Source organism: Pseudonocardia ammonioxydans, assembly GCF_900115005.1.
In the GTDB taxonomy this organism is placed as follows: domain Bacteria; phylum Actinomycetota; class Actinomycetes; order Mycobacteriales; family Pseudonocardiaceae; genus Pseudonocardia; species Pseudonocardia ammonioxydans.
This window is the reverse complement of record NZ_FOUY01000039.1, coordinates 1-55,716: the sequence shown is the minus strand read 5'-3', so window position 1 is coordinate 55,716 and position 55,716 is coordinate 1. Positions and strand designations below refer to the sequence as shown.

General features: G+C 72.2%; 48 protein-coding genes, 2 tRNA genes and 2 pseudogenes. 11 read left to right on the top strand and 41 right to left on the bottom strand.

The window, feature by feature from the left end:
• Positions 1-389, bottom strand: a 389-nt coding sequence (locus tag BM093_RS27205) for a 4-hydroxyphenylacetate 3-hydroxylase N-terminal domain-containing protein (protein ID WP_281248740.1), incomplete at its 3' end; no start/stop codon positions are given.
• Positions 390-427: 38 nt separating this feature from the next.
• A complete protein-coding gene (locus BM093_RS27200; protein ID WP_093352295.1) occupies positions 428-979 on the bottom strand; it encodes a flavin reductase family protein in 552 nt (183 codons plus the stop codon).
• A gap of 148 nt (positions 980-1,127) precedes the next feature.
• Between BM093_RS27200 and BM093_RS27195 the strand changes: the two genes are divergently transcribed.
• Positions 1,128-1,916 carry an IclR family transcriptional regulator domain-containing protein gene (locus tag BM093_RS27195; RefSeq protein ID WP_245773833.1) on the top strand — a complete coding sequence of 263 codons (789 nt, stop codon included), beginning with the start codon at positions 1,128-1,130 and terminating at the stop codon, positions 1,914-1,916.
• Positions 1,917-1,942: 26 nt separating this feature from the next.
• Here BM093_RS27195 and BM093_RS27190 read toward each other — a convergent pair whose 3' ends face one another.
• Together BM093_RS27190 and BM093_RS27185 are read right to left on the bottom strand one after the other, a co-directional pair.
• On the bottom strand, positions 1,943-2,224 hold the full coding sequence (locus BM093_RS27190) for a type II toxin-antitoxin system RelE family toxin (RefSeq protein WP_093352285.1): 282 nt from the start codon (positions 2,222-2,224) through the stop codon (positions 1,943-1,945).
• A gap of 3 nt (positions 2,225-2,227) precedes the next feature.
• The gene (locus BM093_RS27185; RefSeq protein WP_143105542.1) at positions 2,228-2,482 is read right to left on the bottom strand and encodes a type II toxin-antitoxin system prevent-host-death family antitoxin; all 255 of its coding nucleotides are present in this window, start codon (positions 2,480-2,482) and stop codon (positions 2,228-2,230) included.
• A gap of 136 nt (positions 2,483-2,618) precedes the next feature.
• Here BM093_RS27185 and BM093_RS27180 point away from each other — a divergent pair, with 136 nt between their 5' ends.
• Positions 2,619-3,317, top strand: a complete 699-nt coding sequence (locus BM093_RS27180) for a response regulator transcription factor (RefSeq protein WP_093352275.1) — start codon at positions 2,619-2,621, stop codon at positions 3,315-3,317.
• Positions 3,314-4,939 carry a GAF domain-containing sensor histidine kinase gene (locus BM093_RS27175; protein ID WP_093352270.1) on the top strand — a complete coding sequence of 542 codons (1,626 nt, stop codon included), beginning with the start codon at positions 3,314-3,316 and terminating at the stop codon, positions 4,937-4,939. Before BM093_RS27180 ends, BM093_RS27175 begins: the two co-directional genes overlap by 4 nt.
• On the opposite strand, the gene BM093_RS27170 is transcribed toward BM093_RS27175, so the two are convergent.
• The 19 genes and pseudogenes from BM093_RS27170 to BM093_RS27080 form a co-directional block, all read right to left on the bottom strand.
• Positions 4,936-6,459, bottom strand: a complete 1,524-nt coding sequence (locus tag BM093_RS27170; RefSeq protein WP_093352264.1) for a class I adenylate-forming enzyme family protein — start codon at positions 6,457-6,459, stop codon at positions 4,936-4,938. The two genes, BM093_RS27175 and BM093_RS27170, sit on opposite strands and share 4 nt — an antisense overlap.
• An 81-nt stretch (positions 6,460-6,540) precedes the next feature.
• On the bottom strand, positions 6,541-7,533 hold the full coding sequence (locus BM093_RS27165; RefSeq protein ID WP_093352259.1) for an LLM class flavin-dependent oxidoreductase: 993 nt from the start codon (positions 7,531-7,533) through the stop codon (positions 6,541-6,543).
• A gap of 101 nt (positions 7,534-7,634) precedes the next feature.
• Complete coding sequence (locus BM093_RS27160; RefSeq protein WP_143105541.1) at positions 7,635-8,645, bottom strand: IclR family transcriptional regulator; 1,011 nt, start codon at positions 8,643-8,645, stop codon at positions 7,635-7,637.
• A gap of 200 nt (positions 8,646-8,845) precedes the next feature.
• Positions 8,846-10,519, bottom strand: a complete 1,674-nt coding sequence (locus tag BM093_RS37575; RefSeq protein WP_245773832.1) for a hydantoinase B/oxoprolinase family protein — start codon at positions 10,517-10,519, stop codon at positions 8,846-8,848.
• A gap of 178 nt (positions 10,520-10,697) precedes the next feature.
• A pseudogene (locus BM093_RS27150) lies at positions 10,698-12,728 on the bottom strand (hydantoinase/oxoprolinase family protein); the annotation flags it as partial.
• Between the two features lies 1 nt (position 12,729).
• On the bottom strand, positions 12,730-13,911 hold the full coding sequence (locus BM093_RS27145) for a M24 family metallopeptidase (RefSeq protein WP_093352244.1): 1,182 nt from the start codon (positions 13,909-13,911) through the stop codon (positions 12,730-12,732).
• A gap of 165 nt (positions 13,912-14,076) precedes the next feature.
• Positions 14,077-15,654 carry a flavin-containing monooxygenase gene (locus tag BM093_RS27140; RefSeq protein ID WP_093352240.1) on the bottom strand — a complete coding sequence of 526 codons (1,578 nt, stop codon included), beginning with the start codon at positions 15,652-15,654 and terminating at the stop codon, positions 14,077-14,079.
• A gap of 153 nt (positions 15,655-15,807) precedes the next feature.
• Positions 15,808-16,614 (bottom strand): SDR family oxidoreductase, encoded by an 807-nt coding sequence (locus tag BM093_RS27135; protein WP_093352319.1) that lies wholly within the window; start codon positions 16,612-16,614, stop codon positions 15,808-15,810.
• Positions 16,615-16,619: 5 nt separating this feature from the next.
• Positions 16,620-18,761 (bottom strand): hydantoinase/oxoprolinase family protein, encoded by a 2,142-nt coding sequence (locus BM093_RS27130; protein WP_093352235.1) that lies wholly within the window; start codon positions 18,759-18,761, stop codon positions 16,620-16,622.
• Positions 18,758-20,542 (bottom strand): hydantoinase B/oxoprolinase family protein, encoded by a 1,785-nt coding sequence (locus BM093_RS27125; RefSeq protein ID WP_093352232.1) that lies wholly within the window; start codon positions 20,540-20,542, stop codon positions 18,758-18,760. The genes BM093_RS27130 and BM093_RS27125 overlap by 4 nt, the downstream gene beginning before the upstream one ends.
• A gap of 1 nt (position 20,543) precedes the next feature.
• The gene (locus BM093_RS27120; RefSeq protein WP_093352228.1) at positions 20,544-21,713 is read right to left on the bottom strand and encodes a M24 family metallopeptidase; all 1,170 of its coding nucleotides are present in this window, start codon (positions 21,711-21,713) and stop codon (positions 20,544-20,546) included.
• A gap of 94 nt (positions 21,714-21,807) precedes the next feature.
• The gene (locus BM093_RS27115) at positions 21,808-22,887 is read right to left on the bottom strand and encodes a LuxR C-terminal-related transcriptional regulator (protein WP_093352221.1); all 1,080 of its coding nucleotides are present in this window, start codon (positions 22,885-22,887) and stop codon (positions 21,808-21,810) included.
• A 51-nt stretch (positions 22,888-22,938) separates the two neighbouring features.
• On the bottom strand, positions 22,939-24,204 hold the full coding sequence (locus tag BM093_RS27110) for an NAD(P)/FAD-dependent oxidoreductase (protein ID WP_093352217.1): 1,266 nt from the start codon (positions 24,202-24,204) through the stop codon (positions 22,939-22,941).
• The gene (locus BM093_RS27105; protein WP_093352213.1) at positions 24,201-24,521 is read right to left on the bottom strand and encodes a 2Fe-2S iron-sulfur cluster-binding protein; all 321 of its coding nucleotides are present in this window, start codon (positions 24,519-24,521) and stop codon (positions 24,201-24,203) included. The genes BM093_RS27110 and BM093_RS27105 overlap by 4 nt, the downstream gene beginning before the upstream one ends.
• 91 nt (positions 24,522-24,612) lie before the next feature.
• A complete protein-coding gene (locus BM093_RS27100) occupies positions 24,613-26,106 on the bottom strand; it encodes a glutamine synthetase family protein (RefSeq protein WP_093352210.1) in 1,494 nt (497 codons plus the stop codon).
• Between the two features lie 19 nt (positions 26,107-26,125).
• A complete protein-coding gene (locus tag BM093_RS27095) occupies positions 26,126-26,812 on the bottom strand; it encodes a type 1 glutamine amidotransferase (protein WP_093352207.1) in 687 nt (228 codons plus the stop codon).
• Positions 26,809-27,099, bottom strand: a complete 291-nt coding sequence (locus BM093_RS27090) for a hypothetical protein (RefSeq protein ID WP_093352204.1) — start codon at positions 27,097-27,099, stop codon at positions 26,809-26,811. The genes BM093_RS27095 and BM093_RS27090 overlap by 4 nt, the downstream gene beginning before the upstream one ends.
• Before the next feature lies 1 nt (position 27,100).
• A complete protein-coding gene (locus tag BM093_RS27085) occupies positions 27,101-27,700 on the bottom strand; it encodes an aromatic-ring-hydroxylating dioxygenase subunit beta (RefSeq protein WP_093352200.1) in 600 nt (199 codons plus the stop codon).
• On the bottom strand, positions 27,697-29,025 hold the full coding sequence (locus BM093_RS27080) for an aromatic ring-hydroxylating oxygenase subunit alpha (protein WP_093352197.1): 1,329 nt from the start codon (positions 29,023-29,025) through the stop codon (positions 27,697-27,699). The genes BM093_RS27085 and BM093_RS27080 overlap by 4 nt, the downstream gene beginning before the upstream one ends.
• Before the next feature lie 364 nt (positions 29,026-29,389).
• Between BM093_RS27080 and BM093_RS27075 the strand changes: the two genes are divergently transcribed.
• Positions 29,390-30,040 (top strand): GntR family transcriptional regulator, encoded by a 651-nt coding sequence (locus BM093_RS27075; protein ID WP_093352193.1) that lies wholly within the window; start codon positions 29,390-29,392, stop codon positions 30,038-30,040.
• A 66-nt stretch (positions 30,041-30,106) separates the two neighbouring features.
• Here BM093_RS27075 and BM093_RS27070 read toward each other — a convergent pair whose 3' ends face one another.
• From BM093_RS27070 to BM093_RS27035, 8 genes are all read right to left on the bottom strand, one after another.
• On the bottom strand, positions 30,107-31,075 hold the full coding sequence (locus BM093_RS27070) for an iron-siderophore ABC transporter substrate-binding protein (protein ID WP_177238732.1): 969 nt from the start codon (positions 31,073-31,075) through the stop codon (positions 30,107-30,109).
• Complete coding sequence (locus BM093_RS27065; RefSeq protein WP_093352185.1) at positions 31,072-31,932, bottom strand: ABC transporter ATP-binding protein; 861 nt, start codon at positions 31,930-31,932, stop codon at positions 31,072-31,074. Before BM093_RS27065 ends, BM093_RS27070 begins: the two co-directional genes overlap by 4 nt.
• 3 nt (positions 31,933-31,935) lie before the next feature.
• Entirely contained in the window at positions 31,936-33,006 is a 1,071-nt protein-coding gene (locus tag BM093_RS27060; protein ID WP_093352181.1) for a FecCD family ABC transporter permease, read from the bottom strand.
• Entirely contained in the window at positions 33,003-34,049 is a 1,047-nt protein-coding gene (locus BM093_RS27055; RefSeq protein ID WP_093352177.1) for a FecCD family ABC transporter permease, read from the bottom strand. The genes BM093_RS27060 and BM093_RS27055 overlap by 4 nt, the downstream gene beginning before the upstream one ends.
• A 169-nt stretch (positions 34,050-34,218) precedes the next feature.
• Positions 34,219-35,565 carry an MFS transporter gene (locus tag BM093_RS27050; protein WP_177238731.1) on the bottom strand — a complete coding sequence of 449 codons (1,347 nt, stop codon included), beginning with the start codon at positions 35,563-35,565 and terminating at the stop codon, positions 34,219-34,221.
• Between the two features lie 208 nt (positions 35,566-35,773).
• Positions 35,774-36,703 carry a LysR family transcriptional regulator gene (locus tag BM093_RS27045; protein WP_093352167.1) on the bottom strand — a complete coding sequence of 310 codons (930 nt, stop codon included), beginning with the start codon at positions 36,701-36,703 and terminating at the stop codon, positions 35,774-35,776.
• 29 nt (positions 36,704-36,732) lie between these two features.
• Positions 36,733-37,644, bottom strand: a complete 912-nt coding sequence (locus BM093_RS27040) for a dioxygenase family protein (RefSeq protein ID WP_093352164.1) — start codon at positions 37,642-37,644, stop codon at positions 36,733-36,735.
• 52 nt (positions 37,645-37,696) lie between these two features.
• Positions 37,697-38,272, bottom strand: coding sequence for an NADPH-dependent F420 reductase (locus BM093_RS27035; protein ID WP_093352158.1), 576 nt, complete (start codon positions 38,270-38,272; stop codon positions 37,697-37,699).
• Between the two features lie 95 nt (positions 38,273-38,367).
• On the opposite strand from BM093_RS27035, the gene BM093_RS27030 reads away from it, so the two are divergent.
• Positions 38,368-38,895 (top strand): MarR family winged helix-turn-helix transcriptional regulator, encoded by a 528-nt coding sequence (locus BM093_RS27030; RefSeq protein ID WP_093352314.1) that lies wholly within the window; start codon positions 38,368-38,370, stop codon positions 38,893-38,895.
• A 68-nt stretch (positions 38,896-38,963) separates the two neighbouring features.
• Here BM093_RS27030 and BM093_RS27025 read toward each other — a convergent pair.
• The 4 genes from BM093_RS27025 to BM093_RS27010 form a co-directional block, all read right to left on the bottom strand.
• Positions 38,964-39,036: transfer RNA gene (locus BM093_RS27025), tRNA-Arg, on the bottom strand.
• A 56-nt stretch (positions 39,037-39,092) separates the two neighbouring features.
• Positions 39,093-39,182 (bottom strand) — tRNA-Ser (locus BM093_RS27020).
• 106 nt (positions 39,183-39,288) lie between these two features.
• The gene (locus tag BM093_RS27015) at positions 39,289-41,370 is read right to left on the bottom strand and encodes an acetoacetate--CoA ligase (RefSeq protein ID WP_245773831.1); all 2,082 of its coding nucleotides are present in this window, start codon (positions 41,368-41,370) and stop codon (positions 39,289-39,291) included.
• 115 nt (positions 41,371-41,485) lie between these two features.
• Positions 41,486-42,181, bottom strand: coding sequence for a dienelactone hydrolase family protein (locus BM093_RS27010; protein WP_093352155.1), 696 nt, complete (start codon positions 42,179-42,181; stop codon positions 41,486-41,488).
• Between the two features lie 61 nt (positions 42,182-42,242).
• On the opposite strand from BM093_RS27010, the gene hisC reads away from it, so the two are divergent.
• Both hisC and BM093_RS27000 read left to right on the top strand, forming a co-directional pair.
• Positions 42,243-43,304, top strand: a complete 1,062-nt coding sequence (gene hisC / locus BM093_RS27005) for a histidinol-phosphate transaminase (RefSeq protein WP_093352150.1) — start codon at positions 42,243-42,245, stop codon at positions 43,302-43,304.
• Between the two features lie 74 nt (positions 43,305-43,378).
• Entirely contained in the window at positions 43,379-43,972 is a 594-nt protein-coding gene (locus BM093_RS27000) for a hypothetical protein (protein ID WP_093352144.1), read from the top strand.
• A 6-nt stretch (positions 43,973-43,978) separates the two neighbouring features.
• Here BM093_RS27000 and BM093_RS26995 read toward each other — a convergent pair whose 3' ends face one another.
• The gene (locus BM093_RS26995; protein ID WP_093352304.1) at positions 43,979-44,713 is read right to left on the bottom strand and encodes a response regulator transcription factor; all 735 of its coding nucleotides are present in this window, start codon (positions 44,711-44,713) and stop codon (positions 43,979-43,981) included.
• Positions 44,714-44,987: 274 nt separating this feature from the next.
• Here BM093_RS26995 and BM093_RS26990 point away from each other — a divergent pair, with 274 nt between their 5' ends.
• A complete protein-coding gene (locus tag BM093_RS26990) occupies positions 44,988-46,754 on the top strand; it encodes a family 16 glycosylhydrolase (RefSeq protein WP_143105540.1) in 1,767 nt (588 codons plus the stop codon).
• 50 nt (positions 46,755-46,804) lie between these two features.
• Here the strand turns inward: BM093_RS26990 and BM093_RS26985 are convergent, their stop codons facing one another.
• From BM093_RS26985 to mftG, 3 genes are all read right to left on the bottom strand, one after another.
• A complete protein-coding gene (locus BM093_RS26985; protein WP_093352135.1) occupies positions 46,805-48,865 on the bottom strand; it encodes a M3 family metallopeptidase in 2,061 nt (686 codons plus the stop codon).
• A gap of 20 nt (positions 48,866-48,885) precedes the next feature.
• Positions 48,886-49,383, bottom strand: coding sequence for a GNAT family N-acetyltransferase (locus BM093_RS26980; protein WP_425439203.1), 498 nt, complete (start codon positions 49,381-49,383; stop codon positions 48,886-48,888).
• Positions 49,384-49,494: 111 nt separating this feature from the next.
• Positions 49,495-50,994: a mycofactocin dehydrogenase MftG gene (gene mftG / locus BM093_RS26975; protein ID WP_245773830.1), complete on the bottom strand. Its 1,500-nt coding sequence runs from the start codon at positions 50,992-50,994 to the stop codon at positions 49,495-49,497.
• 19 nt (positions 50,995-51,013) lie between these two features.
• On the opposite strand from mftG, the gene BM093_RS26970 reads away from it, so the two are divergent.
• Positions 51,014-52,270, top strand: coding sequence for a M18 family aminopeptidase (locus BM093_RS26970; protein ID WP_218162948.1), 1,257 nt, complete (start codon positions 51,014-51,016; stop codon positions 52,268-52,270).
• A gap of 102 nt (positions 52,271-52,372) precedes the next feature.
• Here the strand turns inward: BM093_RS26970 and BM093_RS26965 are convergent, their stop codons facing one another.
• Positions 52,373-52,777: a YccF domain-containing protein gene (locus BM093_RS26965; protein ID WP_218162951.1), complete on the bottom strand. Its 405-nt coding sequence runs from the start codon at positions 52,775-52,777 to the stop codon at positions 52,373-52,375.
• Positions 52,778-53,099: 322 nt separating this feature from the next.
• Positions 53,100-53,810: an alpha/beta fold hydrolase gene (locus BM093_RS26960; RefSeq protein ID WP_093352109.1), complete on the bottom strand. Its 711-nt coding sequence runs from the start codon at positions 53,808-53,810 to the stop codon at positions 53,100-53,102.
• Positions 53,811-53,964: 154 nt separating this feature from the next.
• Between BM093_RS26960 and BM093_RS26955 the strand changes: the two genes are divergently transcribed.
• Both BM093_RS26955 and BM093_RS26950 read left to right on the top strand, forming a co-directional pair.
• Positions 53,965-55,149 (top strand): FAD-dependent oxidoreductase, encoded by a 1,185-nt coding sequence (locus BM093_RS26955; protein WP_245773829.1) that lies wholly within the window; start codon positions 53,965-53,967, stop codon positions 55,147-55,149.
• Between the two features lie 283 nt (positions 55,150-55,432).
• Positions 55,433-55,716, top strand: a pseudogene (locus BM093_RS26950) (hypothetical protein); the annotation flags it as partial.

The window sequence follows — 55,716 nt, the reverse complement described above, 5'->3', positions numbered from 1 at the left end:
AGGAAGCTGGCCTTGTAGTCCGGGGAGCGGCCCATGAAGCCGTAGGTCATCCGGGCCCACTCGGCGATCGCGGTCTGGTCGGCCTTGAGGTCCTCGACCGAGTGCGGGGTGCGGAAGAACGGGTGGGTGAGCCCGGCGCTGCGGGTGTCGGTGGGGACGGTCAGCTTGTCCTGCTTGTCCGGGTCGTGCAGGGCGTCGTAGAGCCGGGCGGTCATCCGGACCGCGTTGCGGAACGCGGGGTGGGTGGTGACGTCGTCGACCTTCTCGCCGTGGAGGTAGACCTCGCGGCCGTCGCGCAGGCTCTCGACGTACTCCTCACCGGTCATCGGCCGCGACACGCGGCCGTCCTCACCGGTGGGAGTGGGCACGGAATCCTGTTGCAGGGTCATCGTCGACTCCTTCGTCTGTCGAACTCGCCGGGGGCGGGTCAGGCGGTGCGGGCGGACCGGGACGGGAAGAACGAGACGCCACCGGGCCCGTCGGCCGAGTCGTCCCAGAACAGCGGGTTGTGGTCGTCGCCCAGGTGGTGGAACTGCCCCGAGTGGAACAGCAGCGGCCGGCCGGGGTGGATGTGGAACTGCTGGACCTCGCCCAGGAACAGGACGTGGTCACCGCCGTCGTAGGACCGCCACGGCGTGCAGGAGATGTGCGCGAGGGTGCCGTCCAGCCGTGGGGCGCCGCAGTCGCTGTCGGCGGCCCAGCGGACCTCCTGGTTCGGTCGGCCCGCGAAGTGCAGGGCCAGCTCCTTCTGCGCGGACTCGAGCACGTTGACCGTGAACGGCCGCGACTCGGCCAGCCCGCAGAGCCGCGAGCGCCGGTCGAGCGAGACCAGCACCAGCGGCGGGTCCAGCGACACCGCCGTGAACGCGTTGACCGTGGCCCCGTGCGGCGCGCCGTCCTCGCCGCGACACGTGATCACGGTGACGCCGGTGGCGAAGTGCCCCAGGCACTGCCGGAGCTCTTTCGGGTCGATCGCCATTGATTCCACCTCCGTGCACGCTGTGCGTACATCTTGCACGCTTGCCGTGCATGCGCCAGAAGAGTGCCGTCGGATGCGGGATCCGTCAACCCCGGAGCCGGAATTCGCGCGGGCCGGTCGCCGACTGCCCGGGTGCGAGACTGTCCGGGTGGACGACGTGGACACCGACGCCGACGCCGGGCCCAAGGACCGGATCCAGAGCATCGAGCGCGGCTTCGCGGTGCTGCTGGCCTTCGACGCCGAGCGGACCAACCCGAGCCTGATCGAGATCGCGAAGGCCACCGGGCTGTCCCGGCCGGCCGTGCGCCGGATCCTGCTGACGCTGCAGCACCTCGGCTACGTCGAACCCACCGGTGGCAGCCACTGGCGCCTGACCCCGCGGGTGCTGACCATCGGCCAGCACTACGCCACCTCGAGCGCGATCGTCGCGGTGTCCGAACCGCACATGGGCCGGCTGGTCGAGGAGACCCACGAGACGGCGTCACTGTCCGCGATGGACGGTCGCGAGGTCGTCTACCTGGCCCGGGTGCCCGCCAAGCGGGTGCTGAACGTGACGGCGGCGGCCGGCACCCGGGTGCCGGCGCACGCGACCTCGATGGGCCGGGTGCTACTGGCCGCCGCCCCGCCGGAGTTCGTCGAGCAGTACCTGGCCGACCCGGGTCTGACCCCGCTGACCCCGCACACGATCACCGACCCCGGCCAGTTCCGGGACGCCCTGGAGAGGGTCCGCCGGCAGGGCTGGGCGCTGGTGTCCGAGGAACGCGAGCGCGGGCTGGTCGCGGTGTCGGCGCCGATCCGCGACCACACCGGACAGGTCGTCGCCGCGCTGTCGTCGTCGAGCTCGACCGGGCGGACCAGCCCGGGCCACATCGAGCGCTACATCGTCCCGGTCCTCACCCGGATCGCGAAGGAGATCAGCAGCGACCTCGGGGGCTGAGCGGATTCACTCCGCCCTGCCCCGGGTCAGAGCCGCTCGTAGATTTCGCGACAGTGGCCGAGCGTGAGCACGAGGACGACCAGGACGTCATCCTGCGGCTCGTACACCACGCGCCAGTCACCGACCTTGAGCCGCCAGGCCCCGGCCTCTCCCTTGAGGGGCTTACCCACGGGCGGCGATGGACGCGGTTCCTCGGCGAGCGCACCCACCGCGGCCAGGATGCGGCGAGCCACCGGCGGATCGAGTTTCCGCAGGGCCCTGGTCGCCGGAGCGGACCAGACGATGTTCCATCGGGGAACGTCCGCCACGGGTCAGTGGCGGACGAACTCGGCCAGGAGCGTGGCGTGGTCGACGGTCCCCCCGGGATCCGCCTTGGCCTCGCGAGCCATCCGGGACAGCCCGCGGTCCTCGAGCTCCTCGAGCAGATCGAGGACCTCTGCCGGGACCACCGCGGCCACTCGACGGCCGTAGCTGGTGATCACGGTCGAGACACCGGCATGCTGAGCCCGGCCCACGACCTCGGCGAAGTGGTTGCGCGCCTCGGAGGAGGACATCTCAGCAGTCACGTACTAATCGTACAACTTGAGCAGTCCGTCTGCGCAAGGTTCCGAGGGGCCCCGAGCGGTACGGTCGGCGCCGGCGGCCGTGCTGCGGCCGGACCAGTCGCTGCGGCGCGGTGGCCGCACAGGGGCAGGAGTGCAGATGCCGACGACGGCTCGACCCCCGACCGGCTCGTCGCGGTCGCTGCTCGTGGTGGACGACGACGCGCGGGTCCGCACCGTCGTGAGCTGGCAGCTCGAGGCCGAGGGCTACGTCGTGCGCGAGGCCGCCGACGGCCGGGCGGCCTGGCAGGGCATCACCGAGCATCGCCCCGATCTGGTGGTCCTCGACCTCTCGTTGCCCGGGCTCGGCGGGCTCGACCTGCTCCGGCGGCTGCGCGAGGCCGGCGACCCGCTGCCGGTGGTGGTGCTGTCGGGACGCAGCGGGGAGGGCGACCGGATCAGTGGGCTCGACCTCGGCGCCGACGACTACCTGGTGAAGCCGTTCTCCCCCGGCGAGCTCGCCGCCCGGGTCCGGTCGGTGCTGCGCCGCAGCGGCGGCACCGGGGTGCCCCGGCCCGCCCCGGCCACCGGGCTCCGCGTCGACCCGGCGACCCGTGAGGTGGAGCTCGACGGGCGCCCGGTGCAGCTGACGGCCAAGGAGTTCGACCTGCTCGCCTTCCTCGTCGCGCAGCCCCGGCAGGTGTTCACCCGGGCCCAGCTGCTGGACCAGGTCTGGTCGAGCGCGCCCGGCTGGCAGAGCGAGGCGACCGTGACCGAGCACGTCCACCGGCTGCGGCACAAGCTCGGCCGGGAGCACGTCGCGACCGTGCGCGGCGTCGGCTACCGGTTCGAGCCGTGAGCACCCCGACCGACGAGCTCGGCCTGGACCACGCCGACGTCGTCGCCCTGCTCAGCCGGCAGACCGCCACCCTCGAGGAGATCGCCGCGGGCGCGCCGCTCGGCGGGGTGCTCGGCGGCATCACCACCACCCTGGAGGACCTGCTCCCCGGGTGCCGGTGCTCGGTGCTGCTGCTCGACGCGACGGCGGCGACCCTGCACCACGGCGCCGCGCCCTCGCTGCCGCCCGACTACTCCCGCGGGATCGACGGGCTGGTGATCGGTACCGGCGCCGGGGCCTGCGGCACCGCCGCCCACCTGGGCACGGCGGTCGTCTCCGAGGACATCCGGACCGACCCGCGCTGGGACCGCTACCGCCCGCTCGCGGAGCGGTTCGGGCTGCGGTCGTGCTGGTCCACCCCGATCCGGGGGCGCGACGGGGTCACCGGCACGTTCGCCGTCTACCACGACCGGCCGCACCGCCCGGCCGCGCGCGAGGAACGCCTGGTCGAGCGGCTGTCCCACCTGGCGTCGGTCGCGATCGACCACGACCGCCTGTTCGGGGCGCTCACCGAGAGCGAGGAACGGTTCCGGCGCGCGTTCGAGGACAACGCCGTCGGCATGGTGCTGGCCGGCCTCGACGGGTCGATCACCCGGGCCAACCGGGCGATGCGGGAGCTGCTCGGGCACTCCGAGTTCGACCTGATCGGCACCCGGCTCGACGAGCTGCTCGCGCGCCGCCCGGGTGCCGGTGCCGGGACCGGCGAGCACTACGAGGCGGTCGGCCGGACCGCGGACGGGCGGGTCCTCGACCTCGCCGTGGCCGTGTCCCCGATCCGCGGGGCCGGCGGGCGCCCGCACGCCCTGTCGGTCAACGTCGTGGACGTGACCGAGCGCCGGGCCGCCGAGCGCGAGCGGCGACGGCGCCGGGAGGCCGAGCTCGCCCGGCACGCGGCCGAGGCCGCCAACCGGGCCAAGACCGACTTCCTCTCCGCACTCGGTCACGAGCTGCGCACGCCGCTGCAGGCGATCAGCGGGTTCACCGAGCTGCTCGGCACCCTGGACCTGGACGCGGAGCGGCGCAGCGCCGCGCTCGAGCACATCGCGTCCGCGGGCACGCACATCCTGGCGATGGTCGACGACGTCCTCGACGTCGCGCGGGTGGAGGCCGGGGCCCTGCCGCTGCACACCGGCCCGGTCGAGGTGGCCGGGGTCGTCACCGAGGTGCTGGCGATGCTCGGGCCGCTCGCCACCGCCGAACGGGTCACCCTGCGCACCACCCCGCCCGCCGGCCCCGTCCCGGCCCTGGCCGACGAGCGCCGGCTGCGTCAGGTGCTGCTCAACCTGGTCGCCAACGCCATCCGCTACAACCATCCGGGCGGCGAGGTCGTCGTCGGCTGGACCGTCGGCGCCCGGGTGACGGTCCGGGTGCAGGACACCGGGCCGGGCATCGCCCCGGAGTACCTCGACCGGCTGTTCACCCCGTTCGACCGGCTCGGCGCGGTCTCCGACGAGGGCGTCGGGCTGGGGCTGCCGCTGGCCCGCGGGCTGGCCGAGGCGATGGACGGGGGCCTGGACGTGCGCAGTGCCGTCGGGGAGGGCACCACGGTGAGCCTGGACCTCCCCCGGGCCGGGGGTTCCTAGGAACCGGCCGGGTGCAGCCGCAGCTCCCGCTTGAGGATCTTCCCGGCCGCGTTCTTCGGCAGCTCGGCCACGAGGACCACCTCGCGCGGCTTCTTGAACGGGGCGAGCCGCTCGCGGCAGTGCCGGATCAGCTCGTCGGGCGCGGGATCGCCGTCCGCGACGACGAACGCCCGCACGGACTCGCCCCACTCCGGGTCGGGGACGCCGACGACCGCCGCCTCGCGCACCGCCGGGTGGGTGAGCAGGACCTCCTCCACCTCGCGCGGGTAGACGTTCGACCCGCCGGTGATGACGACGTCCTTGGCCCGGTCGGTCAGGTGCAGGTACCCGGATTCGAGATGGCCGATGTCGCCGGTGTGCAGCCATCCGCCGGCCAGCGTCGCCGCGGTGGCGTCGGCGTCGTCCCAGTAGCCGCGCATGACGACGTCGCCGCGGACGAGGACCTCACCGTCGCCACCGTCGGGGACCGGCTCGCCGTCCGGCCCGGCGATGCGCACCTCGACCCCGGAGAACGGGCGCCCGCACGACCCCGGATGGGCCTGCGCCTCGGACGCGGGCATCACGGTGATCGTCATCGGGGACTCGCCCTGCCCGTACATCTGGATCACGATCGGCCCGAACACCGCGATCGCCGCGCGCAGGTCCTCCTGGTAGAGCGCGGCCCCGCCGACGACGATGCTGCGCAGCTCCGGGAGGCTCCGGCCGCGCGCCTCGTCGACCACGCGCTTGAGCATGGTCGGGGCGAGGAACGCGGCGTGCGTGACCCGGTGCTGCTCCAGCAGCCCCACGAACTCCGCGGCCGAGAACGTCGTCCCGGGCGCGATGACCTGGGTCGCGCCCCGCGCGATCGACGGCAGCAGGTACAGCCCGCTGCCGTGGGTCAGCGGCGCGGCGTGCAGGTAGACGCTGCCGTCGGCGACCTCGTCGAGGTCGTCGTGGTAGGCCCGCGTCATCGCGGCCAGGTTCCGGTGGGTGAGCGTGGCGCCCTTCGGCCGTCCGGTCGTGCCGGAGGTGTAGAACAGCCATGCCGGGTCGTCCGGTGCGGCGTCGGCGGCGGGCACGGGCTCCGGGGCGAGGACGTTCTCGTAGTCGAGTGCGCTGCTGTGGTCGGCTGCGCTGTCCCCGGGGCCGGATCCGTCCGCGCGGGCCACGCGCAGCACGTTGACGCCGGCGGGGAGCCCGCGCGTCGCGGCGACCGTCTCGTCGCTGACCACGACGGCGGCCGCCCCGCTGTGCCCGGCGATGTAGGCGACCTCGTCGGGATGCAGGTGCCAGTTGACCGGGACGGCGACGAACCCGCCGTGGAAGGCCGCCCACAGCGCCTCCACCAGCTCGATGCGGTTGGGCATCAGCAGCAGGACCCGGTCGCCGCGGCCCAGCCCGAGGCGGGTCAGCCCGGCGGCGAGCCGGGCGACCCGGTCACCGAGCTCGGGATAGGTGAGCGTCCGGGACCCCTGGACGAGGGCGGGAGCGGCACCGGCCCGGGCGATCCCCTCGGCGAGCAGGGCGGCGATGTTCACGAGGTCTCCAGCAACGACGACGGGGCAGCCGGTCGGCGGCGCCGGGCGGGGTCGTCCTCCCCCACCCGGCACCGTCCGAACCTACGCGGCCTCGACCTTCGGGAGGATCTCCTCCTTCAGCCGCTTGAGGTCGTCGAGCGTCTTCGAGGCGGGAACGTCCTGGAACGGCGGCCAGATCAGCGGCATCGTCATGCCGGCCTCCTTGTAGGCCTTCAGCCGGTCGGTGATCTGCCCGGCGGTGCCCACCATCAGGTTGGTGACCTTGCCGTTCGGCGTCTGGTCGGTCTCCTCGTCGGTGATGACGGTCCAGAGCATGCTGCAGATGTCGAGGTCGTCGACGGAGCGCCCGCTCCCGAGCTCGTCGAGCTCGCGCTGGATCTCCGAGCGCCACCGCGCGATGTCCTCCGGCGAGTCCTGGATCCCGATCCAGCCGGACAGGTTGTACCGGGCGATCCGCAGCGCCGAGCGCTTCGGGTCCTTGAGCCCGCTGAAGTAGATCGGCGGGCCGGGCTTCTGCACGGGCTTCGCCCCGAACCCGCACTTCTCGAAGTCCGCGAACTCGCCGTGGTACTCGAAGTGCTCGTTCTCCCAGACGCCCTGCATGATCTCGATCGTCTCGCGCACGTGCTTGTGCCGCCGCGGGAAGATGTGCGCGGCGCTCGCGGCCGCGAACTCCTCGGGCATCCAGCCGGAGCCGACGCCGACGTTGAGCCGCCCGTTGCACAGGTGGTCGATGGTCGCCATCTCCGCGGCGAGGACACCCGGCGAGCGGAACGGGGTGTCGATGATGCTCATGCCGATCCGGACCTTCGACGTCTTCGCCGCCAGCCACGGGATCAGCGGCATGCCCTGCAGCCACTCGCCCCGCGACGATACCGGCAGGGCCTTGGGGAGCCCCTCCATCATGCCGAAGGAGTGCTGCAGCTCCTCGCGGTCGGAGGCCTCGGGGACGACGATGCGGTCGAGCGTCCAGACCGAGTCGAAGTCGAGGTCCTCGGCGAGCGCGGTGAGGTCCTCGAGCTCGGAGACGGTCACCTTGTCCCGGAAGTTCGGCAGGTACAGGGCGATCTTCATGACGACGGCCTCCTCGCCGGGTATCGGAGCGGGTGCTCCTCGCTGCGTCGGATTCTCTGTGGCCCGCATCACCCCCGGAACAACGGGATCTCAACATCGGCTCAACGCACGACAGCGGAGCCGGTCGTGTCCGGCCCTCCGGTCACTCGACCGATTTCCCGCTCCGCATCTTCGCGAGCCGCCTCCAGCGCCTCGTGGTAGCGGGGGAGGTCGTTGCGGGAGAACCGGCTGCTCGGTACCGCGACACCGATGCCGGCCACCGGGCGACCCCACGGGTCGCAGACGCACAAGGCAGCGCCGCTGGCTCCCTGGATCCCTTCTTCGAAGGTCGTCTCAAAACCGTGCTGTCGGACAACTGAGAGCCGCCGCTTCAGCGAACGCAACGAGGAGACGCGCGTGGCCCGCCACGGTGGCAGGCCCGCGACGTGGATGTCGTCGACCCGCCGGTTCGGCAACCGGGCGAGGAGTGCTCGGCCGCTGGCCGTGGCATGGGCTGGGATCGTCGTCCACCGATCGTGTGCGACGGCGTCCGACGTGGACCCGGGCAGGCCCCACAACAGGCGGAGCAGCGGACCGTTGCGGAGCCAGAGATGAACCGTCTCACCGAGCCGGTCGCCGAGGTCGTCCGCGATCGGGACGAGGATCGCCCGCAGCCCGGCCGGAGTCAGCTCGACGTCACGGGGACCAGTCAGCGCAGCACCGGCGTGGTAGCGACGGTCGTGGCCCTGCACCACGAATCCCTCCAGGCGGAGCGTCGCAAGCAGTCGGTGGGCAGTCGCCGCCGTGGTGCCGAGCAAGGCAGCCGCGTCCGCCACCGAAAGCTCCCGTCCCGCGGCCACTGCGGCGACCAGTATCAGCGCACGGTGAACCGACTCCAGCGGCGAATCACTCTGCCGCGGTACTGCGGGCGGAACCGGCTCCCGATGATAGCCGCGGTTCCCGGCCCGACCCGCGAACCCGTCGTGGACCAGTGCCGCCAGCAGCCGGTGCGCCGTAGCCGGCGGTACATCGAGCCGACTGGCAGCAGCCCGGACCGTGAGCTCGCGGCTCTCGGTCAACAGTTGGAGCAGTTCACAGGCCCGGCGCACCGAGAGCAAGAGCTGCCCCGGCACCGGCTGGTCCAGCGCAGGTCGGGGCCTGGGCGCCGGTACCGCTCCCGCCACCGCGGAAATGGAGAACTCGGCGGCGGACTATCGACGACTCAGCTCCATCGGTGGCCCCTCGGTGATGCGGTCGGCCGGAGGCCGTCGGACGCGGCCGTTGGCGGCGCGGAGGTCCGGCGCGCCGCCTCGCACGACGCGCCGGACCCCGGTCAGCTCATTGCTGACCGAAGCGCACGGGTCGCGTCCTCGTCGAGAGTGCCGTTCGCCGTCACCACCACACCATAGTGTTGCCGGGCCGCGGCAGCGGAGACGTAGCCGTACCGAACCTCCTCCGCCACCCGCTCGGCGGGCCGTTGCCGGGGATCGCCGAATCCGCCACCACCTCCGGCGATCTGCCGGTAGACGGTGCCTTCCCCGATCCCGGTGACGAGTTCCTTGTTCCGGGGGACGTGCGAACTCCCGTCCGGGTACAGCAGCTCGATCCGGTTGACCGCGCCGGGCAGGCCCCCGTTGACCCCCTGCGCCGCACCGGACTCGGAGTCACCGTCACCGAAGATGCTCGCCTGGACCCCGCTCGCCAGGAACCGGAGGTCCGAACGGACCCCGAGCCCGCCACGCCAGCGGCCGGCGCCTGCGGAGTCGGTGGCGTACTCGAACGTCTCGACCAGGATCGGAGTCATGATCTCGAGCATCTCCGGGTCCTGGGCGCCCAGAGCGCCACCGGAGGCGATCAGCCCGACGTGGTCGTACCCGTCGGCACCCCAGGTCCCACCGCCCCCACCCTTCGACGCGTTGATCAGGATGTCGACGAACGGCTCCGCGGTGCGGTGGTCCCGGCCGTTCACGATGGAGCAGAGCAGCGGGTTCCAGCCCGCGGTCACCCGCTCCGGCAGTGCCTCGGCGAGCGCCGTCATGATCGCGGTGCACACCTGGTCGGACAGGTGGTTGCCGAACCCGGTCGCCGCCGGGAACCGGGCGTTCAGGAACGATCCCTCCGGGACGTCGATGTCGATGCACCGCATGATCCCGTCGTTGTGCGGGATGTCGATGTCCGCCAACATGAAGAAGGTGATCATGACCGAGGACAGCGTCACGGCGAGCGGGGCGTTGACGTAGCCGGGTGACTGCGGGTCGGTCCCGGTGAAGTCGAAGGCGATCCGTTCGCCGGCCACCGCGATCCGGACGTGCAGAGTCAGGGTCGTGCCCGGGGTGATCCCGTCGTAGTCCACGGTGGCGCTGCCGTGGTACTCGCCGTCGGGGATGCCGCGCACGACCTGCCGGGTCATCGCCTCGGCCGAGTCGAGCATGCTGTCGACGATCGCTCGGAAGGTCTCGACCGAGTAGCGGTCGATCAGCTCCCGCAGCTCCCGCTCACCGACCGTGCAGGCCCCGATCATGGCCTGCACGTCGTCCTCGACCGACGGGAGCCGGACATTGCCGAACACCAGCTCCCAGACGTCCTCCCGGACCCGGCCGCCCTCGATGAGCTTGACCGCAGTGAGCCGCATGGCCTCTTGCCAGATGTCGGTGGCCGCGGGGTTGTAGGACCCAGGCACAGCACCGCCGACGTCGGACTGGTGTGCTGTGATCATCACCCAGGCGACGTGCTCCCCGCCGTGGAAGACCGGACGGATGATCTTCCAGTCGGCTGGCTGGTTGCCACCGGTGAAGGGATCGTTGTGCAGGATGACGTCCCCGTCGAATACCCGACCACGGAACTTCGCGGCGACATGCTGCATCGTCGGAGCGGCCGCGTAGCCGAGGATCGGGATGTACTCGGTCTGCTCGATCAGCCGCCCGTCGGCGTCGTAGATGCCCAGGGAGAAGTCGCGTCCCTCGACCAGCAGCGGGGAGCGGGCGCTGCGTTCCACCACCACACCCATCCGCTCGCCGATCGACTTGATCCGGTTGGCGACGACGGAGACCAGGATCGGGCTCAGCGATGCGCCCCCGGCCTCGTCCGATGCCTGCATGCTCATCGGCCGTCCCCCTCTCCGTCGGCCGCCCGCGGTCGGCCCCCTTGGTGGTCATGACATAGCTGCCCGACGGGTCGGAGACGATGTCGAAGAACTCCGGGACGAAGATCGTCGTCGTGGGCTCCTCGACGAGCGCCGGTCCCTCGACCAGCACTCCGAGCGGCAGGTCGGCGCCCTCGTACACCGGCACCACGACCTTGCGGCCCACCGACCGCAGGTACGCCTCGCGGTGCCCCTTCGGCACCGCTGTCCCTGCACCGTCCGGGTCCTCACCGATGGGCGTCCCGCCGTCCGAGCGGCGGCCGACGGCAGAGACCCGCAGGCTCATCAGCTCGACCTCCTGGTCCGGCTCGGCGAACCCGTAGAGACTGCGGTGCCGGTCGTGGAAGGCTTCGGCCACCCGCAGGGCCCGCTCCGGAGCGGCTGGGTCGAGGTCGGTCGCGTCGATCGTGACGGTGACCTCGTGATGTTGGCCCGGGTAGCGGACATCGGCTGACACGATGTGCTCGCGGTGGTCCTGCGGGACCCCTTCCTGGGCGAGGAGCTTCTCTCCCTCCCCCCGCATCTCGACCACGAGCGCGGCAGCGGCACCGAGGTCGAGCTCGGAGAGCCGGCCGTTGCAGCCGCGTACGAAGTCGTGGCGCAGGTCGGCCATCAGCATCCCGGCAGCACAGAGGACCGAGGAGAGCCGCGGGATCAGCACCGTCGGGATGCCCAGCTCGTGGGCGATCATCCCGGCGTGCACCGGACCTGCACCGCCCGCGACGACCATCGGGAACGAGCGGGGGTCGTGACCGCGCTCGACGGAGACGTTCTTCGTGCCGGCCGCCATCTGCAGGTTGACCAGCTCGTAGATCCCGGCGGCGGCCTCGACGACGTCCAGCCCGAGTGGCTCGGCCACGGTGCGCACGGCCGCCTCGGCGAGGTCGGGGTGCAGGCGCTGCCGCCCACCGAGGAAGTAGTCCGGATCGAGGTAGCCGAGTACCAGATCTGCATCCGACACGGTGGGTTCGGTCCCGCCGCGGCCGTACGCCGCTGGGCCGGGGACCGCGCCGGCACTGCGCGGCCCCACCTGGAGCAGGCCGCCCTCGTCGATCCGGGCGATCGACCCGCCGCCCGAACCGATCGTGTGCACGTGTGTGGTGGGCAGGGCGATCACCTGGCGGTTGATCTCTCCCTCCCGGCTGACCTGCACCCCGCCGTTCAGCACGAGGGAGGCGTCGTAGCTGGTGCCGCCCATGTCGACGACCGTGCAGTCCCGTCGGCCGATGCGCCGGATGAAGTCGAGCGCGGCGACCGGACCGGCCGCCGGACCGGACAGGGTGATCGTCGCGGGCAGATGTGCGACGGTCTCGGGCCGGGTGATACCGCCGTTGGACTGCATCACCATCAGGGTGCCGGTGAACCCGCGCCCGGCGAGCCGGCCGACGATCTCGGACATGTAGCGCTGCACGACGGGGCCGAGGTAGGCGTTCATCACGGTCGTGCTGACCCGCGGGTACAGCCGGATCTGGGGCAGTACCTCCGAAGAGAGCGAGAGGAACGCCCCCGGCGCCCGGGCCTGTATCACCTCCCGGGCGCGCAGCTCGTGTTCCGGGTTGGCATAGGAGTGCGCGAAGCAGACGGCGATCGCCTCGACCCCGCTGTCGACCAGGCCGGACACGGCGCTGCGCAACGACTCCTCGTCGAGTTCCTGGTGGATCTCGCCGGCCGCGGTCATGCGCTCCTGCACCACGACCCGACGGTCCCGCGGGACGAGGGGGTCGGGCGCAACGTACTTGTTATCGTAGAGGTGCTGGCGGCTGCGGATTCCCCGTCGCATCTCGAGGATGTCCCGCAGTCCTGCCGTGGTCACCAGACCGGTGCGCGCACCGCTGCCGGTGAGCACCGCGTTGGTGGCGACCGTCGTCCCGTGCACGATCAGGTGCACCGATGCCAGGAACTCGGTCTCACCCATCCCCTCGGCCTCGGCGAGCTCGGACAGCCCGGTGAGGACACCGGCCGCCGGATCGGACGGGACCGAGGGAGTCTTGTGCTGCCGCCGGTGTCCGGTGTCGTCGGTGAGCAGGAAGTCGGTGAAGGTGCCGCCGACGTCGACACCGATGGAGTACCCCATCTCAGCGCCCCCGCTCGATCGGGAAGACCTGCTGCGGCTGCGTGGAACCACGCTCGGCGGGGCCGTCCGGTGTGACGATGAAGGTGTCGGCAACGCTCGCACCGACCTCGTGCGCCGCGTCGACCAGGTTGGGGTGCAGGGCGAGGACCATGCCCGGTGTCAGCGGGGTCTCGTCGGTCGTACCGAGCACCGGCAGGTCGTGGTCGACGCCGACGCCGTGCCCGTGCCAGATACCGAAGTCCACGCCCAGGCCCGCGACCTGCTTCTCCACGGCGCGGGCCACGTCGGCCGCGGTAGACCCTGCCACCAGTGTCTCGGCCGCGGCGTCGTGCCCGTTCAGGCAGGCCTCGGCGACCGTGCGCCGGCGGTCCCCGATGTCGCCGATCGAGAACAGGCTCGCCTTCTCGACCCAGAAACCGTTCGGGCCGGAGATCTCCACGTACACGGACACGAGGTCACCCTCGCGCAACGGCTCGTCACGCGGCGGGTCGTTGAAGTACTGGCCGCTACTGATCATCACAAGGACCTCGCGGGCTCCACGGCTGCGCACGGCGCGCTGCATCTCGCCCCAGAGCTCCCAGCCGGTGACCCCGACCCCGGCGTGCTCACGGAAGGCGTCGATGCCTGCGTCCGCGATGGCACACGAGCGCCGGACCTCCTCGAGCTCCTGGGCCGACTTGACCGCCTTGATCTCGTTGAGCAGGCCGGTCGCGTCGCCCAGCTCGGCTTCCGGCAGCAGCGAACGGAGTTCCTCGTGATCGCCGGCCGACACGATGTGTCCCAGCCCGACCACACCGACCCGCCCCCGGTCGAGCCGGTGCCCGGTCAACACACCGGTGACGGCCGCGGGCAGGCTGTCCTGGCCGCCCACGACGTCGCCGGTGCCGGCGACCCGGATGTCGTCCAGACCGGTGGCCTGCTGTGCGTACCACGCGTCGGAGGCCGTGGACATGACCAAGACGGGCGCTCCGTCCTGGCGCACGACGGCGTACGCGAGCCGGACGAGGGGGTTGAAGCCGGTGACGTACTCGAAGTACCCGTACTGGGTGAGTAGTCCGCGCCCGGCCACGACGAGTGCGTCGTAGCCCTGGTCGAGCATGGCGGCCTGGACGGCGTCGAGACGCTCGGCCTGAAGTCGGCTCTTCGCCGCACTCCGACCGGAGGTGAGGATTCCGCGATCCATGTTTCTCCTTCCGCTCCCGGCGGTGCGCACCCGGCCCTCCGAGTGGGGCCAGGCGCGCGGGGCGGCCGGGACATGGACGCTACGACCGCCATACCAGAGCAAACAGCGCTCTCGTCGACATTCCGCAGGGCGAGACACCTGAGCGCCGTGGCCGCGACGCTCCGGTCACCCCGCTTCGTGCAGGCTCCGCACCGGTGCCCTCTCGGAGTCCCTGTCGAAGGCGCTGCCGGTCCGGACGGGCCGGCTCCGGCGGGCCCGCTCGATGATCTCCTGCCCGACAGCGGCATAGGCCGACGGATTGAGCGGACGCAGCCACTCGGCGAAACGCTCACGCCGGGACACACCGGCCCCGAGGTCGGCGAGGAGCTCGTCGATGTTGTGGATCGAGAACGGCACGATGTTGGTGCCGCGGGCGTGCCGGCCCTCGGTGCGCTCGTCCATCCACGCCAGCTTCTCGGCCGTCACCGCCCGCCGCTGCTCCTCGGTGGGGAGCGTGAGGCCCCCGGTGAGGTGCGCACCGATCCACCAGGCGGCGATCTCGGCGCTGAGCGGGCTGAAGAACGATGAGTTGTATCCGCAGAAGGTCAGCGCGGGGACGTCGTGCGGGAGGATCTGGCTGTAGAGCGCGAAGTTCCCGTGCTCGTCGGTGATCCGGTTCTGCAGCTCCGTGCTCAGGAACGGGATCGCCTGGTGCCAGCCGGTGCCGCAGACCACGACGTCGGCGGGCAGCACCGTCCCGTCGGCCAGCTCGGCGGACGGGCGGCCGTCGCGGGCGAGCAGCCGGACGATCCGGGTGTCGCGGTGCAGGCCGATCGTGCCGTCGGCGACCCCGGTGTAGAGCCGATCGGTCGCCAGGCTGACCGTGCTCCGCGCGATCCGCTCCAGCGGACCGTTCGGGACCAGCCCGAGCTCACGCAGCCGCAGTTGACGTGTGATCAGCGCCTGGATGCTCGCGAGCATCGCGTTGCGGACCGGCCTGCCGGGTCCGTGCAGTACCTTCTCGAACCCGACCGGGCGGAGGTAGCGGAACAGACCCTCGCCCAGCCGGGTCAGCAGCAGGTACTTGTAGTTGAGGAACCCGCCGAGCCTGCGCGGGATCTTCCACAGCAGCTGGCGGGCGACCAGGTCGACCGAGGCGGCGTCGTCGCTGAACACCGCGGCGGCATCGCACGCGGACTTGCCGTACCCGACCACCACAACGTGCTTGCCGGCGACCTGCTCGAGGTCGTCGACATCGGACACGCTGCAGAGCCGGCCGCCGGCGTCGGCGAACTCTTCGGCACCGGGATAGTCCGGGATGGACGGGATGGAGAAGATTCCGTTGCCGACGACCAGGTGGTCGACCTCGACATCGTCGAGGTCGGCGCCGGTCGCCTCGTCGCGCAGCTGCAGCGTCCAGCCGGGCCGCTGCTCGTCGAGGTCGGCATGCACGACCCGGGTTCCGAGCCGTACCACCTCCCACAACGCGAATCGGTCGGCGTAGCTCTCCAGGTACTGCTGTACCTGTGCCCCGGTAGGCCACTCGGGATAGTGCGCGGGCATCGGATGGTCCGACAGCGCATAACTGTGCTTGCCGTTCTGCGTCGTCAGCCCGGGATAACGCCGGGTCCTGCTCCAGACACCACCCACGTCGGGGGAGGCATCGAACACGACGACGTCGAATCCCATGGCACGGAGCACCTTGGCCGAGCTGAGGCCGGCGAAGCCGGCACCGATCACTCCGACACGAACCGGTCGGGACATGGCGAGGTCACCTCTTCTGGGTGGGACTGGGGCACGCGATCCGTACAGGTCGGCGCGCACGGCGGAAGGCGCCGGCGAGCGGAGGGGGGGCCGGCGCTGCGTGGAGGTGGGCCGGGGTACCGGACGTAGGGAGCTCGCCCGGTACCCCGGCGTTCACTCGGCGAGCTTCGGAATGAGGACCTCGGTCCGTTCCGGCCCGAGTGCGGAATATCCTCCGTCGACGGCCAGGTCGGCACCGGTGACGAACGAGGCCGCCGGTGAGGCGAGGAACAGGACGGCCGCGGCGACCTCCTCGGGGTCACCGACCCGCCCGGCCAGGTGCAGCGGACCGGCGACCCGATCGGTCTTGGCCCGATCTCCGCCGGAGAGCTGGTCCATCACTGCGGACCAGGTCCACCCGGGCCGCACCGAGTTGACCCGGATCCCCTCCGGTGCCAGGTCCAGCGCCATGGTCCGGGTCAGCTGCGCCACCGCGGCCTTGCCCGCGGGGTAGAGCCAGCGGTCGGGCTGGGCGACCTGCCCGGAGATCGACGTGAAGACGACCACCGAGCCGTGCGGCGAGGCAGCCAGCGGCTCCAGGAACGCAGTGGTCACCAGGGCGATGCTCGCGACGTTGACGTCCAGGCTGGTCCGCCACTGCTCCCGGGTCGAGGCGCGGCCGTCGTCGACGTAGGAACACGCGATGTGCACGAGCGTGTCGATCCTGCCGTGCCGGGTGAGGATCTCGCGGCGGGCGCTCGCGACTGCCTGGTCGTCGGTGATGTCGGTCGGGTGGAAGCTGACCTCGTCGCCGTAGCCGTCCGCGATCGTGGCGCCGCGCTCGCTGTCGATGTCCAGCACGGCCACCCGTGCGCCCGCGTCGACGAACGCCCGGACGGTGGCCTCGCCGATGATCGTCGCACCGCCGGTGACCACCGCGGTGGACCCGGCCAGGGCGGCAGCCCCGTGTGGTGCGGACACCGGAGTCACCGGCCCACCAGTTCGCCGGTCAGCGAGAGCCGGTCGGCGAGCTCGTGCGCGCGGGCTCGCAGGTACAGCACGAACGAACCGTGCGAGTCGACGACCACGTCGTAGTCGTCGAGCACGACGACGCTGGTCGTCCCGAGCTCGATGACCGCCGGCCCGGACAGGCGCGCGCCGGGCGCCATCCGGTGGCCGTCGAGGACCCGGCCGGGCACCATCCTGCGCTGCGCAGGCGACCAGATCGGGCGTTCACCGATCTGCGGATCGTCGTCGAGGTCGGCACCGAGCTCAGCGAGATCGAGTGCCGGCCGGGGCGTGGCACCGACGGCGGTCAGCCGGACGTTGAGGATCTCCACGGGTTGATCCGCGGTGCTGTACCCGAACAGGGTGTCGTGCTGGGCGTGGAACAGCTCCGCCAGCCGGCCCCGATCGGGCCCGTCGACCGCGGACTCCCCCACCGGCACGTTGATCTCGAACCACTGGCCGGCGTAGCGCATGTCCAGCGACGGCTCGAACGAGATCGCGGAGTCACCGATGCCCTCCCCGCGCAGTGTCTCCCGACCGGCACCGGCCATCTCTCGCCAGATCCGGCCGAGCTGGTCCAGGTCGACCTCGCCGAGGGTGGTACTGACGCTCTGCACGTAGTCGTGCTTGAAGTCACACACCAGCATCCCGGAGGCGCAGAAGATCGAGGACTGCCGGGGGGTCACCAGGACCGGGATCTCCAGCTCGCTCGCGATCGCGGCGGCGTGCACCGGGCCCGCGCCACCCGCGACCACGATCGGGAAGTCCCGCGGGTCCAGGCCGCGCCGCACGGTGATCGCCTGCACGCCGGCGGCCATGCTGACGTTCACCAGGTCGTAGACGCCCGCCGCCGCGGTGGTGACGTCGAGCCCCAGCGGGTGGGCGACGTCGCGTTCCATGGCGGCGTGCGACGCCGCGGCATCGAGGGGGACGCCACCGGCCATGAACGACGAGGCGTCGATGTAGCCGAGGAGCACGTCGGCATCGGTGACCGTGGCTCGGTCTCCGCCCCGGCCGTAGCAGGCCGGCCCGGGTACCGCGCCCGCGCTCTCCGGGCCGACCCGCAGGATCCCGCCGTCGTCGACCCGGGCGATGCTGCCGCCCCCGGCGCCGATGGTGTGGATGTCGACCATCGGCAGCGCGATCCGCCAGCGGTCGATCGTGCCGTCGGTCATGACCAGCGGCTGTCCGTCATTGACGACGGCGGCGTCGAAACTGGTTCCACCCATGTCCACGGTCAGGCAGCGGTCCCAGCCGTGCAGCTCGACCTCCAACAACCCGGCCGTGGGGCCGGACGCCGGCCCGGACAGCAGCGACAGCGCCGCCCGCCGGGCCAGTTCGGTGGGAGTGGCGACCCCGCCGTTCGACTGCATCAGCAGCAGGATGCCGCCGAAGCCCGCCTCGGCGAGCGTGTCGGTGAGCCCGGTCAGGTATCGACGGATGATCGGGCCTGCATAGGAGTTGAGCACCGCGGTGGAGGTGCGATCGTAGTAGCGCACCTGCGGGAGCAGCTCGCTGGACCGGGTCAGGTAGACCTCGGGCAGCACCTCGGCCAGAGCTGCGGCCGCAGCGTCCTCGTGGTCGGGGTTGGCGTGCGAGTGCATGAAACTGATCGTCACTGCCTCCACCCCGGCCTCGCGGAAGGTCTCGGCAGCCGACCGCACGGCATCGAGGTCGACCTCGGTGACCACCTGGCCCCCGTGGTCGACCCGACCGGGCACCGGAAGCCGCAGGTGCCGGGGCACCAGCGGTTCGGGAGCGGTCAGTCGGTTGTCGTAGGCAGCCTCGCGGGTCCCGTCGCGCATCGGCAGCACATCACGGAACCCCTCGGTCGTCAGCAGGCCCGTGGTCGCACCGCGCCGGGTGAGCAGCGCGTTCGTGGTGACCGTGGTGCCGTGCACGATCGTGTGCGTCTCGGCCAGCAGATCCTGGACCGACTGTCCACGCAGGTCGGCGATCTCGCGCAGGCCCTGTACGACGGCCCGCGAGGGGTCCGAGGGGACCGAGCTGGTCTTGTGCACCAGGTGGCTGCCGTCGGGCGCCACGACGAGGAAGTCGGTGAACGTCCCGCCGACATCGATCCCGATCCGCAACCCGGTCGTCCCGGTCTTCTCACTCATCGGTGGATTCCTCCGCTCGCACTCCGCAGGGCGGAGGTGGTCTGCTCGTCGACGCTCCAGGACCCGTCCGGACCGATGGTGACGGCGACGCCGTAGTCATTGCGGGCACGCTCCGGACTCACCAGGCCGTTCCGCATCTCGCGGAGGACGACATCTGCCGGACGCCGGTGCGGGTTGCCGTACCCGGCGCCACCACCGCTGGTAGCGCGCACGACGGCCCCCGGCGGCAGCGACACCAGCTCCTTCGAACCCCAGACATGGGTGCTGCCGTCGGGGTGCTCGACGACGATCTCGTTCCGGCCCGCGTCGTGCCCGCCGAACAGGCCTCGGGCCGCCTCGGCGCCCTCGCTGACGACGTCGTCGCCGATCGTGACACCGACCTCGTCGAGGCCGTGGCAGCGCCATGCGGAGCGGGTACCGAGCCCTCCGCGCCACTCGCCTGCACCGGCCGAATCCGGGAGGTACTCGTGGTACTCGAGAAAGTGTGGCGAGGTCATCTCGAACATCTCCGGGTCCGGGGACCGCATCTGACCGGCGGTCCCGGTGAAGCCGAAGGCGTCCCACCCGTCGGTGCCGCGCATGGCACCGGGACCGCTGCGCTGGAACACGGTGAGCGTGACGAACGGAGCATCGGTGCGCGGGTCGGTCCCGTTCAGCGATGTGCAGATGAACTGGTTCCAGCCGGCGGTCACCCGGTCCGGGAGGGCGTCGGCGAGCGCCGTCATGATCGCCTCGAGCACCTCGTCGCACATCTGGTTGCCGAAGATCGTGGCGGCGGGGAACCGCGGGTTCAGCAGCGATCCCTCGCGGAACACCGTGCTCAGTGGCGCGAACAGGCCCTGGTTGGTCGGGATGACCACACCGCCGGCGGCGATGAGCATCAGGAAGGCGATCCGCACGGCCCCCTTCGCCGAGGCGGGCGGCATGTTCGCGATGCCGGGTGACTGGTCGTCGGTGGCGGTGAAGTCGAAGGTGATCTCGTCGCCCTCGATCCGCACCTCGCAGGCGATCCGGTAGCGGGCGCCGGCATCGACGCCGTCGGAGACCATCCAGCTCTCGCCGTGGTAGACGCCGTCGGGCCAGCGCGCGACCTCGGCGCGGACCTGCTGCTCGGACGCGTCGAGCACGTAGTCCATGTGCTCGGTGAACCGCGGTGCTCCGTACCGGTCCAGTACCTGCAGCAGCCGACGCTTGCCGACCGTGCAGGCGCCGACCATCGACTGGATGTCCTGCATGACGAAGTCGATGCGGATGTTGGCGCCGACGAGGTCCCAGACGTCCTTCCGGAGCTCGCCCCCGGAGTAGATCTTGACCGGTGTGATCCGCAGGGCCTCCTGCCAGATCTCCCTGGCCTGTGGGTTGTAGCCGCCGAGGGTCATACCGCCGATGTCGGCCATGTGCCCCTTGGCCGCGGCCCAGGCGACCAACTCACCCTCGTGGAAGATCGGCAGATACACGCCGGTGTCGGCGTTCTGGTTGCCACCGGTGAACACATCGTTGTGCAGGATGACGTCACCGTCGGCGATGTCGTCGCCGAAGTAGTCGATGATGTACTCGAGCGGTGGCTGCGCCCCGAACGCGATGATGGCCGCGAACTCCGCCTGGGCCAGAGCTCGCCCCTTCGCATCGAACAGCACCGTCACCAGGTCACCGATCTCGTTGAAGATCGGTGACCGGGACGATCGCATCAACATCGTCGCCATCTCCTTGGCGATGGCGTCCACACGACGCTGCAGCACCGAGGCGAGGATCGGATCGACGGTCTGTGGTGTCGTTGCCATGTCAGGCCCCCGCCGGGATCCGGTAGAGCTGGACCGGATGCTCGGAAAGTGTCCGGCAACCCGAGTCGGTGACGACGTGGGTGTCGGCCATGTAGCCCATGGCCGCGGTGTCGGCCTCCCAGAGCATCGGGTGCAGCGCCAAAACCATCCCGGAGTCGAGCGTGGACACCGCGCCGGCGGAGCTGTCGTCCTGGACGACGTCGAGCCCGATCCAGGGCTCCTCCAGCACGTCCTGCCCCAGCCCGTGTCCGGACCAGTAGGAGGACTTCACGCCCTCGGCCTCCACGGCCGCGATGACCTGCTTCTGGACGTCACCGGTGCCGATGCCCGGAGTGATCGCCGAGGCGGCGGCCGCCATCCCGGCCCCGACCGCGCGGGCGATCCGCTCGACCGGTTCGGCGGGCGGCGCGAAGGTCACCATCCGGGACAGCTCGACCCAGTAGCCGGCCGGGCCGACCACCTCGTAGGAGAAGGTGAACACATCGTGCGCTCGCAGTACGCGGTCGCGCGGCGCGCCGAACGTCGGGCACGGCCCGGTGGGCTCGTCGTCGGCGAACATCGTCAGGAACAGCGGGTCCTCGCCGCCGAGGCGGGCGGCCGTGGCGTACATCTCGGCCGCCACCTCCCGCTCGGTGACGCCGGGCCGGGCCACCTCCAGCAACCGTTCGAAGCAGCGGTCTGTGATGTAGGCGGACTCCTCGGCGCCGCGCAGCTCCTCGGCGCTCTTCACCGCACGGACGCGCTCGAACATCGGAGAGGCATCGACGATCTCGGCATCCGGGAATGCTCCCGCGATCCGCAGGTAGTCCTCGACCTTCATGATCTGTCCGAGGCCGACGACGCCGATCCGGCCGGCCCGCGGCCCGCTCTCGAGCACCTCGACCAGGCCTGCTCCCAGGTCGTGCGGGTAGCGGTAGTCACCGACCCAGCCCGTCCGGGGGCGGCGCCCGCCGGTCAGGTTCTGCGGCAGCACCATGATCGGCTCGGCGCCGGCGAAGACGACGCTGTAGCCGTAACGGTGCGCGAGGTTGTAGTCCGCGACATAGCGCAGAGTCCCCTTGTGGCCGCGGTAGTCGGCGCCGGCGATCACCAGCGCCTCCAGACCTTCCTCGGCCATCGCGGCCTGCAGCCGACTCCAACGCCGGTCGCGTTCGCTCAACGAGCCACTCATCCGCTTCTCCTTCCGGTGTGAGGTCGTTCACCCCGCACCGGAAGCTAATGAGGTGCGCGGGTGCTGCGGCAGCACTCCGAGGGAGGTAGCAGCGTCATCCCTCGTGCGAGGGAGGTGGCACCGGAGCATCGAGAACCACCCTGGTCAGGGCGACCCGGGAGTTGATGCGCAGCTTGCGGTAGATCGCTTTGAGGTGCTGCTTGACGGTGTGGCGGCTCAGGAACACCCGCGCCGCGATCTGGTCGTCCTGCAGGCCGAGTGCCACGAGCCGGGCCACCTCCTGCTCGCGCGGAGACAGCAGCGCGGCCAGCGACGGCGGTAGCGCCGCGGTCGCGGAGGCGACCTCGTGCAGGCGCAGCACGGTGATCGAGGTGCGGGAACCGGGCGGTCCGGGGACTTCGCGCACCGACAGCGACCATCCGGACTCGGACATCGTCGTCCATCGGCCGTCGCCACCGGGGGCCGCGGCCGCGGCCATGGTGTCCTCCAGCCAGACCTCGGGGTCGGCCGGCGCGACCGTCTCGAGCAGCCGCCGGGCCGACTCGTTGAGCCGGCGGCGACCGGACGCGAGGTCGGTGATGACGAGCGCGTCGGACGCCACGTCCAGCGCAGCGTATGCGTGGTCGCGCTCGCGCTGCAGCTCACCGCGCTCGTTCAGCGCGGACACGGCCGAGCCCACCACCCGGCCGAGCGCCGAGACTACGGCGAGGGTGGCGGGCTCGGCGAACCGGGCCGGGTCCCGGTCGCCGAAGTTCAGCGTGCCGACCGCCCGCGCACCGGCGGTCACCGGTGCCTCGAGCACCATCCGCATCCGGTGCAACGCGAGGACCTGTTTGTAGAAGTCGAGCTGCTGCCAGTCGTCATCGGGCATCAGGTGGGCGCTGTGGACGGCCCGCCCGGTCGACAGGGCCCGGTCGAGTACCGGGTCGTGGTCCCGGCCGGCGTCCTCGTAACGGGCGAGGAAGACGTCGCTGACCCCGGCAGTAATGCGGGCCCCGGACCGGCTGTGCACCGTCGGAAACAGGTAGATGCCCAGCGAGCGGGCGGGCAGCGCCGCAGCGACGATCTCGAGGTAGCGCTCCATCACCTCCTCGAGCGTGGAGGCGCCACACAGGGTGTCGGTGGTCGTGAGGATCAACTCTGCGACGTCGTCGTGTGCTGCCGGCTCCGCCATGGTCCTCCTCTCCTTCGAGGGGCGCAGAGCGTGTGCCCGAGGCACGCGCTCTCAGGTCCGATCGATGATCAAATCCTTCAACAGCGTGTCCGGGTCGGCCGCGGCCGTCGGCGGGATGGTCCTGTCCTTGCCCAGCGCCCGCTTGACGGCCATGAAGTCCTTGGGCCGGTTCACCGACTCGGACGCGATCAGCGCACCCTCGCGGTAGTAGAGGACCGTCACGTCGTTGCCGCTGGAGCTCGAACGGACCACATAGCTGTCGTGTCCACTGGAGATACCGGCGATCTGCAGCTTCAGGTCGCGCTGGTCGGACCAGAACCACGGTACCGCCGGCGGGGGCGGCGCGACGCCGGCGACGGCGGCGGCGACCGCCCTGGCCTGGTCGTTGGCATTCTGAACCGATTCCACTCCGAGCAGCTCGTCGGATAGGTGGGGGTGGGGCAGCACGGTGCAGTCGCCTGCGGCGAACACCCCCCGGTGGCTGGTCCGTCCTGCGGTGTCGACGACGATGCCGCGCCGCACCTCCAGTCCGAGCTTCTCGGCGAGTTCGGTTCCGGGTACCGCACCGACGCCGACGACGACGAGGTCAGCCGGGAGTTCGCGGCCGTCGGCCAGCTTTACGGCCTGCACCCGGCCGCTGTCACCGACGATCTCGCGCACCTCTGTGTCGAGTTCGAAGCGGACGCCCCATGCTCGGTGCCGGTCGAGCAGGAACTCTGACAATGGCGCCGCGCTGACCCGGCTCAGCAGGCGGTTCTCGCGCTCGACGACGGTCGTGTCGAGTCCGCGGGCGGACGCGACCGCGGCCGCCTCCAGGCCGATGTAGCCGGCGCCGAGCACGACCACCCGGTGTGCCCTGGCCAGCCGTGCGCGCAGGGTTTCCGCGTCGTGCAGGCTACGCAGCGTGCAGACCCCGTCAAGGTCCGCGCCACCGATCGGGAGTGTGCGGGCCCGGGCCCCGGTGGCCAGGACCAGGTGGTCGAACGCGACGGTATCGCCGCCGGCGCAGCGGGCGCTGCCCGCTCCGGAGTCATCGATCTCGAGGTCGGCAACCGGCCGGCCGGTCCGGACCTCGATCCTGGCCTCGCGGAAGAAATCCGGGGTGCGCAGCGCCAGGGTGTCGTGGTCGGTGGTGCCGTCGAGGAATGCCTTCGACAGCGGCGGTCGCTGGTACGGCGGGTGTGGTTCGTCGCCCAGCAGCAGGATCGGCTCGTCGTGGCCGAGTTCGCGCAGCGAGGCCGCCACGCGGACTCCGGCTTCGCCGGCGCCCACCACGAGTACCCCGGTACGGGCGGGAAGGTTCTGCGGTTCGCTCATTGCTCGGGCGCCACCGTGACCTCGACACCGTCGAGCTCGTCGGTCATCGGGATCTGGCAGGACAGCCGGCTGGCGGCGGTGCGCTCGGCCTCTGCGTCGTCGAGCATCTCGTCCTCGAAGTCACCGACCTCGCCGACCGCGTCCCGGAACGGGTCGGCGACGTAGACGTGGCAGGTGGCACAGGCCAGCGCGCCACCGCACTCGGCGACGATCCCGGGCACCCCGGCGCGGGTCCCCGCTTCCATGATCGACGAGCCGTTGCGGGCTTCGACTACGTGCTGGGAACCGTCGGGCGAGTTGAAGACGATCTTGGGCATTCCTGTTGCCTTTTCGAATCGGGGTCGGCCCCCGCGCCGGCCGGCCGGCGGAGCCGGCCGACGGCGGAGGTGACGGTGGGGCTGGTCCGGCCTAGAACAGCTCGAAGTACTCCCGGTGCTCCCAGTCGGTGACCCCGTTGACGTAGGTGTCGGCGTCGGGGTTCTCTGCGACCCAGGCTTCGTACCGGGTGATCTCACTGCGCTTCATGGTGACCAGGTAGTCGACGAAGGTGCTGCCGAACTCGCCGCGGAAGAACTGGTCGTTCTCCAGCACCCCGACGGCATCGGACAGGCTGGTCGGCAGCTGCGTGACGTCGGCGGTGTAGGGGTCCTCGCTCAGCGGGCCGGGCGATGTCTGGTTGACGATGCCGTCGAGTCCGGCCACGACCTGAGAGGCCATGTACAGGTACGGGTTGGCCGCGGCCTCGCCGACCCGGTTCTCGACGTGCGAGGCCTTGTCGCCGGGAGCGCTGATGACCCGCATCATCGCCGCGCGATTGTCGTAGGCCCAGGTCAGCCGGTCGGGCGCCAGCGAGTAGGGGCGTCGGCGGCGGTAGCCGTTGATGGTCGGGGTGGTGAACACCGACGCGGCCGCACCGTGTGCCAGCTGCCCGCCGACATAGTGCCGGCCCAGCTCGGACAGCGCCTCACCCTCGCCGGGGACCATCAGGTTCTCCCCGGTCGTGGCGTCGGCCACCGAGGTGTGCATGTGCCAGCCACTGGCGTAGAAGCCCTCGATCGCCGGCGTGCACATGAACGAGGCAAGGTAGCCGTGTCGCTTGGCAGTTTGCTTGACCGCCATCTTGAACAGGCTGGCCGCATCGGCCGCGGCCATCCCCTCGAGCACGTCGAACGTCGTTTCGACCTGGCTGGGGGCCCACTCGTCGTCGAAGGACCGCAGCGGCAGCCCCATCGCCAGCACCGAGTCACGAATGGGAGTGAGCGCATCGTCGATCTCGTCGAGGTGGTCGACGAGCAGGTAGTTGTAGCCGCGTGCGACCGGAGCGACCTGGGGTGGGTCCGCCGGAGTGCCGGGCGCCCCCAGCGAGCACTTGCCGAGCAGGTCATCGACGATCCGGGTGAGATACCACTCCATCTCGATGCCGGCGACGAGCTTGTAGTTGCGCTCGGCGAGCTTGGCCAGCGAGTTCCGCAGGATGGTGCGCGGCGCCAGCGGGAACAGCGCCCCGTTGCTCATGTAGAGGTCGGCGAAGACCACCGCGGTCTTCGGCGCCCACGGCAGCAGCTGGAACGTGTCGGGGTCGGGGACCATGGTGATGTTCGGGCTGCCGCCCAGGCCCTCGACGGCGAATCCGCCGTCGGCGCTGAACGGGTTGAGCACGATCGCGTTCGCCGGGTCGAAGAAGAACGGCGCCATGGTGATCTCGTTGCCGGACTCGAGCGCAGCGAAGTACGCCGCCCGGGTCAGCGCCTTGCCCCGCAGCAACCCGTGCTGGTCGGGCCAGACGATCCGGATCAGCTCGACGTCGTTCTGCTCGACGAGCTTCTTCGACCGCTCGGCGGCCTCGATCTTCTCCGGTCCGTACAGGCCGTGTCGTTCGATGAACTTGCCGGTGGTGGGCATGATCTCTCTCCTTCGGGGATCAGTGTCGGGGGCGGTCGGACGGGAGTAGGTCGAACCAATGACCGAGCAGGGCTCGGGCATCCGGGGCGCCGTCGGCGAAGTACCGCTCGGCCTCGGCGTGCATCGCGGCCACGTCGACGCCGAACCGCTCGAGTTTCGGGCCTTCCACCTCGAGCACGTCGTGCACGCCGGTCATGGTGATCTCGGGATGGAACTGAACCGCAAGTGCCGAGCCGAGGGCCCAGGCCTGGACGTAGCGGTCGGATGTGGCGAGCACCTCGGCGGTCGCGGGTGGGGTCATCGAGTCGGAGTGGAACGAGAAGAACTGGCCGGCAATCCCACCCGCGGTGGTGTCGGAGGGCTTGACGTCGATGATTCCGGCCTCCAGGCCGGTACCGCCGGGGTGTGCGGTGCCGCCGAGTGCCCGGGCCAGCACCTGGGAGCCGAGACAGATCGCCAGTACGGGAACGTCGGCATCGACGGCGGCGGACAGGAACCGGCCCTCGTCCTCGAGATACGGGTGGTCCTCGTAGGCGGCCTGCGGCCCACCCATCGCCACCACGGCGCCGACCTCGTCGAGCTCGGAGAGCTGCTCACCCCGGTACGGCCGCACGATCCGGCACTCGTGGCCGCGGTCGCGGGCGATCTCGTCGACCAGGCCGACGTCGGCCCGATCCACGTGGGTGATCACGGCAATGGTCGTCATGGCTGTGGCCTCGGTTCGATGTCGGTGCCCCAGGGGTTCCAGTGGTCGATCCGGGCGAGCGCGCCCATCAGGGACATCACCTTGGCCCGGTCGACGGCCACCCAGCTGTCGTCCGGAGTGATCTCGTAAGGGGTGAAGTCCCAGACCGCCAGGTGTCTGGCCTGCTCGATCAAGGGCGTGGTACTGGACAGTTCCCGCTCGAGACGGGCGACGCGCAGCCGGAGCAGAGCGTTCTCCCGTCGCAGAGCCTCGAGCTGGTCCGGGGCATCAGGAGCGTCGGGAGGCATCTCAGAACACCAGCGTCAGATTCTCGTGGATCTGGTCGGAGTCGAGCAGGTTGATCTGCTTGAGCTTGATCCGCCATCCTCCCTCGGTCTTTCTCAGGACGTGGCCGTACCAGCCGGGGTAGGTCTTGGTGACCCCAGCGCGGAATTCGTGCACCACGACGTTGGAGCGGACCAGCTGTTCCCCCGTCGCGGGGTCGACGGTGGTCTCGACGTTGCCGATGACGCGCCGGGTCCGCGAGGCCGGGATCTGGCTGAACGCCAGCCCGGTACGCAACCAGTAGACCCGGTCGGTGAGGCGACGCCGGTCGTCGAAGGCGTGCGAGACCTCGGTGGTCGGGTCCCCGCCGCCGGCAGTGACCGGCACCCAGTACAGGCAGTCGTCGGTGAAGTGCTCGAGCCAGTCGTTGAAGCGGCCCTCATCGATCAGGCGGGCCTCTCGGGTGAGGAAGGACTGGACCCGCACGATCTCGTCGGTGCCGGCGCTCGGCCAGTCCTCGCGCAGCAGCGCGCACTGGCGGGCCAGCTCGTCGTAATAGCGCTGGTCAATGTGGTACGACCAGGACGAGGTGTCGGCGTACTCGGCGGGAAGGGGGCTGCTCATCGCGTGGTGTCCTCGCTCATCATCTCCTGCCAGGCGGCGTAGTAGCGGCGCATGTGCAACTCATCGGTCGCTCGGCTCGACACCACGCCGTCCGGTCCGACCTCCTGCCAGCCGGGCACCCCCAGGCCGCGGTTCATCAGGACCCACTCGGCCTCAGGCGCGGCGAGACCTCGTTGGACCTCCTCGAAGTTGGCCTGGTCGTCCGGCTCACCGAAGGAGGGGAAATCCTCCTGGGTGCGCATCCGCATCGTGTTCACCTCCGACGGCACGCCTCCGACCGTGGTGGCGTGCCAGGTGAGCTGGGTGCGTTCCACTCCGAGCGGCTCGATGACCTGGACCTGGTTCCCGATGATCAGCAGGTTCGGGAAGATGTTCAGGTTGATCTGCGAGCCGATGGCCAGGTCGAGCAACCGGTCGGCGTCGTCGCCGTGCTCGGCACGGATCTTCTCCTCGAACCGCTCGCGGCCCGGCTGCGGGCGCTGGTTCGCCCAGAAGCTGCCCGGGCCGTCGTAGTTGGGCCGTTGGTCGATCACGCTGTGCCCGTTGCCGAGCATGTAGGTCCGCATCAGCCCCTCGTCCGGTGAGACACCGAAGTAGGCCATGTCCTTGCTGGTGCCCATCCGGGACGCCATTTCCAGCAGCGACCGGTGCGAGAACGCCGGGTGGTAGCCGTCGCCGGCGTTGTCGTAGGCGAGCTTCCAGTTGCCCCGGTAGCCCATCCGATTCGCCGCACTACGGACGACGATCTCGCCTTGCGGCGCGCGGTCGATCCAGTAGTCCAGCCAGCCCGCCGCCGGGCCGAGCCAGTCCACCACCGACGGGGCCGACTCGTTGAGCGTGCCGAAGACGAACCCACGGTAGGACTCCACCCGGGCCACCTTGTGCAGCCCGTGCTCGGCCCGGTCGAAGTCCTCGCCGTAGCCCTGCGGCCACGGGGTGCCGACCAGCTCACCGGTATTGCGGAAGGTCCACCCGTGATACGGGCACTGGAAGCTCTTCGCGACCCCGCTCTCCTCTCGACACAAGGTCGCTGCGCGGTGACTGCACCGGTTGAACACGGCGTGCAGACTGCCCTTGCGGTCCCGGGTGACGATCACGGGACGCAGCCCCATCCGGACCGAGAGGAAGGAGTTCGGCTCCGGTAGCTGTGACTCGTGCGCCAGGTAAACCCACGAGCGCCCGCCGAACACCTTCACCATCTCCTCAGCGAAGACCGCCGGGTCGGTGTACAGCGTCCGGTGTACTCGATCCTCGCGCACGAGCGCCGCGTAGTCGGTGCGCGACGGTACCGGGATACCGGACAGGGAGTCGCGTTGAAGTGTCATCACTGCTCCGAGACGAGTGGTGGGTGAGGTGCGTCAGCTACGACCGCTCCCGGTCGGCCGGAACGCCGAACCGGGTGTTCGCCAGACAGGGAGATGTCGCGCAACGGCAGACCCGGCCTGTGGTGGGGAGCCGCCGGCCACCGGCCCAGGCCGCTCGAGAGGGGTGGACGAGCGACCTGCTGGGCACCGTGTTTCGTGTTTCGTATACGGTACTATGGCGTAGCAGCCCGGATCGCGCAAGCACTTAGACTCGGCAACGAGCCGTGCGGGCCGCAGTCCGGTCCACTGCGGTATCGGACCGGTCCGTACCTACGCAGGACCCCGCGACCCGGTGACGACGGACAGCAGACGTGGAGGTCGCGGCATGGTGCTCCAGCCCATCGGGCGTGGCGGTACGCCTCTCGCCGACGAGGCGTACCGCCGGATCAGCGAGGCGATGCTCGCTGGTGACCTGCCTCCAGGGTCACGCCTGGTCATGGACGCACTCGCCGAACGGCTCGAGATCAGCCGCACCCCCGTGAGGGACGCGCTGCGCCGTCTGGAACGCGAAGGCCTGGTCGAGCCGACCGGCCGCAAGGGCTACACGGTGCGCGAGATCGCCACCACCGACCTGGAGCACCTCTACGAGTCCCGGATCGCCGTCGAGGCCTTCTCCGCACGCCGCGTCGCCGAACTCGGCGAGCCGGCAATCCACATCGTCGAGCAGACGATCGAGGACGCCGTGAAGAGTGGGGCGCAGACCGCGGCCGAGACCTACCACCAGAACCGCATGATCCACCGGTCCGTCGTCGAAGCTGCCGCGAACCCGATCCTGACCGAGATGTTCGACAGCATCTGGGACCGCGCCAAGGCGCTGCAGATCTTCGAGCAGTTCCACAAGCTCGCAGCCGATGCCGGAGAGTTGCTGACGGAGCACTACGAGCTGACCGACGCCATGCGGGTCGCCCCGGACCACGCCTACGAAGTCATGCACCAGCACATCATCGTCGGGTACAAGGCCCACAAGGACGGCTGACCGATGCCGCCGCCCACCAGGACGGTGGACGGCGGCGGGTCGGGTCGGCCCGGTCGGGCCCGGAGGTCAGGACAGGGTCTCGGCGAACTTCGGGACCGCGTGCTGGAGCGCGTACTCGGTGGCCAGGGTCGAGCCGGCCGAGAAGGCCTCGACGAGCGTCTCGTCGTCCAGGATCAGCAGGTTCCCGGCCTCGGCGGACGGGATCTGGTTCAGCACGGTGTCCCCGCGCAGCGGCGCCGCGTCCCCGCCGATCGGGAACATCACGGTGAGGTCGGCGGAGAGCTGCTCGATCTGCTCGCGGGCCAGCTGCACGTAGAACGTGTCCCCGGCCTGTGCCTGCAGCTCCGGCTTGTTGACGAAGCCGAGGCTCTCCATGAAGTCGACCCGCGCGTCACCGCGGACGTAGGCGCCGTACTGGTCGGCGAAGCGCGCGCCGACCGCGACGTTCTTGCCGGCGAACTGCGGGTTCGCGGCCTTCGCCTCGTCGAACTTCGCCTGCAGGTCGGCGATCTGCCGGGCGCCCTCCTCGGGCTTGCCGAGCGCGGCGGCGACCATCTCGGTCTGCTGCTGCCAGCTCGTGCCGTAGGCGACCACACCCGGGGGTGCCGAGATCGTGGGCGCGATCTTGGAGAGCTCGTCGTGCTTCTCCTGGCTGTTGTCCGAGCGGGTGTTGAGGATCAGGTCCGGCTCGAGCGAGGAGATCTGCTCGTAGCTCAGCTCCATGGTGCCGAGCTGGGCCGGCGTCTCGGTGAACAGGTCGGCCGCCCACGGGCCGACGCCCTTGCCGCCGAACTCCATCCAGTCGCTGACACCGACCGGCTGGACCCCGAGCGCGAGCGCGGCCTCGGCGTCGGACCAGCCGAGCGCCACGACCCGCTGCGGGTTCTCCGGCGCCGTGACCGGCCCGAACATCGTCTCGATGGTGGCGCCCCCGGCGGCCGGCTCCTCCTCGACCTGGCCGCAGCCGGCGAGCACGAACAGGGCGGCGAGGACGCTCGCCACGACGGCCACCGGGCGGCGGCGAAGGGACATCATGCGGTGTTCTCCACTTCATCGGTGATCGTCGCCGTCGGAGCCGCGACGTGGTGCCGTCCGATCGGGACGATCATCGGGGTCCCGGACACCGGATCGCGCAGGACGTCGGCGTCCAGCCGGAACACCTCCTTGATCATCTCGGGCGTGACGATCTCGGACGGCTTGCCCTCGGCCATGATCTGCCCCGCCCGCATCGCGACCAGGTGGTCCGCGTAGCGGCACGCCAGGTTCAGGTCGTGCAGCACGACCGCGATCGTCGTGCCGGAACGCCGGTTGAGGTCGGTCAGCAGGTCGAGCAGCTCGACCTGGTTGGCGAGGTCGAGGTAGGTGGTCGGCTCGTCCAGCAGCAGCAGGTCGGTGCGCTGGGCGAGCGCCATCGCGATCCAGACCCGCTGGCGCTGCCCACCGGAGAGCTGGTCGACGGGCCGGTCCGCCAGCTCCCCGGTGGAGGTGACGGCCAGGGCCTCGGCGACCGCGTCGTCGTCCTCGGCGTTCCACTTGCGGAACCAGCCCTGGTGCGGGTAGCGGCCCCGGCTGACCAGGTCGGTCACGGTGATGCCGTCCGGCGCGACCGGGGACTGGGGCAGGATGCCCAGCACGGTGGCGACCTCGCGGTTCGGGACCGTGCCGATGTCGCGCCCGTCGAGGTAGACCGTGCCCCCGACCGGGGTCAGCAGCCGGGCCAGCGCCCGGAGCAGCGTCGACTTCCCGCAGCCGTTCGGGCCGATGATCATCGTGACGCCCCCGGTGGGGATGTCGATGCTCAGATCGTCGACGACCTGGCGCCGGTCGTAGGCCAGCCGGAGGTGCTCACCGCGCAGGGTGTGCCGGGTCCCGGTGGGCTCGTCGTCGGTCATCGGTCATCCTCCTCGGCCGGCTCGGTTCATCGTCGCCAGCAGGAACAGCAGGTACGGGGCGCCGATCGCGCCGGTGAGCACGCCCACCGGGAGCAGCGGCAGGCCGGGGGTGTGCTGGGCGGCGAAGTCGGCGATCAGCACGATCAGGGCGCCGACCAACGCCGAGGGCAGCAGCGCCGCGCCGCCGTCGCGGGACAGGGTGCGCCCGATCGGACCGGCCAGCAGGGCGACGAACGCGATCGGGCCGGTCGCCGCCGTCGCCACCCCGGCGATCGCGACCGCGACGATCAGCAGCGCCAGCCGGGTCTGCTGGACCGGGACCCCGAGGCCCCGGGCGGTGTCGTCGCCCATGCCCAGCAGGCCCAGGACCCGGGAGAGCACGGCCAGGACCGGCACCAGCACGGCCAGCGCGACGGCCAGCGGGACCGCCTGCGACCAGTTGCGCCCGCTGAGGCTGCCACTGATCCAGACCAGCGCCTCGGAGGCGCTGGTGACCTGGGCCCGGGTCATGAAGAAGCTCACGACGCTGAGCAGCAGGGCGGCGAGACCGATGCCGATGAGGATCAGCCGGTACCCGGAGACCCCGTCCCGCCAGGCGAGCACGTACATCACGGCCGCCGTGAGCAGCGCACCGAACAGGGCGATCACCGAGACCGCGATCCCGTCCAGGCCGATCACGACGATCCCCAGCACCGCGGCGGCGCTCGCCCCGGTACTGAGCCCGATCACGTCGGGGCTGGCCAGCGGGTTGCCCAGCAGGCTCTGGATCACCGTGCCGGACAGGCCGAACCCGATCCCGACCAGGATCGCGGTGACCGCCCGGGGCAGGCGCAGTTCCAGGATCACGTAGTTGGTGTTGCGGCTGCCCTGCCCGGCCAGCGTGGAGAGCACGTCCGGCAACGAGATCACGGACTCGCCGACCGAGAGCGCGACCGCCCCGACGAGCGCGACGGCCGCGGCGAGCACGACGCCGATCGTGATCCGGCGGGTACGGGTGCCGGCCCGGGTGCGGCGGATCGCCGCCCGCTCGGCGGCGGCCGGGTCCGCCACGACGGTCTGCAGGTCGACGCTCACAGGCTGCTCACCCGCCGTCCGCGCACCAGCGCGATGAAGATCGGTGCCCCGATGGCGGCGGTGAGGATCCCGACCTGGACCTCGCCGGGGCGGGCGATCAGCCGGCCGACGACGTCGGCACCGAGCACCAGGACCGGGGCGAGCAGTGCCGCGTAGGGCAGCAGCCAGCGGTTGTCCGGACCCGCGATCAGCCGCGCGATCTGCGGCACCGCCAGGCCGACGAAGCCGATCGGGCCGGCCGCGGCGGTCGCGGCACCGCACAGGAGCACCACCGCGAGCCCCGAGACCACCCGGGCGCGGGTGACGTTCTGGCCCAGGGCCCGGGCCATGTCGTCGCCCATCGCGAGGGTGTTCAGCAGCCCGCCGGACAGCAGCGCGATCACCGACCCGACGACGATGAACACCGCCACCGCCCCGACGACGTCCCAGCCGCGGCCGGCCAGCGAGCCGACCTGCCACAGCCGGAACTGCTCGAACGCGTCGGACCCGGTGAGCAGCACCGCCGTGGTGAAGGAGACGAACGCGGCGTTGGCCGCGGCGCCGGCGAGCGCGAGCTTGATCGGGGTCGCGCCCTCGCGGCCCAGCGAGGACACCCCGTAGACGAGCACGGCCGCGATCGCGGCGCCGACGAAGGCGAACCACACGTAGCCGGTGAGGGTGGTGAGCCCGAACAGGGTGATCCCGGTGACGACCAGCAGCGACGCCCCGGCGTTGATGCCGAGCACGCCGGGGTCGGCCAGCGGGTTGCGCGCCACCGCCTGCATGACGGTCCCGGCGAGCCCGAGCGCGAGGCCGGCGAGCACGCCGAGCACCGTGCGCGGGACCCGCTCGTCCCGGACGAAGAGGTGGTCGTTGTTCGTGGGGTCGAAGGCGGTGAACGCGTCGACCACGGTGCCGACCGGGATCGACTTCGCGCCGATCATGACACTGAGGACACAGGCGACGACCAGCGCCACCACGGCGAGGGGGATGCCGATCAGCTGCCGTCCGGTGTGGGTGTCGCGCCGGACCGGTTGCACGTCGGTCCCGGCCGTGGTGCTCATCGTGAGGCTGCCCAGGCGGTCAACACGGTTCCTCGTCACCTCAGGACATCACATCAGGACATTAGGGACGGCTAACCTATGTCTCCCGCCCGAATCTCGGCAAGACGACGAGGCCGGATCGTCGCGTGAGCGTGATCGCAGCGACCCTGGCCGGGCCCCGCACCCGCGGTCACGAGCGCCCGGGCGTCGTCCGGCCGTGCAGGATCCCGTTCGCCTGGTGCATCCCCCACAGCATCCCCCTGATCAGGTCGGCGACGTCGCCGAGCGGGCTGTCCTCGGCGTCCGTGCGCCGGTGCACGCGGGTGCCGGCGACCGCGAACCGCCGGGTCGGCACGGCGGCGGCGACGGCCGCGACGAGCAGCACCCCGGCCAGCGCGCCGGTCGCGGACCCGAGCGGGAGCACCGCGGTGAGGAGGCCCACCGCGACCGTCGGGAGGCCCGCGCCCAGGTAGTACACGACGTAGGCGGTGGCGGTGAGGCCCGCCGCACGGTCGCCCACCGCGATCGTCTCGACCACGCCGTGGGCACCGCCGTAGGCGAGGCCGTGACCGAACCCGGCGACCGCGGCGGTCCCGAGGACCACCGGCAGCGGGGCCGACCCGCCGGACACGACGAGCACCACCAGGCCGGTCCCGAGCAGGCCGAGCCCGTAGCGCTGTGCCCGGACGGCCCCGAGCCGGGTGAGCAGGCCCTGCGCCGGCAGGGACGCGAGCACCACGAGCGCGGCGACCGCCCCGAGCGCGGCCGTGCCGACGTCGCCGGCGCCGCGGGCCAGCACGCTCGGGACCAGCCCGAGGAACAGCCCGGCCACCGCCCACGACACGAACCCGTTCGCCATCGCGGCGAGGAAGGGTTCCCGGCTGCCGACCGGCAGCTGCGGCGCGGCCTGCGGCCGGCCGCCCAGCGTCCCGACCGGCAGCGGCCCCGGGGTGCGTCCGAGCCGGACGGACACGACCGCGACGAGCACCACGTGCAGCAGGTGCACGGTCGCGTGCGGGGCCGGGGCCGGGGCGAACTCGGCCACCAGGCCGGTCAGGCCCGGCCCGGCGGCGGTGCCGGCGAGGAAGGCCAGCGCGCCCGCCGCGGCGAAGCGGCGCCGGCGGGTGCTGGAGACGGTGTCGGCCAGCACCGCCATCCCCGCCCCGGTCGCCGCGCCGAGCGCGATCCCCTGCAGCGCCCGGCCGGCGACCAGCCACGCCACGCCGTCCCCGATCGCGAAGCAGACCGACCCGAGCGCGGCCACGACCAGCCCGGCCCGGACCATCCGCACCCGGCCGATCCGGTCCCCCAGCGGCCCCAGGACCAGCAGCGCCGGAACGCTCACCACGGCGTAGACGGCGTAGATCACCGTCAGCGTGAGGTCGTCGAAGCCCAGCCGTGCCTGGTAGCCGGGGTAGAGCGGGCCGGCCATGTTCGCGCCGAACGCGAGCGACGCCAGTGCCACCGCCATCGTGAGCGGACGGGCCCCGGGGCGACGGGAACGGGGCGGGGCGGGGTGGGCGGTCGACGTGAACACGGCCCCAGGTTGCGGTGCCGGACTGCTGCAGAGCATCGAAAGACCTGATCGGAAACCGTGTACACAACGAACACGATGTGATCGCTGCAGCTCATCCACGGCGCGGCGTCGCGGAGGCCGCGCCACGGGTGACCCGACTCTCAGGACACCGCGACTTTCAAGACACCGCGACTCTCAGGACACCGCGACTCTCAGGACACCGTGCTTCTCAGGACACCGTGCCGAGGATCGGCGACAACGCGGCGCAGACCTGCCGCAGCGCCGTCAGCCCCGCGGCGATCGCGGGCTGCTCGGCGGACCCGGCCCGCACCGCGGCGACCACCCGGCGGATCGGCACCGGCGGCGCCCCGACGGGGACGCGCCGGGTGTCGTGCCGGGTGGGCAGGTCGGCCAGGCGCGGGACCAGGGCCACCCCGAACCCGCGGGCGACCAGCGCGGCACCGGTGTCCCACTCGTCGGCGTAGTGCGCGACGTCGGGGGCGAACCCGGCGCTGGTGCAGGCCAGCGTGACCAGCTGGTGGTACGCCCGTCCGGGGTTGCTGCCGATCCAGGGGTCGGCGGCGAGCTCGCTCAGCGCGACGTCGTCCCGCCCGACCACCGGGTGCTCGGGCCCGACGAGCATGTCCAGCGGTTCGTCGTAGAGGACGTGCTGCTCGAACGCCTCGTCCGAGGCCGGCGGGATGTCCGGCGTCGCGACGACCACGACGATGTCGGTGTCGTCGGCGGCCAGCAGGTCGAACGAGCGGGACGGCTCGGTCTCGCGCAGGTGCAGGCCCAGGCCCGGGTACTCGGTGCGGAGCGACTCCATCGCCTGCGGCACGACGGCCGCGGCGGCGGTGGAGAAGCCGCAGAAGCGCAGCAGGCCGCCGACGCCACCGGTGCGGTGTGCGGCGAGGTCGGCCCGCGCCCGTTCCCACTGGGCCGCGAGCGCCTCGCCGTGTGCGAGCAGGGTGCGGGCGGCCGCGGTCAGCCGCACCCCGCGCCCGTCGGGCTCGAGCAGCACCACGCCGAGCTCCCGGCTCAGCGCCTGCATCTGGTGCGAGACCGCGGACGGCGTCAGCCGGCACACCTCCGCCGCGGCCGTCACGGTCCGGTGCCGCTCGATCGCCCGCAGCACCCGGAGACGCCGATCGATCATGTACGGACCTTACGAGGTCGACGGGCCGCTCAGGCCACCTGGAACGACCGCCGGGAGAAGCCGACGCTGTAGCCGTCCAGTGTCGTCGTCACCGGCGCCGTGGGGTCGGCGGCCGCGCCGAGCGTGAGGAACAGCGGCGTGAAGTGCTCCACGGTCGGGTGCGCGTAGGGCATCCCCGGCGCGGCGGTGCGGAAGCGGCTGAGCTCGGCGACGTCACCGCGGGCCAGCGCCTCGGCGGCCCAGGTGTCGAAGTCCGACGACCAGCCCGGCACCTGGTTCTCCAGGAACATCTCCCGGGTCAGGTACGGCATGCCGTGGGTCATGTGCCCGGAGCCGATCACCAGCACGCCCTGCTCGCGCAGCGGGCGCAACCGCTCGCCGACGGCCAGCAGCCGGTCCGGGTCGTCGGTCGGCAGGCTCAGCTGCAGCACCGGGATGTCCGCGGCCGGGTACATGATCTTCAGCGGCACCCAGGCGCCGTGGTCGAGCCCGCGCCGGGCGTGCCGGTGCGGCTGCTCGGTGTCCGGCATGAGGCCGGCGACCTGGCGCGCCAGCGCACCGGCGTCCGGGGTGTCGTAGCGGAACCGGTGGTACATCGGGTCGAAGCCGCCGAAGTCGTACACCAGCTCGTCGGGCCGGTCCGCGCTCACCGACAGCGGCGCGGACTCCCAGTGCGCGGAGACCACCAGGATCGCCGTCGGCCGGGGCAGCGAGCGGGCCCAGTCGTGCAGCGGGCCGAGCCAGTCCGGGTCCTCGAAGGGCAGCGGGCCACCGCCGTGGGACAGGAAGAGCCCGGGCAGCGGGCCGTCCTGCGGCGTCCACGGGCGCAGTGGCTCCGCAGCGTCGAGGGCGGCGACGCGCCGCAGGTGCTCGGCGAACGGGTGCGCCGCCGGGATGCGGGCGTCGGCGAGCGCGGTCGACGTGGGACGGGGCGTGGTCATGGGAGCTCCTCGGTCTCTGCCGTGGTTCGGGAGGGTGCAGAACGGGCGTGCCTCAGGGGACGACGGCGAACCCGCCGGTCCAGGCGATCTTCTCGCCGGCGGCGAGGCTGATCTGCAGGAAGCCGAGCGCCTCCAGCTCACGGGCCCGGCGCAGCGACCCGGCGTCGACGGCGCGCAGCCCGCCCGCGGTGACGATCCCGGCCAGCGCGGCCTTGGCCTCGGCGTCGTCGCCGGCGATCAGCACGGTCGTGGGCTCGCCGCCGACGGTGCCCGCGGTCAGGGTCGCCGCGAAGGTGGTGTTGAACGCCTTCACCACCCGGGAGCCGGGCAGCGCGGCGGCGATCTCGGCGGTGGCCGACCCGTCGGCCGGGACGACGAGGGAGTCGAACGTCGCGAAGTCCACCGGGTTGGTGATGTCGACGACGACCTTGCCGGCCAGCTGCTCGGCGCGCCGGGCCACGATGTCGGCGACCGCGCCGTACGGCACCGCGAGGACGACCACGTCGCCGGTGACCGGCGTCGCGCCGTCGCCCGAGCCGAGCAGCTCGACGGTGTTGCCGCCGCGGCCGACGACCTCGGCGATGGCCGATCCCATGCTGCCGGTACCGATGATGCTCACGTGTGCCATGTCCGTGCTCCTGTTCCCCATGCTTGGTTGTTGCTACAACTGTCATCAGAGAGAGCAAACTTGAAGCTTCAACCATTCCGTCGGAGGACGTGACCGTGACCACACCCTGGCTGGACCGACGGCAGCTGCGCGCCTGGATCCGCCTGCGGGCGGTGACCGAGCTGCTGCCGGGCGCGCTGGACACCCAGCTCCGCCACGACGCCGGCGTGAGCGAGTTCGAGTACTTCCTGATGGCGATGCTGTCCGAGGCGCCCGACCGGACGCTGTCGATGACCGAGCTGGCCCGGCAGGTCAACGCCACACTGCCCCGGCTCTCCCACGTCGTGACGCGCCTCGAGGGGCGGGGCCTGGTCGGGCGCCACCCGCACCCGCAGGACCGCCGGACCACCAACGTCCGGCTGACCGACGACGGCTGGGCCACGGTGCGCCGCGCGGCGCCCGGTCACGTGACCACCGTCCGCCGCCACGTCGTCGACACGCTCACCGAGGAGCAGATCGACCAGCTCGCCGCCATCGGCGACGCGATCCTCGCCGAGCTGGACCCGGACGGGACGATGGCCGCGACCTACACCCGGTACGACGACCAGGAGCCCGGGCGGCCGAAGCCCGCAGCCGGCACGTGACCCCTCGCACGCGGGGCCGGAGAAGACTCAGCCCCGACCGGCAGTGCCGGTCGGGGCTGAGTCCTGTGCGCGCCCGAAGGGATTCGAACCCCTAACCTTCTGATCCGTAGTCAGATGCTCTATCCGTTGAGCTACGGGCGCATGTGCGTTCTTCACTTGTCGGCGTCGCCAGGCCCGTGAGGCCCGCCACGCCGGCGCGGAGGCTCCGGGATTTGAACCCGGGATGGGGGGTAACCCCAAACCGCATTAGCAGTGCGGCGCCATAGACCAGACTAGGCGAAGCCTCCCCGGTGCCTCACGGCCACCAGCGAGGGCAACACTACACGGCGCCTCAACCGGCTTCGAACCGGGGGGCCGGGACTCGCCGGCACCCCCGGTCCGGCCGGGCGGGACTCAGCGTCCGGCGAGGTCCACGAAGGGGGACAGCGACTCCGGGTTCTGCAGCGCACCCGCCGACACCGCCTTCTCCGGGTCCGCCCCGGAGAGGATCTTCTTGACCGGCACCTCGCACTTCTTGCCGTTCAGCGTCCGCGGGACCGCGTCGACGACCATGAACCGGTCCGGGACGTGCCGGGGCGAGAGCTCCTTGCGCAGCGCCGTCCGCAGCGGCGGCTCGACGTCGTCGAGGGACACCCCCTCGTCGAGCACCAGGAAGCAGAGCAGCGCCCCCTCCTCCCGCGCGCCCAGCGCCGTGGTGTCGATCACCAGCGAGTCCGCGACGCCGGGGAAGTTCTCCACGACGGAGTAGAAGTCCGCCGTGCCCATCCGCACCCCACCCCGGTTCAGCGTCGAGTCCGAACGCCCGTAGATCACGAACGAGTCGCGCGGGGTGCGCCGGACCCAGTCGCCGTGCCGCCAAGTGCCCGGGAAGTCCTCGTAGTACGACTCCCGCAGCCGGGTGCCGTCCGGGTCGTTCCAGAACCTCACCGGCATCGACGGCGTCGGCGTGGTGATGACCAGCTCGCCGACGTCGTCGAGCAGGTCGGTGCCGTCCTCGGCGAAGGACCGCACGTCGGCACCCAGCGCGGCGCAGGACAGCTCCCCCAGCCACACCGGGACGGTCGGGGCGCTCGTCAGGAACGCCGCGCACACGTCGGTGCCACCGGAGACCGAGCAGATCTGGATGTGCTCACCGGCCGCCTCGCCGATCCAGCGGAAGCCCTCGACCGACAGCGGGGCGCCGGTGGAGCCGAGCGCACGCATCGCGGAGAGGTCGTTGTCGGTACCGGGCCGCAGCCCGGCCTTCATGCACGACTGCACGTACGGCGCCGACACCCCGAACAGCGACACCCGGTGCTTCGCGGCGAGCGCCCACAGCGCGTTCAGGTCGGGATGGCCGGGGCTGCCGTCGAACATCACGATCGTCGCGCCCACGAGCAGGCCGCCGACCAGGAAGTTCCACATCATCCAGCCGGTGGTGGTGAACCAGAAGAACCGCTGCCCGGGCCCGAGCCCGTGCTGCAGGCGCATCGCCTTGAGGTGCTCGACGACGATGCCGCCGTGCCCGTGCACGATGCCCTTCGGCAGCCCGGTGGTGCCCGAGGAGTAGAGCACCCACAGCGGGTGGTCGAACGGCACCGGGGTGAACTCGAGCGGGCCGGGCTCGGCGGTGAACTCGCTCCACGACACGGTGCCCTCGAGCGTCGCGTCCTCGTCGAGGTAGGGCACGAGCACGGTCCGGCGCAGCGACGGCATCTGTTCCTGCAGCGCGGTCACGTTCGCCCGGACGTCGAAACCCTTGCCGTTGTAGCGGTAGCCGTCGACCGCGACCAGCACCGCCGGCTCGATCTGGGCGAACCGGTCGTGCACCGCGCGGGCACCGAAGTCCGGCGAGCACGACGACCAGATCGCGCCCAGGCTCGCCGTGGCCAGGAACGCCACCAGCGTCTCGACCGAGTTCGGGGCGAGCGCCACGACCCGGTCGCCCTGCCCGACGCCGGCGCGGACCAGCCCGGCACGCGCCCGTGCCACCTGATCCCGCAGCTCGGCGTGGGTGACCGTGCGCTCCAGCCCGTCCTCCCGGACGAACTCGACGGCCACGTCGTCGTCCTGACGGCCGGGGCCGGGGGTCAGCACGTGCTCGGCGTAGTTCAGCGTCGAGCCCGGGAACCACTGGGCGCCCGGCATGTCCCGCGAGCCCAGGGTCGCCGTCGGCCGGTCGTGGAAGATCACGCCGGTGTGCTCGGCGACGGCCGACCAGAAGCCCTCGAGATCGGACACCGACCAGGCGTGCAGCTGCCGGTAGTCCGTGACGTCGGTGATCGGCGCACCGCGCTCGTCACGGGCCCAGGTGGCGAACTCGACGATCGCGGTGCCCGGGACCTCGTCGGGGTCCGGCCGCCACAGCAGCTCCGGGGTCTCCGGATCGGTGACGGTCCGCCCCGACAGCCCGGACTCCGACGGCCCGGATCCCGACGGCCCGGCGGACCCCGAGGGCTCGGACGACACGGACGGCACGGGCGGCACAGACGACATGGGCCCAGCTTCCCCGACCGGCCCGGCGGCGCACCAGTGGTCGAGCACCACACCGGGGCCCGCGCACCGGGCTCCGGCCACATCGGACCCGGCCCTGCCCCCGCCGTCGCCGCGGTCAGCGGAGGTGGGCGCCGAACCAGTTGAGGACCCGCTCCCACGCCTCGGCGGCCGAGTCCGGGTCGTCGTCGAAGCGGTAGCCGGTGGCCGGGTAGACGACGACGTCGGTCGCCATCCCCGATCTCCCGGCGGCGTCGCGGAGCCGGGCGACGGCGGCGCTGTCGGCGGCCTCGGAGTAGATGCCCAGCCACGGGCAGGTCAGCTCGGGCGCGGTCTCGACCAGCGCCGGGACACTGCGCGACGGGGACTTCTCGACTCCCTCCCCGGCGACGGTGACCGCGGCCCCCATGATCCGGTTCGCCGCCACGTGCAGTGCCACCGTGCCGCCGATGTCGAACCCGAGCACGCCCATCCGGTCGGCCTCGACACCGTTGTCGGCCAGCCAGCCGAACGCCGTGTCGCAGTCGTCCATGATCTGCCCCGGTTCGAGCCGGCCCAGCTGCGCGGCCACCTCGGAGTCGCTGCCCGCGCCGAGGTCGTCGGCGCCGTCGCGGTGGTACAGGTGCGGGGCCACGGCCAGCCAGCCGTCGTTGGCCAGCCCGGTCACCAGCAACCGCACCGAGTCGGTCACCCCACGGGCCTCCTGGAGCACGACGACGCCGCCCCGGGCCGGCCCGTCGGGTTCGGCGACCGTCAGCCGCAGTTCGCTACCGTCGGTGAGCGGAACGCCCTCGGTCCGGATACCGGTGGTCATGGCACTCACTCAACCAGAGCAACCGCCCGTGTTTCGACCCCTGCGAGATACCGTTGCCCGCATGACGCTGATCCGTCCCGATCTGGACACCCTGCCCGCGTACGTGCCGGGCCGCACCGTCCCCGGGGCGATCAAACTGGCCAGCAACGAGGTCGCGGAGCCGCCGCACCCGGTCGTGCTGGAGGCGATCGCCCGGGCCGCCGCCGGCGGCAACCGGTACCCCGACCTCGGCGTCGTCGAGCTGACCGACCGGCTCGCCGAGGTCCACGACCTCGCTCCGGAGCGGATCGCCGTCGGCTGCGGGTCGGTGACCTTGTGCCAGCAGCTGGTGCAGATCAGCTGCCTGGGGCCCGGTGACGAGGTGCTGTTCGCGTGGCGCTCGTTCGAGGCGTACCCGATCGTGACCCGGATCGGCGGGGCGGAGGTCCGCACCGTCGGGCTCGACGACGGCTTCCGGCACGACCTCGACGCGATGGCCGCCGCGATCACCGACCGCACCCGGCTGGTCTTCGTGTGCAGCCCGAACAACCCGACCGGCCCGGCCGTGCGCCGGGAGGAGTTCGTCCAGTTCCTGCGCACCGTCCCGGCCGACGTCCTGGTGGCCCTGGACGAGGCCTACGCCGAGTACGTCACCGACCCGGACGCGGTGCACGGGCGGTCGCTGCTCGACGAGCACCCCAACCTGGTGGTGCTGCGGACGTTCTCCAAGGCCTACCGGCTCGCCGGGCTGCGGGTCGGCTACGCGCTGGCCTCGGCCGGGATCGCGGCCGCGCTGCGCAAGGTCGCTCCGCCGTTCGGCGTCAACTCGCTCGCCCAGGCCGGCGCGATCGCTGCGCTGGAGCACCGCGAGGAGATCCTCGCCGGGTGCGCCGACGTCGTCGCCGAGCGGGACCGGGTCGCGGCGGCCCTGCGCGATCTCGGGTTCACCGTGCCCGACAACCAGGCGAACTTCGTCTGGCTGCCGCTCGGTGACCGGGCCGCCGAGTTCGCCACGCACTGCAGCGAGCGGAAGGTGATCGTGCGGGGGTTCCAGCCGGACGGCGTGCGCGTCACGGTCTCCACACCGCAGGAGAACGACCTGCTGCTCGACGTCGCCTCGTCGTTCCCCGACCAGGCAGGCTGAGCTCCCCGACCAGGCAGGCTGAGCTCCCCGACCGGGCAGGCTGAGCTCCCCGACCGCACGACGCAGGAGGTCCGATGCTGGTCACCTTCAGCTTCACCCGGATCGCGATCACCGTACGGCGCTGGTTCGAGGTCGGGCCGGACGCGACGATGGAGGCCGGGGCCCGGATCGAGCTGGGCCTGCTGCAGCCACAGCTGCACCGCGGCAGCGAGTCGGCGGCACAGCCGCTCGTCGTCGGGGAGACGTTCTGGCGGGCCGACCTCTTCGGCCGCCTCGACCTGCCCGACCGGCCCTACGCCGCCGCACACTTCCACCCCCGCTTCGACGGTCCGGAGCCCTCGGACCGCGTGTGGTCCGATGCGCTCACCGCGGACCCCTGGGGCTGGCTGGCGGACCGGCTCACCGGCATCGAGCAGACCGTCGCCGACGCCGGGCTCGATCCCGCACCGGCGCGCGCGGACGCCGACGCGATCCGCGCGGCGGCCGGGCGGATCGTGGCGACGGCGCGCGACCTCGGCCCCGAGCAGCCGTTCACCCGGGACGACGACTTCCGGCTCACCCGCGACGCCGCCCTGCGGGTCCGGATGCTGGTCGAGCGGGTCGAGGACCGGTCCGCCGTGCCCTGGGACCACGTGCGGCCGTGGCTCGACGAGGCGGACCGGAGCTGACCCGGCCTACCCCTCGAGCTGGTAGCCGGTGCCGCGGACGGTCCGGATGCGGTCCGGGCCGATCTTGCGGCGCAGGTAGGAGATGTAGACCTGCACCAGGTTCGCCGAGACCGGTTCGGACCAGGCCCGCCGGGCCAGCTCGTCGTGGCTGACGACCTCGCCCGCCCGCTCGGCGAGCGCCACCAGCAGGGCGTACTCGGTGGGCGAGAGGGCGACCCTTCTGCCGTCGGCGAACACCTGGCCGGCGTCGACGTCGAGGGCGAGCCCACCGTGGCCGAGCACCGTCGGTGCCGGCAGCCCGGCCGCCGCGCGCAGCCGCAACCGGATGCGGGCGGCGAGCTCGTCGGGGACGAACGGCCGGATGACGAAGTCGTCGCGGTCGCCGCGGAGCAGGCCGAGGACCGCGGCCGCGCGCTCGCGCGGGACCACCGTGATCACCGGCGTCGGCGGCGACTCCGCCTGCACCGCGCCGAGCAGCACCGACGGGTCGGGCCCGGGCAGTTCCATGTCGAGCACCAGCAGGTCGGCACGGCCGGCCCGGACCGCATCGAGCAGCTCGATGCCCTCCGAGACGGCCGCGACCTCGACCCCCTCCGCCCCGAGGTCCCGGCTCAGCCCGCGGCCGAGCGACGCCGACGTCGCGGACGGCGGCAGGGCGAGCAGCACGGCGAGCGGCCGGGACGGGGAGCGCGGGGACGGGATGTCGACGGTGGGCACAGCGGGGGCCGGATGGTCGTTCACGGTTCCTGGGAGGATCGGGGAGCTGCGGGGAGCATCCGGCCACTGTCGCGCGACCGGCAGTCGGTCACAATCGGCTAACGGTGCGACGCGGAGCGTTCACACCCCCCGATCGGGGCAACCTGAGAACCTTGCTGCTCCGTTCGGCGCAACGTTGGTTCCGATTCGACCGAATCTTGCTGATCATCGCTCAGCGACGACCTGTCGGCGCGGAGGAGCAACCACCCTTCTCAGCGAGGGTGTTCACCGTCGGTCACCCTACCTAGAGTCCCCGGTCATGCGACGGAAGAGTTCCGCTGCGGCTGATCAGGTCGACCCCCGGGATCTGATCGAGCGGGTCGCCGCAGAGCACAGCTCCCCCTCTGTGCCGTCACCCCGGGCCGGGCGCTCCGCGTCCGCCGCCGTCCCCGCCACGGACCTGCTCGACGGGCCGGTGACCGCCTCCGGGCGGCACCGGCGCGCGCAGGCCGACGACGACACCGGTGCCGCTGCGGCGGATTCCCCCACCGGTGTCGCCGATCAGGCGACGGACGCACCGGTGCTGGTGACGGCGGGGTCCCGGGCGGCGACCACCCCTGCCGATGACGCGAGCCCGTGGGGACCACGTCCCCCGGCCGCCGGCACCGACCTGTTCACCCCGCCGGGCGGTGATCGGCTCCTCGGCGGGTCCCCCGGCCCGGACGAGTCCGACACCGGCGCGACCCGGTCCGGGCGCCGGATCCGGGCGATCAGCGGGGCCGGCATCGCCGGTCTGCACGGTGCCCCCGACCGGGACGCCCCCGAGCGGGACGCTGCGGACCACGACCCGGCCGACCGGACTGCGGTCGACCGGAGCCCTGTCGACCGGACAGCCGTCGCCGAGCAGGTGGACGGCCCCGGCCGCGCCGCCCTGGAACCCGGCTCCACCGACGCCGGCCTCCCGGACGGCTCCGTCGTCGAGATCGATCGGACCGGCGCTCCCCACCGGTCCGCGGTCCGCCGCTTCGCCCCGCTCGGTGTCGGAGCGGCCGCGCTCCTCGCCGCGACGATGATCGGGACGCTGCTGCAGCCCGGGGCCGACGACCCGGCGCTGAGCACCACGCTGGTGGACGCGTCGCGGCGGTCGGTCTCGGATGCCCCCGGCAGCGCCGCCTCGGGCGTCGGCGACGGTGGCGGGTCCCGGCTCGGCGACGCCGCACAGGGCGCGTCCGGCCAGATCGGACCGGCGATCGCCGCGGCGGACGCCGCGGAGCGCCGGGCCGAGGAACGCCGCGAGCAGGCCGCGTCCGAGTCCGCATCGGACTCCGGGGCGGGATCGAGCTCGTCCTCCGATTCGGACTCTGCTGCCGGGTCGGACTCGGCCTCCGGATCGGACTCGTCCGCCGGGTCCGGTGCGACCGGTGGTGTCGCCGGTGCCGCCCAGGTCGCCGGCGAGGGCATCCAGGCCGCGCTGGCGAAGGGCTGGCAGGCGATCGGCGGCGACGAGTTCACCGGCTCGTCGCTCGGCGAGAACTGGACCGCCTACGACGGCCCCGGCCACGACGGCAACGGCCGCCGCACGCCGGACGCGGTGTCGGTCGAGAACGACAACCTCGTGATCCGCGGCGACTCCGAGGGCAACACCGGCGGCATCGCCTGGGGCGAGCCGGCCAAGTACGGCAAGTGGGAGATGCGGGCCAAGTTCCCGGCCGGGGACAAGCAGTACCACCCGGTCCTGCTGCTCTGGCCGAGCGAGGTCTCCTGGCCGGGGGGTGGCGAGATCGACTTCGCCGAGACCACCAGCGCCAGCGACGACGTGTCCTTCTTCCTGCACTACGGGTCGGACAACTCGCAGAAGGACGCCAAGAAGCAGATCGACATCACCCAGTGGAACAACTACGCCGTCGAGTGGACCCCGGACGCGGTGGTCGGCTACGTCAACGGCGAGGAGTGGTTCCGGTCCGACGACCCGGACACGCTGCCACCGGGCCCGATGCACGCCACCATCCAGCTCGACTACTTCCCCGAGGGCGGTTCGCCCGAGCCGAGCGAGATGCACGTGGCGTGGATGCGCCAGTACTCCTGAGCTGAGACAGGAGCGGGGCCCTCCGGAGGGCCCCGCTCCCACGGACGCGGTCAGCCGGCGGCGGGCACCAGCCCGCGCCGCTGCAGCAGCGGGCCGATCTCGGGGTCCCGGCCGCGGAACGACCGGTAGGCCGCCATCGCGTCCACCGCCCCGCCACGGGAGAGGATCTCGCGGCGGAACCGGTCGCCGTTCTCCCGCCGCAGCCCGCCGTTCTCCCCGAACCAGGCCACGGTGTCGGCGTCGAGCACCTCGGCCCAGATGTAGGAGTAGTAGGCGGCCGCGTAACCGCCGGCGAAGACGTGGTTGAAGTACGTCGAGCGGTACCGCGGCGGGACGAGCCGGTGCGCGACCCCGGCCGCCTCCAGCGCCTGCTGTTCGAACGCCTCGACGTCGGTCACCGCCGCGGCCTCCTCCGGGGAGAGCCGGTGCCAGGCCTGGTCCAGCAGTGACGCCGCCAGGTACTCGGTGGTCGCGGCTCCCTCGCCGTGGCCACGCGCGGCGAGCGTCGCGGACAGCAGCTCCGGCGGGAGCGGCTCCCCGGTGGCGTGGTGCCGGGCGAAGGACGCCAGGATCGCCGGGTCGGTCAGCCACATCTCGTTGACCTGGCTGGGGAACTCGACGAAGTCGCGCGGGACCGCGGTGCCGGAGAACGTCGGGTACTCGACCGCGGACAGCAGCCCGTGCAGGGCGTGCCCGAACTCGTGGAACAGCGTGCGGACCTCGTCCAGCGTGAGCAGCGCGGGCTCGCCCGGCGCCGGCTTCACCAGGTTCAGCGTGTTCAGTATGACCGGCGTGGTGCCCAGCAACGACGACTGGTCCACCAGCGCGTTCATCCAGGCGCCGCCGCGTTTCGACGGCCGCGCCCACAGGTCCGCCCCGAACAGCCCGAGCACCGCACCGGAGTCCGCCCGGACCTCCCACCAGCGGACGTCCGGGTGGTAGGCGGGCAGGTCGGTCCGCTCGGTGAAGGTGAGCCCGTACAGCTCCCCCGCCGCCCGGAAGACGCCGTCCCCGATCACCCGCTCGGCGCTCAGGTACGGCCGCAGTGCGGCGTCGTCGACCGCGAAACGGGCGTGGCGGTCCCGCTCGGCGTAGAAGGCCCGGTCCCACGGCTCGAGCTCGATCCCGGCCGGCTCGGTGAGCTCGGCGACCTCCCGGTCGGCGTTCGCGATCGCGGCCGGGACCATCGACTCCAGCAGCTCGCGGGCCGCGGCGGCGGTCCCGGCGGTGGCGTCGTCGGCCACGTAGGACGCGTGGTCCGGGTAGCCGAGCAGCCGCGCCCGCTCCGCGCGCAGCCGCGCGATCACCGGTACGAGCCGGCGGGTGTCGTGCTCACCGCCCTGCCCGCGGGTCACCGACGCCCGGTGGAGCTGCTCCCGCAGCGACCGGTCGGTCAGCACCGCCAGCGCCGGCTGCCCGGTCGGCAGGACCAGGGTGAGCAACCAGCCGTCGTCGTACCCACGGTCACGGGCGGCCGCGGCAGCCGCGGCGACCGCGTCGTCGGAGAGGCCGTCGAGCCGGGACCGGTCCGTGACGTGCACGGCCGCCGCGTTCGCCCCGGCCAGCAGCGTCGCCCCGTACCGCGTGGTCAGCGCCGACAGCTCGGCGTTGAGCTCACGCAGCCGCTGCTGCTCCCCCGCACCGAGCCGGACCCCGGCCCGGACCATGTCCCGGTGCCGGCGCTCGAGCAACCGCACCGCCTCGGGGCCCAGGCCGAGCTCGTGCCGACGCTCGTGCAGCGCGTCGACCCGGGCGAACAGGTCCGGATCGAGCTGGATCGCGTCGGCGTGCGCCGCCAGCCGCGGCGCCACCTGCTCCTCGATCTCCTGGATCGCGGGCGACGTGTGCGCCGAGACGCGGGTGAAGAACAGCCGCGACACCCGGTCGAGGACCGCACCGGAGCGTTCCAGGGCGACGACCGTGTTCTCGAACGTCGGCGCACCGGCCTCGATGATCGCCGCGACCTCGTCCCGCTGCTGCGCCATCCCGGCCTCGAACGCCGGGAGGTAGTGCTCGTCGGCGATGCGGGTGGTGTCGGGCAGGCCGTGGGGCAGCTCGCTGGGCGCCAGGAACGGGTTGTCCGGCAGCGGATCGGTCGACACGCGGGTCATGCCGTCCGACCCTACGTCGATCACTGCAGGTCGCGGCGCATCGCCAGGCGTGGCCACACGTCCAGGCCGCGGGCGATCTCGGCGTCCCGGATCGCCTGCAGCCCGGGGCCGAGCCCGACCAGCTCCCGGAACCCGAGCCGCACCCAGTACGGCCCGTTCCACGGCACGTCCCGGTAGGTCGTCAGCGTCAGCGCGGGCAGCCGCCGGTCCCGGGCCCAGCCGGCGAGGTGCTCGACCAGGCCTTCGCCGATCCGCCGTCCGCGCAGCCGGGGCAGCACCGAGACCTGTTCCAGGTGCGCGCAGCCGTCGACGATCTCGGTGATCAGGTAACCGACCGGCTCCCCACCGCGCTCGTCGACGAACGCGTGGCCCTCGGTCACGTACGCGGCGAGCACGGCGGCGGGCGGCGGCTCGTCGTCGGCGACCACGTCGAGCCCGATCTCGCGGAACGGCTCGCCCGCGGCGCGCTCGATCCGCCGCATGGCCGCGACGTCCGCGGCGGTCCCCCGCCGGATCACCCCGCGGACGGTACGACCCGACCACGGCGCCGTGCCAGGGACTTCGGTGCATCCGGAACTTCGGTGCATCTGGAACTTCGGTGCGCCTGGAACCTCGGTACGCCGGGGGCCTCAGCCGGAGAACACCAGGTCCGCCGCCCGCTCCCCGATCATCACCGCGGTCGCCGCCGGGCCGCGCCGGGGAACCGCAGGCAGGATCGAGGTGTCCGCCACCCGCAGCCCGCTCAGGCCCTGCACCCGCAGGTCCGGACCGACGACGGCGTCCTGCCCGGTCCCCATGGCGGCGCTGCCCGACAGGTGCACCGAGGTGGTCAACCGGTTGTGGATCCACTCGTCCAGCCGGGTGTCGTTGCCGAGCTCCCAGCCGGCCGGGCCGCCGTCGTCGGGACCGGCCCGGTCCCACCCGGCGGCCCGCAGGACCTCCGCCGCGATCCGCACCGCGGCCCGCATCCGGTGCCGGTCCGACGTGCTGCGCAGGTAGCGGTAGTCCAGCCGGGGCGGGTCGGCGTGGTCCGGCGAGGTGATCGCGAGCAGCCCGCGGCTGTCCGGGCGCTGCACCGCGCACATCAGGTGGGCGGGCCCGCCCGGTGCGAACGGGTGCGCGAACAGCAGCACCTCCAGGTCGCCGGCCGGGTCGGTGCCCGAGTCGACGTTGAGCGAGGCCTGGGCCGCGACGGCGTCCGGGTGCGGGTCGGGCAGGCCGCTGCGCAGCGGCAGGAACACCGACGGGTGGTCCGACCAGCCGCGGCCGACCCCGGGGAGCTCGTGCCGCGTGGCGACGCCCGCCGCACGCAGCGTGTCCTCCGGCCCGATCCCGGAGCGCTGCAGCAGGGCCGGGGTGCCCACCGCACCCGCCGCGACCACGACCTCGCCGGCGTGCAGCTCGGCGTCCCCGGTCCGCACGCCGTACACCCGGTCGCCCTCGAGCAGCAGGGACTCGACGGCCTGCCCGCCGTACACGGTCAGCGCGTCCTGCCACTCGCCGTCGCCCCACGGCGGGGGGAGGTACGCGGTCGCCGAGCTGACCCGCCTGCCGTCGACGGCGTTGGTCGGGACCGGTCCCGCACCGGGCGGGCCGCCGCCGTTCTTGTCCGGCTCCGCCGGGTACCCGATCGTGGCGCAGGCCGCCAGGAACGGGTCGGTGACCGGGGCGCGCAGCCGGCCGGCGGGCCGGGAGATCCGCAGCGGCCCGGCGTCACCGTGCACATCGGAGAGACAGAAGTCCAGGTCGCGTTCGAGCCGCCGGTAATAGGGCAGGACGTCCTCGTAGGACCACCCGGGCACGCCCCAGTCGCTGAAGTCGGCGGGCAGCGCGCGGACGAAGTAGCCGCCGTTGACCGCGCCGGAGCCACCGAGCACCCGCCCGCGGGGCACCGTGATCTCCCGGCCCTCGCAGAGGATCGCGCGGTAGGCCCAGTTCAGCACGTGGCCCGGGGTGGTGGCGGCGAGCGAGGCGATCGGCGTGGCGTCCGGCGGGACGACGACGCTCCCGGCCTCCACCAGCGCCGTCCGGACACCACGGGCGGCGAGCCGGCCCGCGAGCGCGCAACCGGCGGAGCCCGCACCGACCACCACCACGTCGTGGACGTCCGTCCTCGCACTTCCCGTCATTGCTGCCAGGATGCCCTACGTGACCGACGCAGCACGTGACCTCGCCTCGTTCCTGACCGCGAGCCCGTCGCCGTACCACGCGGTGGCCGAGGCCGTCCGCCGGCTGTCCGCGGCCGGGTTCGTCGAGCAGCCCGAGGACGGGCCGTGGGTCGAGGGCGCCGGTGGCCGCTACCTGGTGCGCGACGGCACGATCCTGGCCTGGTGGCAGCCGGAGATCCCGGCGGAGCGGCCGCTGCGGGTCTTCGCCGCGCACACCGACTCCCCCGGGTTCAAGGTCAAGCCGAACCCGGACGTCGGCACGGCCGGCTGGCGCCAGGTCGGCGTCGAGGTCTACGGCGGGGCACTGTGGAACTCCTGGCTCGACCGGGACCTGGGGCTGGCCGGGCGCCTGGCGTTCTACGACGGCCGGGTCGTCCCGGTGCGGGTGGACCGGCCGCTGCTGCGCATCCCGCAGCTGGCGATCCACCTCGACCGGGGGGTGAACCAGGGCCTGACCCTGGACCCGCAGCAGCACCTGCTGCCGGTCTGGGGCCTGGGCACCCCGGACGACGGCGCGCTCGTCGAGTTCCTGGCCGTCGGCGTCGACGAGGACCCGGAGGAGGTCGCCGCGCACGACCTGTTCACCCACGACCTCACCCCGCCCGCCCTGCTGGGCCGCGACGACGAGCTGATGGCGGCACCCCGGCTGGACAACCTGGCCTCGGTGCACGCCGGGGTGACCGCGCTGATCAGCGCCGCCGGGCGGGACCCGGCGACCGTCCCGGTGTTCGTCGGGTTCGACCACGAGGAGGTCGGCTCCGACACCGCCACCGGCGCCGCGGGCCCGCTGCTGGAGACGGTGCTGACCCGGCTGGCCGGTGGGTTCGAGGCCCGGCGGACGGTGTTCGCCCGGTCCCGCTGCCTGTCCGTGGACGTCACGCACGCCGCCCACCCGAACCACCTGGACAAGCACGACCCGCACCACCTGTCGGTGCCGAACCGGGGCCCGTCGCTCAAGGTCAACGCGGTGCAGCGCTACGCCACCGACGCACCCGGCGCCGCGGCCTGGAAGCGTGCCTGCCGCACCGCGGGGGTGCCGAACCAGGTCTTCGTCTCGAAGAACACCGTGCCCTGCGGCTCGACCGTCGGACCGATCATGGCGACCCGGCTGGGGATCCGGACGATCGACGTCGGCATCCCGGTGCTGTCCATGCACTCGGCCCGCGAGCTGTGCGGGGTGCACGACCCGGGCCTGCTGCACCGGGCGGGTGTGGAGTTCCTCGCCGATCCCGAGTGACGCGACCCGTCACACGGCTCGGCTCCGCCCGGCGTCACCCGGGTCGGCCCGGACTGCCTGCCCCGGCCTCACCCGGCTCAGCCCCGGCCTGACCCGCTCGGCTCAGCCGGCGATGCGTGAGCCGGGCACGTACGTGCCGGCGTCGACGATCTGCGACCCCAACGGCAGCAGCGAGACGGGGATCAGCTTCAGGTTCGCCCAGGCCATCGGCAGTCCGATGATCGTGACGGCCAGCGCCAGCGCGGTCCCGATGTGCCCGAGGACGAGCCACCATCCGAACAGGATGATCCACAGGACGTTGCCGATCGTCGACGCCGCGCCCGCCGTCGGCCGGCGTACGACGTCGCGGCCGAACGGCCACAACGCGTAGACCCCGATCCGGAACGACGCGATGCCGAACGGGATGGTGACGATCAGCAGGCAGGCGACGATCCCGGCGGCCAGATAGCCGAGGAACAGCCAGAACCCCGAGAGCACCAGCCAGATCACGTTCAGGACGAGCCGCAGCATGGGTCCAGGATGCCCGTTCTGCCCGGTGGTCATACCGGGGTTCACCCCGATGCCGACCCGGACCCGGGAGCACGCTCACCCCGGTGCGGCAACCGGCCCCGAGCCGTCGGCCGTGCGGCGGCCCGGCCGTCTAGCGAGTGTGGGCCGTCCGGCGGGCGCGGACCGTCCGACGGCTGACGGCTCTCTGCCGGTTGTCGGCCGTCCAGCGGCTGTCGGCACTCCGGCGGCTGTCGGCCGTCCGGTGAGCCTCGGCCGTCCGGGCGCCGTCGCCCCTCCAGCGGCTGGGACCGCCCGGCGGGCCTCGGCCGTCCGGCGGGCATCAGGCCTCGAGCAGCGCCGCGGCGAGCGCCTCCGGCTGCGTGAAGCAGCCCTCGTGGCTGCCCGGCACCGGGATCGGGGTGACCCCGAGACGCTCGGCGAACCGAGCCCAGCCGTACTCGCCGGGCGGGAGCGCGACGTCGTCGCTGCTCAGCACGTAGGCGACCGGGACGGCCCCCGGCTCGAGCGGGTCGACGGTCTCGGTGAAGTACTGCATCGGCTGCGGCACCAGCAGCGCGTGGACCGTGCGCTGCACGTCCTCGGAGGCGTCGTTCATGAACGCCTGCTGCCACACCTCGAGCGGCAGGGCCACCGAGTTGTTCCCCGACGCCTCCGCCTGGGCCTCGAACAGCTGCTGGTACTGCGGCGGAACCTCGTCGTGGAGCGAGCGGCCCGCCGCCGGGACGAACGCGCTCCAGTAGACGAGCTTGCGCAAGCGCCCCGTGACGCGGTGCGCGGCGCCGGTGACCACGTAACCGCCCCAGCTGTGGCCGACGAGGGTCACGTCCTGCAGGTCGTGCTTCTCGATGAGGCCGGCGACCGCGTCGACGGTGTCGGCGAGCCGGTACCGCGTCGGGTCGTCACCGTCCGCGAGCCCGGGCAGGGTCGGGGTGAACACCCGGTGGCCTGCCGCGCGCAGTCGCTCGGCCACCGGACGCCAGGCCCAGCCGCCGTGCCACGCACCGGTCACCAGAACGAACGTCTCGGACATCGGTGTACCTCCTGGTCGGGGGCCGGGGCCCAGGCAGCATTCTGCGTGGCCCCCGCCGGAATCGGCAGTGTCCGACGGGACATGGACGATCTCGGTCACGACCGGGACGCACCGGGTCAGGGACAACGGCGCGGCTGCGTGTCAGGATCCGGGCATGGACGGATCGGTGGCGATCGTCGGGGCCGGGATCGGCGGGCTGACACTGGCCCTGTCACTACACGCACGCGGCGTCCCGGTGACCGTGTTCGAACGTGCGGAGGAGCTGCGCGAGGTCGGCGCCGCGGTGGCGTTGTCCGCGAACGGGTTGCGCCCGATGGATGAGCTGGGCCTGCTCGGCGAGCTGGAGGCCGTCGCCACCCAGCCGACCGAGCTGATCCACCGCGGCTGGCGCACCCACGACCGGGTCACCGCGTTCCCGGTCGGGCTCGACGGCTCCTACCGTCGCCGGTTCGGAGCCCCCTACCTGGGCATTCACCGGGCGGAGTTCCAGCGGATCCTGTCCGGCGCCTGCCCGCCCGGGATGATCCGGCTGAACAGCGACGTCGTGTCCGCCGACAGCGACGGCACACTCACCCTCGCGTCCGGGGAGACGGTGACCGCGTCGGTCGTCGTCGGCGCCGACGGTGTCCACTCACGACTGCGTGGCCTGGTCGACCCGGCCGCGACACCCGTCTACACCGGGACCTCGGGCTTCCGCGGGATCGTCCCGGTGAGCAGCCTGCCCACGCTGCCGGACCCGGGCGCGATCCAATTCTGGATGGGTCCCGACGCGCACCTGCTGCACTACGCCATCGGCCCGGACGGCGGGGAGGTCAACTTCCTGGCCGTGCTGGAGGGGCCCGACGCCTGGGCCGCCGGGCCTGGGCCTGCCTCGGCGGCGCCCGGGACACTGGCCGAGGCGTTCTCCGGCTGGGCGCCGGCCGTCCGTGAGATGGTCGAGGCGGTACCGCAGTCGGCGCACTGGCCGCTCTACACGCTGCCGCCGCTGACACGGTGGTCGGCGGGCCGCGTCGTGCTCCTCGGCGACGCCGCACACACGATGCTCCCGCACCACGGCCAGGGCGCGAACCAGTCCATCGAGGACGCCGTGGTGCTGGCCGACCTGCTCGCCGAGTCGGACGACCACGCGAGCGCCCTCGCCCTCTACGAGCGGATCCGTCGCAGCCGCACCCGGCAGGTCCAGCGCAGTTCCCTGGTCACCTCGGACCTGCTGCACCTGCCGGACGGCCCCGAGGCCGTCGCCCGTGACGAGAAGCTGGGCGGGCTCGACCCGTGGCTGGCCTGGATCCATGGGCTCGACGCTCGCGCCCAGACCCGGCCGGCCACCGTGACCGGCTGATCTCCCCACCTCGGCGCGGTCGCCCACTCCGGCCCGCACGCCGACGACGTCGTCCACCGCCGGCCCCTGGTCACCTGTCGGTGATCACGTCGCCGTCGCCCACGACCTTCATCGGCCGGCCGCACGGCTCGATCCGTGCCCAGGCCCTGTCGGTCGACTCGCCTCCACCGAGCACCTGGCGATCATCGCAGCCGGACCCTGAGATCATCTGGAAGACGCCTCTAGAACGGTGGTTGGGACTGTAAGAACATCGGTGTAACTCCGATCAAGGAGTGTGGACCCGATGACAGACCAAGCAGCTGAGCCGGTCGACCTCGACAGCGTGACCGACGAGGAGCAGCTCGTCGATGATGACGGCGCGCAGGCAGGGCTCGACGCGGTCGACGAGCAGTTGATCGCCCAACTCGCCGGCCGCGCCCGCGCGAACGGGCTCGACCTGACCGGCGAGAACGGCCTGCTCGCGCAGCTCACGAAGCGGGTCCTGGAGTCCGCGCTCGAGGGCGAGATCACCGACCATCTCGGCTACCAGGCCCACGATCCGGCCGGACGCAACGGCGGAAACTCCCG

Bases quoted from the DNA above. Each gene is read 5' to 3' on its own strand.
- BM093_RS27200 (WP_093352295.1), bottom strand. From the start codon at position 979: ATGGCGATCGACCCGAAAGAGCTCCGGCAGTGCCTGGGGCACTTCGCC.
- BM093_RS27180 (WP_093352275.1), top strand. From the start codon at position 2,619: ATGCCGACGACGGCTCGACCCCCGACCGGCTCGTCGCGGTCGCTGCTC.
- BM093_RS27165 (WP_093352259.1), bottom strand. From the start codon at position 7,533: ATGAAGATCGCCCTGTACCTGCCGAACTTCCGGGACAAGGTGACCGTC.
- BM093_RS37575 (WP_245773832.1), bottom strand. From the start codon at position 10,519: ATGGGTGTGGTGGTGGAACGCAGCGCCCGCTCCCCGCTGCTGGTCGAG.
- BM093_RS27145 (WP_093352244.1), bottom strand. From the start codon at position 13,911: ATGGATCGCGGAATCCTCACCTCCGGTCGGAGTGCGGCGAAGAGCCGA.
- BM093_RS27140 (WP_093352240.1), bottom strand. From the start codon at position 15,654: ATGTCCCGACCGGTTCGTGTCGGAGTGATCGGTGCCGGCTTCGCCGGC.
- BM093_RS27130 (WP_093352235.1), bottom strand. From the start codon at position 18,761: ATGAGTGAGAAGACCGGGACGACCGGGTTGCGGATCGGGATCGATGTC.
- BM093_RS27125 (WP_093352232.1), bottom strand. From the start codon at position 20,542: ATGGCAACGACACCACAGACCGTCGATCCGATCCTCGCCTCGGTGCTG.
- BM093_RS27120 (WP_093352228.1), bottom strand. From the start codon at position 21,713: ATGAGTGGCTCGTTGAGCGAACGCGACCGGCGTTGGAGTCGGCTGCAG.
- BM093_RS27115 (WP_093352221.1), bottom strand. From the start codon at position 22,887: ATGGCGGAGCCGGCAGCACACGACGACGTCGCAGAGTTGATCCTCACG.
- BM093_RS27110 (WP_093352217.1), bottom strand. From the start codon at position 24,204: ATGAGCGAACCGCAGAACCTTCCCGCCCGTACCGGGGTACTCGTGGTG.
- BM093_RS27105 (WP_093352213.1), bottom strand. From the start codon at position 24,521: ATGCCCAAGATCGTCTTCAACTCGCCCGACGGTTCCCAGCACGTAGTC.
- BM093_RS27100 (WP_093352210.1), bottom strand. From the start codon at position 26,106: ATGCCCACCACCGGCAAGTTCATCGAACGACACGGCCTGTACGGACCG.
- BM093_RS27095 (WP_093352207.1), bottom strand. From the start codon at position 26,812: ATGACGACCATTGCCGTGATCACCCACGTGGATCGGGCCGACGTCGGC.
- BM093_RS27090 (WP_093352204.1), bottom strand. From the start codon at position 27,099: ATGCCTCCCGACGCTCCTGATGCCCCGGACCAGCTCGAGGCTCTGCGA.
- BM093_RS27085 (WP_093352200.1), bottom strand. From the start codon at position 27,700: ATGAGCAGCCCCCTTCCCGCCGAGTACGCCGACACCTCGTCCTGGTCG.
- BM093_RS27080 (WP_093352197.1), bottom strand. From the start codon at position 29,025: ATGACACTTCAACGCGACTCCCTGTCCGGTATCCCGGTACCGTCGCGC.
- BM093_RS27075 (WP_093352193.1), top strand. From the start codon at position 29,390: ATGGTGCTCCAGCCCATCGGGCGTGGCGGTACGCCTCTCGCCGACGAG.
- BM093_RS27070 (WP_177238732.1), bottom strand. From the start codon at position 31,075: ATGATGTCCCTTCGCCGCCGCCCGGTGGCCGTCGTGGCGAGCGTCCTC.
- BM093_RS27065 (WP_093352185.1), bottom strand. From the start codon at position 31,932: ATGACCGACGACGAGCCCACCGGGACCCGGCACACCCTGCGCGGTGAG.
- BM093_RS27055 (WP_093352177.1), bottom strand. From the start codon at position 34,049: ATGAGCACCACGGCCGGGACCGACGTGCAACCGGTCCGGCGCGACACC.
- BM093_RS27045 (WP_093352167.1), bottom strand. From the start codon at position 36,703: ATGATCGATCGGCGTCTCCGGGTGCTGCGGGCGATCGAGCGGCACCGG.
- BM093_RS27040 (WP_093352164.1), bottom strand. From the start codon at position 37,644: ATGACCACGCCCCGTCCCACGTCGACCGCGCTCGCCGACGCCCGCATC.
- BM093_RS27035 (WP_093352158.1), bottom strand. From the start codon at position 38,272: ATGGCACACGTGAGCATCATCGGTACCGGCAGCATGGGATCGGCCATC.
- BM093_RS27015 (WP_245773831.1), bottom strand. From the start codon at position 41,370: ATGTCGTCTGTGCCGCCCGTGCCGTCCGTGTCGTCCGAGCCCTCGGGG.
- BM093_RS27010 (WP_093352155.1), bottom strand. From the start codon at position 42,181: ATGACCACCGGTATCCGGACCGAGGGCGTTCCGCTCACCGACGGTAGC.
- hisC (WP_093352150.1), top strand. From the start codon at position 42,243: ATGACGCTGATCCGTCCCGATCTGGACACCCTGCCCGCGTACGTGCCG.
- BM093_RS27000 (WP_093352144.1), top strand. From the start codon at position 43,379: ATGCTGGTCACCTTCAGCTTCACCCGGATCGCGATCACCGTACGGCGC.
- BM093_RS26990 (WP_143105540.1), top strand. From the start codon at position 44,988: ATGCGACGGAAGAGTTCCGCTGCGGCTGATCAGGTCGACCCCCGGGAT.
- BM093_RS26985 (WP_093352135.1), bottom strand. From the start codon at position 48,865: ATGACCCGCGTGTCGACCGATCCGCTGCCGGACAACCCGTTCCTGGCG.
- mftG (WP_245773830.1), bottom strand. From the start codon at position 50,994: ATGACGGGAAGTGCGAGGACGGACGTCCACGACGTGGTGGTGGTCGGT.
- BM093_RS26960 (WP_093352109.1), bottom strand. From the start codon at position 53,810: ATGTCCGAGACGTTCGTTCTGGTGACCGGTGCGTGGCACGGCGGCTGG.
- BM093_RS26955 (WP_245773829.1), top strand. From the start codon at position 53,965: ATGGACGGATCGGTGGCGATCGTCGGGGCCGGGATCGGCGGGCTGACA.